This is a genomic window from Leptothoe sp. EHU-05/26/07-4 (assembly GCF_043421015.1).
GTDB lineage: Bacteria > Cyanobacteriota > Cyanobacteriia > Phormidesmidales > Phormidesmidaceae > Leptothoe > Leptothoe turfae.
In genome coordinates this window covers 403701-461371 of record NZ_JAXSQV010000003.1, presented here as the reverse complement: position 1 = coordinate 461371, position 57671 = coordinate 403701, and the positions used below count along the sequence as shown (strand labels likewise).

Below are 57671 nucleotides of genomic sequence, written 5' to 3'. Positions count from 1 at the left end.
CCATTGGGCGTCGGTCTCAGCGAGGGCTTGCGCGAAAGCACCGGCATATTCGACCGCATCCGTGCCGATCAGTAGTTCGTTCGGGATATCCTCACACCCGGCCAGATCAACAAGCACATTTGCGACTTTGACCGGGTCAATCGGCTGCGTGCCCGACATCTGGCGCAGCATGTCCGCGCAGACTCCGACGGTTTGCTGATAAGGTTCGCTGATGGCCGGTATTTCCATTGAAGATCCAGCCCAATCAGTACGCATTGCACCCGGTTCAATGGTGGATATCTTGATGCCAAACGGGGCGACTTCCTGTGCAAAACCGAGAGAGAAACCGCGCACCGCGAACTTCGCGGCCTGATATGCTGTCAATCCAGGCGAGGCCATGCGTGCTCCTACAGATGCAATCTGGAAGATCACGCCCGAGCCTTGCTTGCGCATAAGAGGGGTAATGGCTTTGCAGACATAGACCACACCAAAGAAGTTGGTCTGCATTTGTTCTTCGAAATCTTTGAGGGTGATGTCTTCAACAGATGCCGTGTTTCCGTAGCCTGCGTTGTTCACAACAACATCGATACGCCCGAAGCGGTCTGTAGCTTTGTCGATGGCGGCTTGCACAGCGTCGGCATCGTTGACATCCAATGCCAAAGGCAGCAGGCGGTCGCCATGTTTTCCAGCCAGATCGTCAAGCTGTTCGGGTTTCCGGGCGGTCGCTACAACCGAATGCCCAGCAGCCAATGCCGCTTCAACAAGATCGCGACCCAAGCCGCGTGAGCTGCCTGTGATGAACCATACTTGTGTCATTGTTTTCTCCATGAAATTTGAGTTGGGAGGGAATTGAGGGACCGAAATGCGATCAGCGATCGAACGGAAGGTTCAGTCCGGTTTTGGATCGTTTTCCGGTTTTGGGCTGTTTGGATAGGTGTGGCTAAAACTGATTTGCATTACAGAAACATGCCGCCAGAGACTTCGATTCTTTGCCCGTTAATCCAGCGGTTGTCCTCAGAGAGTAAAGATGCGATCGCACCGCCAATATCATCGGGTACCCCCACCCGTCCAAGGGCCGTTTGGGATGCAATGAAATTATTGAGTTCCTTATTGTCGCGGACGACACCCCCACCAAAATCCGTCTCGATCGCGCCAGGGGCCACAACATTTACCCGGATTTGTCTGTTACCTAACTCCTTTGCTAGATATCGGGTTAATACCTCAATCGCCCCTTTCGCGCTGGCATAGGCCGAGTACCCTGGCAAGCTGAACCTTGCTAGCCCTGACGAAAGATTCACGATGTGTCCGCCATCTTTGATCAAGGGCAAGAGTTTCTGCGTGAGGAAGAAAACACCTTTGACGTGAATGTTGAACAGGCGATCAAAGCCATCTTCAGTGATCTCAGTAAATGGCTGATTGAATCCAAACCCTGCATTATTGACCAGGAAATCAAAGCGATCCGTTTGCCAGGTATGTTGCAAAGATTGCTTTACCTGTCCGACGAAATCTTCAAACATTTGGGTATTCGAACTATCCAGTTGCAGGGCAACTGCCTCACGCCCCATCTCCTTAATGTCAGAGACAACTGCGTTGGCTTTAGCCTCATTGCTGTGATATGTCACGATCACATCGACGCCTTTCCGGGCCAGGGTCAATGTGGTGTTTTTACCTAACCCTCGGCTCGATCCAGTCACTAATGCAATTTTTTGATTGTCCTGTGGCATGGTTTTACCCTTTCTGCGCTTGCTTGGGTTGATCGTAGGTCGGGATACATTGGCTCTGAATGCCCAAATCTGGCAGGTTATTGCCTAATCCTCTCAACCTAGATGTTGGTCGAGACGCTATTCTCTACAATGAACCCGTAGGCAACGATTGCAGTCGTCCAAACCCAGCATGCAGACTGAAACGATTTACCACGATCAGATCGCTAGTCGCTGTGCAGAACTAGCGATCCGGGCAGCACGACACACGGATAGTCAGGGCAATGGCGTTCACCTAACTGAGATCGCTCAACTGGCATTCATTCGAGATGATGCTTCCACGATGGTATGTAATGTTTATGAACCGGCACTTGCCATCATTGTTCAGGGCAAAAAGGAGATATTGCTCGGTGAAGAGACTTATCACTACGGTGTTGCTCAATATCTGATGGTTTCTGTTGAACTACCCGTCAGAGGATTTATCGTGGAGGCAACGCCCGACAAGCCATATTTAGGTTTTCTGTTAAAACTCTCCCCCTTTCAACTCTCTGATATTGCTACCCAGGTTCAACTCAAAACAGATGCCAAAGACAGCTCCTGTCGAGGGTTGTTCGTCGGCGATGTCGATTTGCTCCTGATTGATGGTGCGCTCAGACTGACTCAGCTTTTAGATACGCCACAGGATATTCCATTTCTAGCACCGATGATTATCCGCGAAATCTACTACCGTCTGCTCACAGGGAAACATGGTGAAGCGATACGTCAAATTGCCACCTCCGGTAGCCACATGCAGCGCATCGCCGGAGTTATCGAACGGATCAAAACTGACTTTACCCAATCGCTACGGGTTGAAGCGCTGGCACAGCAAGCTAACATGTCTGCTTCATCCTTACATCGTCACTTTAAAGCAGTCACCTCAATGAGCCCGCTACAGTACCAAAAACAATTACGATTGTTAGAAGCGCGTCGCCTGATGCTAACTGAAGACGTCGATGCGACCCATGCTGCCTATCAGGTGGGATACGAAAGCCCCTCGCAGTTTAGCCGTGAATATTCCCGTATGTTTGGGGCACCCCCCATCCAGGATATTCAGCGGTTACGGATAGCCTGATTTGTATCCAAGGGTACACAGTCTTCCTCGCTAACTACCTACACTCGTCTTGGTGTGACCAAGCTCAACTGAATGAAACCGATTGCTTTTTCAATGCTTGCGATCGCAACCCTGGGAATACTATCAAGTCCAGTGGCTGCTGACGATCATGTATCTCCTAATGGTGTTAGAACGTTAACTCCTGAAGGCGGTATTATTCCAACTGCCACATGGAGTCTGGGGACCCGTGCCGGAGACTATATCTTTGTTGCAGGGATGCGGGGGATTGATCCCGAACTGAATGCCCTGGTTCCCGAGGCTGAAGGTCGTGTCCGACAAGCATTTTTAAACATGCAGCTGATTGCTGAATCAGAGGGAGCCAGCCTGCGGGACGCAGTACGTTTAGTGGTGTATGTGACAGATATGTATCGCTATCGCCCAATTGTCAACCAGATTCAGCAAGAACTCTGGGGAGAGGGTCCCTATCCGCCCCGTACGATCATTGAGGTAGATCGGCTTAATCAAGACGATATTGTTGAAGTCGAAGGCACATTCTACGCTCCTATCGAAGAATGAGTAACCCCTAAGCTCCTAGCTAATACAATGTCAGTTGTTGTTGGCCAAGGTGCTCACGGTGATGTCAGGGGTGATAATCTTACAGCCTTTGCTAGCAAAGGTTGTAAGATACCGTAGATATTTGCAGGCGTACAAGCAAACCGTTCGGCTGTAATCGAGAGAGAATTTTGCCAAGAGACAGATCAATGTTGGAGCAATCGCCTGTCATTACTGTAGTGTAGTCAGCTATCTCACTTGCGATGATCGGTTTTTAGTGATTTATAAATGGGATGGGTGCAGGTTGCGATTGTGGCAGCCTCCGCCAATAATTTTGCCCCGCACACAACGTTAGAGCGGCCTGAGCAAAAACGATCAGCTAAGAGTTAAAGGTACTGCACAGCCGCACAACTCTGCCCCAGCGAAATCTTCCGAAAGCCTATACCTTGAAGCATTATCAGCAGGCTCGAAACTCTCGGATTGAGTTCTTAAAGGTGGTGACGTTCCCATGATGAGACCATTGACCATGGACGACAGAGTTTTCTGCACCACTAAGGGATTTGGAGTCAGAACTTGTGCGCGTACAGTACCTCCATCACGTCACAGAGATAGGCAATGCCCGAATAATCGTCGAAAAACTTTGCTGCAACCTCATCTGAAATCTTCACGGCCATCTCCCGACTTGGGGTAAGTACCTCGAACTTTACATTGGAGTAAGTGCCAGAAACGGTGGGTTGTCCCGACGAGCGCACGTTGCGACTGCCTTTACCGCCAGCGTCCACCACCGTATAACCGGGGGCCCCGGCTTCGTCGATGATCTTGGCGATCTGTTTCAGCAGCAACTTTTCCGTGACGATGACGAGCTTGCTGGCTTGCTGGGTCATTTAGGTTACCTCTTGATGCGTTTTGTTGTGATAATTCAAGATAAGAATCTATGGTTTTATCTTGAACCATATATTTAAGTTTATGACAAAGATCGACCAATCCACTACCCTCTTTTGAGTAAGATGGGCTCAGATTAGCGGAAGCATTTTATAAAAAACACTTATCCTTGTGGATGTGGGCTTTGTATCGTTGACGACTTGTGTGCCGATTGAGATCGTAAGAGAACAAGGCTTCTTCACTAACTTTGAAAAAAATGTGGTCGTCGAAGCAAATCTAAGTATAGACTTAAGAATATCGTTCAAGGTAAAAGCATAGACTTTTGTCTTTTGTTCGACATCAATGTCAAGTTTGAGCGATCCAGTCTCTCTCCTGGAGAGTATCTCCAGTCACAGGTGAATTTCTGACAGGTGTTTGCGTAACGACGGGCACTTGTCTGCCACCGTCATATATATATTTGATCAGCATGGAACGGACACCATGAACAAGTTTGACTCAACTAAACTGCGGACCAAGTTTGACAACACCAGCGAAGGCTGGCTAGTGCAGGTATATAGCGGTGATCGCCGTTTGCTCTGTGTTTTAGACGCCTCCCACGGTTGGAGCTTCTTGCTCGGTTGCGGTCTTGGTTTACTCCTTTCAGTAACTTGGATAAACGCCGCTCGTTACAGTACCCCCTTAGAGCCGACCCCACCAACAGAACTACCCGCATTGCAAATAGATTGATACGACCCATCCTAGGGATAAGATATTCGCCTTGAGGCATCGTCATTGGACCTCAAGGCGCTTGTGGAACTACCCATCACAAAGACGGGGTGGCCTCAGACCCCCCATATTCGGGGATATAGATGGGGCGAACAAATCGCTAGACGAGAAGAGACAAACACTCTCTGGTTGCACAGGATAGATGGGCGAGTGGATCTCACCTGCCTCGCAAGCCAACCAATTCAGCTGTTGCCGATTGCTAAATATTTGGTTGGGTCCAGCCCAGATAAAGGTGAGATATCAGAAATTTGGTTGTTGGACAGCGACATTAAGGCCTCAAGGGAGGCTAGCGGCGAGATATTAGAAATTTGGTTAGGTCAATAGGGCTCAGGTTTCGAGCAGTTTCAGTGCTGATAGCGGCGGCAGGTCAGATCGCTATGCATACCCCTTGGTCAAGTGCTTAATTGAGGTTTCGTTAGTGGATGTTTGCTAGGCGGTTAGGCCCAATATTCTCTATTGACAAGGTGGGATGGCAGTCATTTGACTCTTGGGTCAAGGGTATGTCGCCTTGAGAAAACTCTGCGATCGCAATTTACATTAACCAGAAGCGAAGATCACCAAACAGAAAAAAGAAAAACTTATGATTGGAATTTGACATTGCGTTCCAAATCCTTGTTGAGAGTGCGCAAAAATCTGTGCATTTCAGGATAGACTTAAATACATAGAGATTTAGATTTTAATAGATCAAAATCTATAGAAGGTAATGCAAAATAGCAGTTATCTTCCAGCCCTGTTTGGAGAGTGGCCCTCTCTGAATACTCTGTCGACAGGTTCTCGCGTAACACCTGTACTTTAGGGGTGAAGCGCTTTACCCCTACTTTTTAAAGCTCACTTATCACAATAATCATTCCTCGTTAGAGGAGGCGGAAGGAGGTATTAGTGGATTTCTTGTCCGATTTTTTGACGAACTTCCTGGCGAAGTTGCAGTCCCCGACACTCGGCTTTCTAATTGGTGGTGGAGTTGTTGCCGCCCTCGGTAGCCGACTGGCAATTCCGGATGCGGTCTATAAGTTCATCGTCTTTATGCTGCTCATTAAAGTCGGCCTGAGCGGCGGCATTGCGATCCGCAATGCAAATCTGGCGGAGATGCTTTTGCCGGCAGCGTTTGCCATGGCAGTGGGCATCCTTATCGTGTTTATCGGGCGTTACACTTTGGCCAAGCTGCCAAACGTCAAAGTCGTGGATGCCATTGCGACCGCAGGCTTGTTCGGTGCCGTGAGTGGTTCTACCCTCGCCGCCGCCCTGACACTAATGGAAACGGGAGGTATGCAATACGAGCCCTGGGCCGCCGCACTCTATCCATTTATGGATATCCCAGCGCTCGTGACTGCGATTGTCTTGGCCAGTGTTTATCTCAGCAAGCAGCGCAATGCCGCAGACGAGCATCTCAGCAAGCAGGAGTATCTCGGCCAGCAAGAGTATCGCGCCCAGCAGGGAGGAGGTACCGCAGTTGAGTATCGTAGCAAGCAGAGCAGTGCCGCAAATAATAAGGTCAAGATATGGCCCATCATTCAAGAAAGTCTCCAGGGCTCTGCTCTATCGGCATTGCTGCTCGGTATTGCTCTAGGTCTCTTGACTCGGCCAGAAAGCGTCTATGAGAGTTTCTTCGATCCCCTCTTCCGTGGTCTGCTTTCGATCCTGATGCTAATCATGGGTATGGAAGCCACGGCAAGAATTAACGAGCTGCGTAAGGTAGCCCAGTGGTATGCCGTATACGCCCTGGTGGCACCGCTGCTGCATGGCTTCATTGCCTTTGGTCTCGGCATGATCGCCCATGCTGTTACGGGCTTCAGCCCTGGAGGCGTCGTCATCCTTGCCGTCATCGCCGCCTCCAGTTCAGATATCTCAGGGCCGCCCACTTTACGAGCCGGCATCCCATCAGCCAACCCTTCCGCCTACATCGGCTCGTCCACAGCTGTTGGCACACCGGTTGCGATTGCCTTGGGAATACCGCTCTACATCGCGCTTGCCCAGGCGCTGATGGGCAGCTGATTCTAAACGGGTTGCGGTCTGCCGGTGCTCCCCTAGTCCGGCGACCAACGCTAAGGCTATGTCAAGGTCTGCGGCATCTTCATTCAACAGCCGCGCGGGTCCATAGGTCTGGGCCAATGACTTCTTTGCTGGCGTTAATGTCCCGCAGGTACACAACACAGCCACCCAAAAAGCCGGGTTCACGCCCCGGCTTTTTGGGTTTAATCGTCTGGGTTTTGTGCTTAGTGGTGCAGGTACTCGATCAAACGTTTAGGATATAGAGTCGCAGTGCCTTGCCTGCACTATCAGAGAACAGAGAAAAGCTGCAATTGTGCTTGGGGACAATTATGTTGTCGTTGTCGTTGTCGTCGTTGTCGTCAATACCCATGTCCAAATTAGTGCTCATTTTGGACTGCTTAAATCTCTCAATTAACTGTCTGAAATAACTGGGCCAAATCCTCTCAAACTGCATGAGAATGGTGTGATTCTTGTCGAGAAAATTCGCATCACATTGGAGTGGTTTTTAGAGATTAGTTATATTGTTAGTATTAAGATATCGTTCGGGATTCCCTTGCAATGAGCCTTATAGAGGTCACTACGCTTTTTACAATGATGGCTGCTTTAGCAGCTTTGCCAAGTGCAAGTGTTGCATTGGTTGTTACGCGTGCAGCAACTTTGGGCGTTAAAAGTGGGATTGCTGTGGCTATGGGTATAGTTTGCGGCGATCTTGTATTTGTGGCCCTGGCAATCCTAGGTCTGTCTGTTGTTGCTGAAACAATGGGTGGTTTTTTTATACTTGTCAAAGTGTTGGGCGGCATGTATCTGATTTGGCTCGGAATATCACTGTGGCGATCCAATGATGAACCTGTTGACATCGCAACGTGTAGTATAGGTAATGCCAAGCGGGGGCTGACAACAAGCTTTGTCTCAGGCTTTATCTTAACCTTGGGAGATGTCAAAGCAATTTTCTTCTATGCCAGCCTATTACCTATGTTTGAAGATCTATCAACGTTAGCAGTCTTTGATCTGATAACTATCGTGTCAATAATAGTTTTTGGAGTTGGTGGCGTAAAGATTTTATATGCTGTGTTTGCTACCCATGTTGCACGTTTTCTGGAACGAAGGAAACTTCAAAAAGTGTCAAAAAAGGTTGCAGGTGGTTTAATGATTGGAGCTGGTAGCTACCTTATAGTCAGGACCTGACACACCCTAGTGATTCCTTATGATGCTGGGGTACATAGCTGGAAGTGGTACGTTAGGGAAACTTTATTGAGAGTTGTTCGAGATTTTAGTCACCGTAAAATCTCTGAGGTTAGTAATCTAAAAAAATGGAATAGTCTGGTAGAAAACCTGATTAAGTCTGGTGTTTAGTCTTTTAGTCTAACAACAGTTTCCTCAGAAAAATCTACAGATACAGTCAGATTATTTCTTGGTAAGAATATATTTTCAACCATGCTAGCTTTAAAGTCCGTGCTCTCCAGCCGTATTCTATTAATTCCGTTCCTGGGTGTTTTATTTCATCTGCCACCTGCCCAAGCCCAATCAATTACAGCGGATAGTAATGGAGCGCAAACCATTGTCACAGTAGATGGCAATCAATACAATATCAACGGTGGTAGCCTATCAGGAGATGGAGCCAACCTGTTCCATAGCTTTGAGCAGTTTGGATTAAGCTCAGGAGAAATAGCCAACTTTCTCAGTAATCAAAATATTCAAAACATTCTCGGGCGCGTAGTTGGCAGTGACCCGTCAGTTATTAACGGCCTCATACAAGTTAGTAACAGCAGCGCCAACCTGTATCTAATCAATCCAGCCGGAGTCATCTTTGGCGCTGATGCCACCTTAAACGTGCCAGCAGATTTTATGGTGACTACCGCCGATGGTGTTGCCATAGACGATGTTTGGTTCAATGCCATCGGTGAAAATGACTATGCTAGCTTAATCGGTAATCCCCATAGCCTGTTGTTTGGCAGCAGCCCCGGTAGTATTGTTAACGCAGGAAACTTAGCAGTCAGTGACGGCAACAATCTTAGCCTCATTGGTGGCACCGTCGTCAATACTGGCACTCTCTCAGGCAACCACGTCACTATGGCCGCTATACCGGGTCAGCGACGGGTACGGATTGATCATCCGCAGCTGCTACTGAGTCTGGAGATGCCAGCAGCAGCTGAAAATGCGACTGAATTAGCTGATGCAAGTTCTCTTTCAGATCTTTTGACTGGAGGAGACGTTACCGTTGCGACTGGCGTAGACGTAGATGATGCTGGACGGATCTGGTTATTAAATACATCCGTTAATCCAGGCGATGTGGTTGTCGCTGGAACAGTATCTGGTAACCAAGTGCAGCTAGCCGCTGCTAATCAAGTCTTGGTTCTCGAAGATCCCACTCAAACAATTCGCACCCACGGTGGTCAACACAGCGCTCCAATTATCACCCGATTTAGTGAAAACGGCACCAATGCTAATGAGCTAGTCTTTCTGGATGAGATCGCACCCGATTACACCCAACTGCTTTATGGAGCCAAGGCCGGGACCACTACGGTAGTCGTGCCCACTAGTGAAAATGGCATTGATCGCGTCACCGAGATTCTCAGCCAAGTAGGAGCGACAGATGTTATTGATGCCATCCATATTGTCTCGGAGGGCAATGAAGGAGAATTTTGGCTAGGTAATGCCTATATCAGTGATGAGACTCTGGAACAATATAGAAGCCAGTTACAACAGTGGGGCGGGTTAATCGGTGCCGAAGCTGATATCTTGATCTACGCTTGCTTAACAGCACGGGGGGAACGTGGACTGGCACTACTGGATCAAATTGCTGGATTAACCGGCGTCGATGTTGCTGGCAGCACAGATTTAACCGGCAGTATCAGTCGCAATGGTAACTGGATTTTGGAACATTCAGTCGGCAATATTACCACCGAGAATGCCTTTGAGCAGACTACCCTAACCAATTATGACGGACTGTTACAGGTCCTTACGGCAACTGATGCAGCTAGTTTGATCGCCGCTATTAATACCGCCAATGGTAATGCGGAAACAGATACCATTAATCTGGCCGAAGATATTACCCTAACTGCAGTCGATAATGTGACTGATGGGCCAAACGGTTTACCCTCAGTAACTGCAACAGAAAAACTGACCATTAACGGTATGGGCAATACCCTTGCCCGGGATGACAGTGCACCAAATTTCCGACTCATGCATGTTGCCTTGGGGGCTGAGTTGGAGGTGAATGAAACCACCCTTTCCGGCGGGAATGCCGACACTGGCAGCATAATCATCCTTTTACCCGCAGACAGTGGCGGAGCCATCTTCAATCGAGGCACGCTGACCGTGAACGATAGCACCATTTCTGGCAATTCGGCCCTGAACGATGGCGGTGGCATTTACAGCACAGCTAATATGACCAATGCCGCAACGGTGGACATTAACCGTAGCACCATCTCTGGTAATACAGCCGGGGACAATGGGGGTGGCGTTGCCAACTCTGTCTTTGTGGGTGGTGGTGGTCCACTTCCCAATGCCTCAGTCGTGAACATTACCGATAGCCTCATTACGGGCAATTTGGCCAATGATGGGGGTGGGGTTTCCAACTTTGGACAAAATGGTGACAATGGTTCTGTGATGAACATCCGCAATAGCACGATTTCTGGTAATACAGCTAACTTTACGGGTGGGGGTGTTTACAACCGAGGCCAGAGTTCTCTCTTTGGCTCAACCATCATCCTCACCAACAGCACTGTTACCCAAAATGAAGTAACCAATGTAGCTGGTCTAGGGGGCGGTATCTTCAGCACTGGCTTTTTTGCTGTCAATTCAGGCAGGTTAATCGTAGGTAACAGCATCATTGCCCAGAATACAGCCTCCACAGAACCGGATGTACACCAAGCTAATCCCGTTGCTAATGCCCCAATTGTTGACCAAGGTAATAATCTGATTGGCATTGATTCCCAGACACTCTTTACCACCAGTACCCTGGTCGGTAGTGACGCCGCTCCAGTCGATCCAGAGCTGCTGCCCCTCGGTGACTACGGCGGTCCCACCCAAACCCATGCTTTCTATCTTGGCAGTCCGGTGCGTGATACGGGCAGCAATGCCCTAGCCACAGCGGCAAGTCTCACCACAGACCAACGGGGGGCTAATCGCTTCAATGACCTAGTAGATATTGGAGCGTTTGAATCTCAGGGTTACGGCCTGACGGTGGTGACCGGAGATGGCCAAAGTACCCTGGTGAACGAATCTTTTGACACAGTTCTGGCAGTTCAAGTCACAGAAAACTTTGTCAATTCGGCGCTACCGATTCCTGATGTCAACGTCACCTTTACGGCAAATCCTGGCAGTAGTGGAGCCAGCGCCAGTCCAGATAGCAGTGTCACGACCGATGCCACGGGATTGGCCACCGCTACCAGTCTGCTAACGGCAAATGAAACCGGCGGTGATTTTACCGTGACTGCTGATGCTGCAATGTTAGACTCTGCCACGTTTAACCTGACCAATACGGCACCGGAACCAGAACCAGAGCCGGAACCAGAACCAGAGCCGGAACCAGAACCAGAGCCGGAACCGACACTACCATCTAACCTTTTAGAACTGTGGATAGATCTGCAAGCAACGCGGCTACTCTCCGATCCCATTTGTGCGACAGTCCCTGATGTGGACATTGTCGTGGACATACCAGATCTAGACTCTCCAGCTATCTCCAATGAAAAGAGTCCAACTACATCAGAAACAGATTGCCAGTTGCATTACTAGGGAAGAAGATATCCTCCTTGTCTTTTTCATTGATTAATGTCATTAGGTTCCTATCTATGCAACAAACTATTCCAAAAATAACGCTTCTGCTTTCCATTCTTTGTGTATCACCAGCCCTTGCCCAACGTCCTGACCCCAACCAAGATCGCCTACCCCAATCCCTACCCAATCCTGAAGAAGCGATTCCATCTGAAACAACTCCTGAGATTACTCCACCTGAATCTCCCATAGAGCTGCCAATACCAGATGAGGATGTGGTTATTTCTGTTAACCAAATTGAGGTGTCAGGCAGTACTGTCTTTGGGTCGGAAGAGTTTGATCCACTGGTTCAGCCTCTAGAAGGGCGAGACGTTTCTTTAGCAGAGCTACAGACCTTAGCTGATGCCATTACCCGCCTTTACTTTGATCAGGGCTATTTAACCTCGCGGGCGATTCTGCCAGAACAGGATATTACTGAAGGGTCTATTCTCATTCAAGTAATTGAGGGTAGTATTGGTCAGATTCAAATTGAAGGCAATCAACAAACTCAAACCCGTTATCTAGAGCAGCGCCTTGGTCTGGGCACCGAGACCCCTGTTCAACTGGGGGCGATAGAAGATCAGCTCAGGTTACTACAACTCAATCCCCTATTTGACTCCGTAGAGGGTACCCTGCTTCCTGGAGAGGATCTGGGAGAAAGTGTTCTGGCAGTTACCGTGGATGAGGCAAAACCGTTTAATGCGGATCTCTCCATCGATAACTATTCACCTCCCAGTGTGGGGGATGTACGCATGGGTATCGGTCTAAGTTACCGCAACCTGACCGGTTGGGGAGACCAGATTTCCTTGGCCTATCATCGTTCCACCACTGGGGGGTCTAACCTGTACGATATCGGCTATCGAATTCCGTTAAATGCCATGGACGGAACGCTGCAGCTACGGACGCTGATTAGCGATAGCACCCAAACCTTGACCAGTCTGGATGTCAGCGGTGACTCTGAGTTTTATGAAGTTAATTTTCGCCAACCCCTCGTGCGTACACCACGGGAAGAATTTGCGCTCTCTTTAGGATTTGCCTATCGTGAAGGCCAAACCTTTCTGTTCGGTTCTCCTTTTCCCTTTGGCAGCGGCCCGGATGCCAATGGCATTAGTCGTACCAGTGTGATTAAATTTGGTCAGGATTATATCCGGCGAGATCCCTCTGGCGCGTGGGCATTTCAATCTCAATTCAGCCTGGGTACTGGCCTCTTCAACGCGACCAATAATGGCTCCCCCACTCCCGATAGTCAATTTCTCAGTTGGCTAGGACAAGCTCAGCGGGTTCAACGACTAGATAAAAACAATTTGCTGATTATACAAGCCAGCGGTCAACTAGCCTCTGATAGTTTACTGGCCTCAGAACAATTTGTTATTGGGGGTGGTCAGTCCCTACGGGGATATCGTCAAAATGTTCGTTCTGGGGATAATGGTTTCCGTCTGTCAGTGGAAGACCGAATTACCGTGCTCCGCGATCAAGACACTCAATCATCCATCCTCCAAATCATGCCATTCCTGGATATGGGATATGTATGGAATCAAAACGGCAATCCCAATGTACAACCCTCTCAGCGTTTTTTGGTGGGAGCAGGTCTCGGCGTTGCCTACCAACCCTTGGAGGGGCTTAGCCTGCAGCTGGATTATGGATTACCGTTAGTCGACTTGAATGATCGGGGTGACAATGTCCAGGATGATGGCTTTTACTTCACTGTGAACTATCATTATTAACCTTGTTGCAATTGATCTTGGCATACAGGTCAACGTTTTTGATGCTCGGCTGATGCAGTTGTAACATTGACTTCTGCAAGGGCTTCATCAGGCAAAACAAATGAGTTTCGCAACAATGTCTCATCCCAGGCAATCACCTCAGGGAAACAAATCCCTGGTAGTATAGAAACACCAAAGATTTCCTGAACAGCATCCTCAAATCTCAAAAAAGCCAAAATCGTGGCAGTTTCTATATTAACAACCCAAACACCACAGTTCCTTTCTTGCAACCGTTCAGTAATGGGGAGTCCACTAAATACGGCAGTTTCTCTTACCTGTGATAGCCCTACAAAAGCTAGTGGCCCCCAGAAATCTAGCCCTCTAGTAAATCCAGGCAATTGCACAACCGCATTTAATTGTCCCGTTTCTAGATCGACTGTTGATAAACTTCCCTGACCCGATTCTAAAACCCATAGCTGATCACGATACCATCGGGGAGAATGGGGCATTGAGATGTTTTGTGCTAACAGCTGATTGGTGGTAGTTTCCATCAAAATGCCGCCATGGGCTTTATGCTCACGCCAACCATTAGCCGTATCTGTGGATGCCAGGGCTGTCACATAACGTGGTTGATGATCACGTATCCCTAATCCATTTAAATGACAGCGATCATTAATATCATAGGCACTGACAAATGGTGGTCGCCAGCGGGGCATAAAACTGTTTTTCCGATCCAGAGTACATAAACAAGAAAATCGAGTATTGATAAACCACAGTTCATCACCAATATAGGCCATTTCATGAATGTCAATATCGCCTGTTATATGGCTGTTGCGAGGTAGATAACAGGCATCATGTTTATTAGGCGGATCAAGGGTCTGACCCACTGCTGGAACATTACGAAATTCCCAAATTTGATAGCTTGTTCCTAGGGCTATTTTCTCAGGATCGGCAGTCAAACCCATGGGTTGATCAAAAACGCGAAAATGGGTATTTACCACATTGCCATCGGCACGAACCACAATCAGTTTGCCCGCTTGATAGGTAGATACTACCAGTGATATACCACATTGAGTCAGTATTTCCGTTAGATTTTGGGTGTGAACACTTCGCAAGGGCTTAAGAGACACGGTATCGGAAGAGTAAGATGCCATAGGCATAGGTGAGTTAGGAGATAGAAAAATCTCATCTCCTAACCATAGCGTGTTTGAACACTATCTGAAAAGAGTGAACTTATTTTTCAATGGAACTGGCGACAGCTCTAATATCTCGGTCAGAAGTCACACAAACTCGGTCATGATTTCGGTCATCCGATTGTTTTGATCAATGTAGATCACTTAGACCGCATTTATTTTCAAGGAGAAACAAGTCTTATGGCTAACTATAATGTAGGAGCATTACACGATCCGATCGTTAGTTACACCAACTATAGTCTTACCCAAGGCGACCCAACCGATGTCTTTCGATTCAGTGTCTTTGGTGGTTTTATGGGTAATCGCGAAATTGGCATTCGCTTACATGATATTAGTGTCGGTGACGATGCTAATCTATCGCTGTTTCAAGACATAAATAATAACGGTTTGATTGATCCTGCCGACATATTTTTAAGCTTTGCTGTATCTGACAATAATGTCGATGAAACTATTAGCTTTAATGCTTCAGCTGGTATTAATTACTTGCTTCAAGTAAATCGTGTAAATGATAGCGTTGGCAGTGTCAGCTATGACCTGGATCTACAGGCCACCCACAGTGCTGGTACACTCGGAGGATCGGTTAAAAGCTACAGCGGTGGTTATCTCAGTAACACTAATCCAAAAGATGTTATTGAGTTTACGACAAATCACCCTTTTCAGAGAAACATCAACGTAGCCGTTGACAACATTACCAATGGCGGCAATGTTAGTTTACGAATGTACAGAGACAATGGCAATGGTGTTTTTGATGCGGCAGATACCCTTGTAGCTGGGGAGTTGTACTCTTCGGGTGAAAATAGTCTGAACTACAGAGGAACTGCGGATACCTATTTTGTTGAGCTAGAGTACTTCAATAGTGATAGTACCTTCTTTGAGTATGACCTCAAGCTCTCTAGAAGCAATAGCAAGGCTAGCAATTTGCTTGTCGGTGAATTTGATGTTGGTGACCTTACAGGTTTTGGCTATAGTAACGACGGCGTGGTAGGCAATGGTTTCACCACTGATACGTATGAGTTTAGTTTGGGACTATACGAAGGGGTGGATATTACGCTGACAAATTTGACAGGTGAGGCCTATATGCGCCTGATCAAAGATAACAATAACAATGGCATTGTGGATTCTGGAGAGGTGATTGCTGCAGTAAGCTCTGCAGGCGTCCTTGACAAACACATCAACGATATAACCACGTCTGGAGATTATGCTCTGCAGGTTGTTATGGGACCTGGCGGCGGTAACGGCGGTGTTAACTATACTGTTGATCTCAATCACTTTACGACACCTTATCCTTAGGGCATACGGATAGGTTTAGAGCCGTAGTTTGAGATTACTCCGCTGCGGCTCCTAAAAAGACTTTAGTTGCCTGCCCATTTTCAAAAGAGACAATTATGCTACCATAGATCGAGCCAGCTACTAACTACTGATGGGGCTGAGTACCCCTGGTACTAATGCCGATACACAGTTGTTTCTCCTTGGCCTACCTCTCTCCGAAGATTCGTGGTGATGGGCTTTCCTCATAACTAACAGTTGGTTCTGCCAGGCCTTTGATAACTTTAGTGTGTCGTAGGGAACAGATCATTGGCAATAGCTGTTCCCAACAGCACCAGCCCACACCCCAAAATCATGGACGATGTTACGGCTTCTTGTAGGACAATGGCCCCCCACAGCATGGCAAACATGGGAATCAAATAGGTAACGGTCAGCGCCTTGGTGGAACCAATATTTTGAATCAGTCTGAAGTAGAGAATGTAGGCAAAGGCGGTAGATAATACAGCTAGGGCCAGAACAGCTAGGGCAACACCTGCAGATGGCACCTGCTGAGGAATCGTGAAGGGGAGGGCTGGAATGATTACCAAAGCGGCTCCCAGTTGACTGCCTGTAGTCACAACTAATGATGGAACACCAGCCAGGTTTTTCTTAATGTAGGGAGCTGCGATCGCGTACATCAATGCAGCGGATAATGCTGCAACTACGGCCACTAAAAAACTAGGGGTGGTGTCGACAGCTTTCCAACCGACGAGGATAACAACACCAATAAAGCCCAGCACAAATCCCACCTTGCGGGATGGTGTCAGTCTCTCGCTCAACCACACCGAGGCTACCACCGTTCCAAAGAGCGGGGCTGTCCCATTCAAAATAGACGTAAAGCCTGCGGGGAGCGATACGGACGCGAAGGCCAACAGCAAAAATGGAATTGCGGAATTGAGGCACCCAACGATCAACAGGGGCATCAGCTGACGACGCATTGTTCCCATAAGACGTAGCCGAGCCAGTACTGGTAACAGAACTAGGCCTGCCAGCAAAACACGAAACTCAATGAGCCAAACGGGTCCTAACACGGGCGCTGCAATCCGCATAAACAAAAATGAACCACCCCATAGGGCCGCCAGCAATAACAGTTCCAGAATATTTGATAGCTTCATGGCTGCACCTCTGCCTGACTAGCTTCCCAACCTAACAGTGCAGTCTTTCGGTCTAAGCCCCAACGATAGCCACCGATCTCTCCTGAACCACGAATCACTCGATGGCAAGGAATCAGATATCCCACCGGATTACGACCAACTGCATTGCCAATGGCCCGAGCTGCTGTGGGTTTGCCAATGGCCGTAGCTAAGCTCTGATAGGTGGTAAGCCCCCCAAACGGGATTTGTAATAGGGCACGCCACACTTGAATCTGAAAATTTGTGCCTTTGACATGGAGGGTTAAGGGAGACTGCTGATCAGATTGAAAGATGCGATCGCACATGATCTCAGTCTCGTTTTGATCGCTGATAATATCAGCCTTGGGCCATTCTGCTTGCAAGTGCTGTACAGCAGGGGACTCGTCTACATTATCGAGAAAGTGTAAATTGCAGATACCCCGATCAGTAATCGCGATCAAACAGCCGCCAAACGGTGTGTCATGAATGCCATAGCGAATCTGTAATCCTGCACCTGATGCTTTATATTCCCCCGGTGTCATCGCCTCCAATTGCACAAACAGATCATGTAAACGACCTGAACTTGACAAGCCTGACTCTAGCGTTAGTTCCAACAGGCTTTTAGTTTCAGCAATTTTAGATTTCGCATATTCAAGGGTGAGGTATTGCAAAAAACGTTTTGGACTAATACCAGCCCATTTTGTGAATAACCGTTGAAAATGATACTCACTAAGATTTACATGCCGAGCAATCGTGGCCAAACTCGGCTGCTCCAAATGATTTTCGCGAATGAATGTAATTGCTTTGGCTATTTGCCCATAGGTGTGCGCGCTATAATCCGTAGCCTTCATTAATAAACTCATGCTGTCGCCTTGATCATATGCTAGTTGCATTTCATCAAGGTATCGATAACAGCAGGGGCCTACCACCCGTTTCTTGCTAACTAGACTGACAATCCCATGGTTCGCTATTAAGATCTGGCATTACTATCTCACTATCCTATAAAAAAGAACCCACCCCATAGAAAGCCCACTGCAAGGCGAGGTAGATCCCAAAAACGCCAGTATAGAAACCAACAACGGCCAACGCTATTTTCCACAATTTCCACCCCCAAACTTTCCAAAACTTTACCAACACAAAAAAACTGTAAAGCGCCAGGAATTAAAGCATTTCTCCGTGGAATTACCCCTAACGCATCTACGACGGCCTCCGGGTACCCTAAAGTCGTTTGCCGCCTGGTGCACCAGGCTTTTATTTCTACCTCTAGCACTAAACAATTAGTGCTTAACCATGGCCACACTCAATATTCGTGGTCTTATTTTTCTTATGACTGCTGCTATTCCTGGCCACCTAATCAGTTACTTTTCCTTCGATTATGTGCCACAACCAAGATTGGGCTTTGCTAGTATTTTTATGGTCATCATCGATCTTGTCTATCGCGCCCGACAAGATAACTTAAACAAACAAATTCCTATGCAACCAATTGATATCCTACCACCTGAAATTGCATCACAGATACCAAATGAGACCATACCTTATATAACTGAAGACATGGCTCGACAAGTGGTCGATGCTCTCAGCAACAATCTATCTGTTTCTCCGGAAAGGCAAGCTAGGATTGATGCATTTGTGGAAGAGAAAAATGTTGAGTATGACGAGTGGTTACGAGAGAGAAGAGCAGAAGGCCTTCCTGACCCTGAGATACATGGAGTAGTGTTTGTTATTCCACAATAATAATGGTAAGCAGACTAACTTGCCTTGACGATATAATATTGGAGAATGGCTTAATTTCAGTTTCTAAGAACTGGGGTTTTTCTTCACCCGACTCACACAGGGAAGCCTATGTCTTTGAAACAGACTTTGATAGTGTGCTGTGTGCATTAGATAGCACTCTTGGTATTGAGCAGCATCTCTCAAATGTCTATGGTAAAACTGTTAGCTTATTCGACAGGAAATACGCGCTGCTTTACCGGCTCAAAGGATACAAGTACATCATTCTCGATATTGACCAGATTTGTCTGGAGCAGGCACTGGACATTAGGCTGCGCATTCTTTCAGAATTGCTTCCAGCAGCATCAGTAGCTAGATTTTTTACAGGAGAAGAGGCAGGATACGTTATTTATAGAAATGGAATACTAGAAAAGTGTTTTATTCCAGCTTTCTCAACTATAAAAGGCTATGAGGACCTCACAGGACGTGAACTTTGGGACTATTGGGGATACCTTGTTGAGGCTAGTGATGTAAGACGGCAAGAATGTGGAAGAGACGAAAATCCACCTATGACAAGCACATACTATCATGTAATTGATAGAATAGAAGATATTGATAGTTTTGTCATAAAGGAGGAAATTACGGCAGATAGACCTTATCCTAGAGGGCGCATAATGGATAGGCTGGGCATCTATATTCCAGAGTTTCTCCCTATGCGAGATTCGGAATCAAGTAACAACTATATGTTCGACTTCCTAGAAATGGGCAAAGACCCATTTGATAGGATTGATTGCTTATGGTTTTCCCAAAACGCATATCTCGACGGCTAAATAATAACATCAAAATTTTAAGCCTTATTGATGTTGTTACTCAGCTGACATAAACCACCAAGCCAGATGACTAAATTGGGCACAGTCAAACCAAGTTAAAAGGTATATCAAATCAACTATAGTTATAGCTTGAGAAGTAAAATTCTCTTTTATAAAATTCATATGAGTCCGAAAAAGAAAGATTTTAGTTAAAAGCCCGACTATTCCGATAGAAACTAGGTCATCTAGGAAAATATTATGCGCTTTAGTGTTTAGATGACCAGACGAATATATCGTGTTCTCGTATTGGCAGAATGCTTGGCTATTCCCAATATAAACAACTTCATAGGGTGAACAATATTTATCGGCTTCTGCTATCATCAGACCATCAAATCCCCATCCGAATAAAGGTCTTTTAAAGAGGGTTTTCGCGCTGGTATGGTGGGCGTGGTGGCGGCAGCACTGTCTTTATGCCCATATGGTTGTTTGGCATTATTACATTCGTCTGTGTGATAACAGGCCACGCTGACGTTTAAACTCACAACAACGCCTTCTTATCCAGCTTGCCCAACTACGTATACGGTAGCTCCTCCCGAAACTCAATCACTCCAGGTATCTGATACCGCGCAACCCTGGTTTTTAACCAATCACGCATAGCCGACACATCCAACCCACTGTCTGGCTTTATAACAATTACTGCCTTTAGCCGTTGACCAAACTCTTTATCTGGTATCCCCAGCACCGCTGCCGCCTCTATGTGCGGATGCTGTATTAAAACGGTTTCTAACTCAATCGGGTAAACATTCTCACCACCAGAGACAATCATGTCATCCACCCGACCACAGAGAAAAATATCTCCTTGGTCATCTCGATAGGCCAGATCGCCCGTCTCAATTAAAGTCTTACAATACGATGCGATCTGGTTTGCTTCGCTTCAGCTGCTTGTTGCTTGGCTGATAGGCCATCTGAGAAGCAGATAAAACAGGCCCACAGGCGTTAACAACCGAGTGCAATATAGCTTCCCTAGCAGCGTGCTCATCAGGTTCTTGATTTGCGTCTATGTCCGAGGATCACTTCCCAGGGCCAGCGACCGATTACGGATGCCAACTGTCCAGCCATCAACCACCATGGGGCATAGGTGCGCCTGCGGGAAATAATTGCTCGACAAATTAACTGCGCCACCTGCTCGGGCAGCATGGCAGGCATGTCGTTATATGCCTTGGTCGGTTTAATCATGCGTGTACGCACCAGCGGTAGATAAATGGATGTGGTACTGACACCCTGGGCATTTAATTCCAGAGCGACGCTGCGAAACCACTGGTCAAATGCCGTTTTTGAAGCTTGATAGGCCGCCCACTTAGGGGCAGGAATCAGCAGCACATTGACCGCAGAAATATTAATCACCTGTCCCTGCCGCGCCACTAGACCAGGAATCAGACCCAGCATCAGCTGCACCGGGCCAACGTAGTTCAGATTCATGGTGCGGGTAAAATCATGCATTCGATGGAGGGAGTCAAAAATAGAGCGATGGATGGATTTTCCGGCATTGCTGACAAAAACATCCACCCGGCCTGACAGCTGATGCAGTAATGCATCCACCTCAGCCGGATTTCGTAAATCGCAGGGTAGTACGTCCGCTCGCCCACCTTTTGCTTCAACCCGCTGTCTTACCTGCCTCAGTTTCTCAGCTGTGCGCGCCACCAGCAGCAGATGGGCACCCGTATCTGCCAGACTCTCTGCCAAACATTCACCAATGCTATAGCTTGCCCCCGTAATCAATCCAGTCTTGCCCGCCAGCCGTTGCTGTAGCTTGGCTCGACTAAATCCGAGAATTGGGAAAAAGAGAAGTCTCACGGCTCAATGATTTTTAAAAATCATCATAAAACTACAGAAAATGCCTGTTCCATAATGCATTTTCTGCAGTTAAAAAAATTGTTTTGAACTGTTATATTGAGACTTTTTCTGGAACGTTGGCAGGTGCTTGTTTGTGCTGGATTGTCCGACCTGTGATCAGCTCTACCACATCCATGCCGTTAATTATCACACCGGGTACGCTGGGATAACCGGCAGTGGCCCCCACCAGGAACAGGTTTGGCAGCTCTGTGGTATAGCCCATACGGTGCAGACCCACCTGTTTAGGAATCAGCTTAGCGCCATAAATATTGCCTTGGGGCTGGCCCAGGTAATACTCACTGGTGGTGGGTGTACCATACACTTTCATCCGAGCATAGCGATCCACATCAGGAATCAAGTCGCGTACGCTGTTCATAATCTGTTTATACAGCTCACGCTTTTTGGCTTTGTAGCCTGCTTTATCGTATTTATGTAACTCTCCAAACGGCTGATAGGGACAGACAGTGGCAATTTCTAAAACATGATGTCCCGCTGGAGCCATCCCAGGTTCACTGGATTTTAGGGTGGGGCAAGAGAGAAAGATCCAGGGATGACTGAGATCGCCAGCGAGTTGTTTCTGATATTCCTGGTTTAAATTGCCGGTGGGGTAATACCAAATATTCCAGTTACCCAGACCATAGCGCTCTGGTTCAAAGCGGTCATCTAAGCCCAGATAGAGGTTAAAGGCACTGGCAGAATAATCATAGCCGGTCAGACGTTTGGTTTCTTGCTTACTGAGCACGCCAGGAATGTGCATTAGCTCCACCGTTAGCTTCGGGTCTAGATCGCTGATGTAGGCCTTTTCCGCATGGTAAATGTCTCCGTTGGCCGTAATCAGCTGCTGCACTCGATGCTCGCTGACCTCAATATGTTCTACGGGGGTGGATAGCTGCACCACCCCACCCCCAGCGGTGATGGCTTCTACGATGGTATCGACAAAATGTTTGAAGTGATGTTTGGGATAATAAGCCCCTTCTGCATAATCTGACACTAGAGAGGTGTGGGTCATCAAGGCAATTTCGTTGGGGGGTAGGGCATAATCACCGCTTTGGCCTGCCAACAGATTCTGTAGTTTGGGGGACAGCCCCACATGGTTGTACAAATCTTGCAGGGTCCAGTTACGCTTACTGTAGAGGTTCCAGTATTTGGGCAGCTTTAACCAGTCAGACCACTTGCGGTCATACCAGTTAATTTCGTTGGTCAGGCCGCGAATTTCTGTGTGCAGCTGGTGAATCTCATTACAGTAGCGGTTAATGGCCGTTTGCTCATCTGGAAACGTAGCGAGAAGACGCGATCGCAACGCCTCCCAATCCAACGGAATCTTAAAATCCACCTCCGGCGTAATCACCCGATCAATACCTTCTGGATCCAGCGAATTAAACTCCACGGGCCGCTCAATGTAGCTAAGAAACTGACCAATGGCCTGATCCGGCGCACACTGAGAAATGTAATGCACGTCTGCACAGAATCGATAATCGCCAAAATCAAAGGTGTGACAACATCCCCCTGGCAAATAGTGTTTTTCTAAAACAGCCACCCTATGGCCCTGACGTGTTAAACAAGCTGCCGCAGAAAGCCCTCCTAAGCCAGCGCCCAAAACAATGTAATCAAAGCTTTCCATAATTATCTCCCAAGCGTATGTTATTCAGTTTTTTTAACGTAGGGGCTGACCTTGTGCCTGTGGGCGTTCCATGAAATGCCTCTGTACAGCCATGACTTAGGACCTTATAAAACCCTCATCCCTAAATCAGGTCACAACAGCCTTAAGTTCTCTCTTTTTTCTTACAAAGAGAACTTACTAATCAATCAGCTGCCCAATACCTATATTGTTATCGAAATTTTAGGTATTGGTTTCACTCCCTACACATTTCCTCACTAACGAGAGCGGTAATGACCAAAGGTTTAACAACTAGGGTAAGGAATATCTGTACGAGGAAGCATTGTTAACTTTAAGGGAATGTATTGTAGCTGAGAATACCTTTCCAAGAGCTTTGGAGTGATGAATAAATTGACGATTTCCCAGTAGGCCTATGCTTCTGGCTAGCTAATCAACAACCTGGCAACATCACACATTAAAGTGCCATTAGGAGAGGGAACTAAGCTGCTAAGGCTACTTAAAATAGGAACAAGTAAGCAAATATTAAATATTCGTTTCCTAGATAATTTCCCTAAAATCATTATAGATGAAGTATACCTAAGCCCGTGGGATGACAGAGTCATTTAACGACTGAGTCCGAATTCTCTTCAGATTTAAATTTTGCTGCATTTCCTCTATTATCCTGAATCCCGTGTTAGCGTTTTGCCTATGGCTTATTTTCGGTTATGCAATTCGTCTAACCAACGGTTCTCCGAATTTAAATCTGCACACGCTTACTATTGGAGAAGTTCGATGACGATTTATGTTGGTAATTTATCTTTTGACGTCACACAAGATGACTTAAATCAGACTTTTGCAGAGTACGGCACCGTGAAAAGTACCCATTTACCCACCGACAGGGAAACCGGTCGGAAGCGTGGATTTGCTTTTGTTGACATGGCAACAGAGGCAGAAGAGACGGCTGCTATTGAAGCACTGGATGGCGCTGAGTGGATGGGCCGTAATCTGAAAGTCAATAAGGCAAAACCCCGTAGATAATGCAGCTCATCCTGTTTGGCTGATTTATTGGCTAATGAGTACGAGCTAACGATTTCAACTACTTTAAGCGGCTCTAACTTAGCGGTTCAGGGCCGCTTAAAGTTGTATTGTATGTAATTGACTGTCGACTATTCCATAGGGTTGTGGAGAACGCAGGGGATATTCAGTGCTGACTCAACGCTAACGCCCGGTCGCAAACAACCGATAGCCAAACGCCATAGATGCCGTGGCAACAAAGAACTGCCAAAGACTGGTCGGGTTTAGAATGGCTCGACTACTCACGAAAATACAGACAATCCCACCAGCAACGAAAATCCAACCTAATTGCTTCATAACTCCCAATGGCATGAACACCAACAGGCAAATGCCAGCACACAGCAAGAAAATTGATGCATCAGCCGCAATGCCGCGCCAAAAGTAGGGATTCACATTGGTGGTGAAAAAGATGTTTCTGCCTAAGTAATAAATCCCTAGCAGCATCAGGACAAGGCCAATGAGTTGGACGAGTAATCTCATGTTGAGGAGGATGAATTTGTTGTTAGATACGGTGAGCTTAGCAGAGGTATGCAGGGGGTGAGGTGCGATCGCACGCCTAAAAAGCTCTTCACTAAGACAATTATTAGAACTGACACACGCTACTCACCGCATCCGCACTGGGCGAGCGAATGTCTGCATCGTCTGACGTTACAAGAGCATGCTCGCGAATGCGATCGCACCCCCACCCCACCCAATCTTGCAGGCTGCCCCCTTCCCAACGTCGCAGAAAGCCATCACTGTTGGCACTGAGGATCCATTGGCCATCGCCACTGAATAAAACCGTGCTGGCGGTGGCATTATGGCCTGTTAATGGATTGCCAATGGGCTTGCCGGTTAAATCCCATAGCCGTAGGGTCTGATCTCGGCTGGCGCTGACAATATAGTCACCATCAGGGCTAAAGGTAACGGCTATCACATCGCTAAGGTGACCTCTAAACGGCTCGTCTACCATAGGGCGACCGTTGCTGTCCCAGAGTCTGAGGGTGCGATCGCGACTGGCCGTGATAAACAGTTGGCCATCGGGACTAAAGGCAATGGCATTCACATCATCCGTATGTCCTTGGATGGGGTCGCCAATGGGGGTGCCCTCTAGATCCCACAGGCGAATGGTGCGGTCGTCGCTGCCGCTAATCAGCCGCTGGCCATCGGGGGTAAACACAACCGTATTCACCTTATCGGTGTGCCCTTCAATGGATTGCCCTACAGGATTTCCCTGCAGATCCCATAGGCGGATAGTGGTGTCGTCACTGGCGCTGGCCATCAGCGGTTGGGTGGGATGAATCGCGACTGCATTGACGGGTGCCTGGTGGGCGGTGAGGGTTGCAAGCCCATAGCCCTGACGATTCCAAAGTTTAACGACATTGTCTTCACCGCCACTGGCAAGGGTTTGGCCATCCTGGCTAATGGCCACCGATAGCACTGCGTCGGCATGTCCTTGAAACGTAAGGGCTTTGCCCCCGTTTGGCACCAGGTTAATCTTGCCGTCAGCCCCTGCCGTCACCAGGGTTTGGCCATCACCGCTAACTGCCATGGCATGCACCGCACCATCGTGCAGCTGGGTGGCCTGGCGCAACAGGACAGTTTGCATATCCCATAGCCGTAGTGTCTGATCTTCACCACCGCTAAGAATAGTGTTGCCATCGGGGCTAACGGCAACAGAATACACATAGTAATCGTGGCCAGTCAGGGGTGGTCCCACCGGCTGCCCATCTCGGCTCCACACCCGCACAGTGTTGTCGTCACCACCGCTAATCAACCATCGGCTATCGGGGCTAAAGGCCAGGGAGATGACATTATCGATGTGGCCCTCTAGCTGGTGCCGTAGATTGCCCTGACGATCCCATATCCGCACAATGTTATCGTTACCACCGCTAGCGATCAGGCTGCCATCGGGGCTAAATACCACCGACATAATGGTGCCGGTATGCCCTCGCAACGTTTTCAACAATTGCCCTTGAGGACTCCAAACGTGAAGCAGCCCATCTTCGCGACCGCTGACAATTTGTGTACGGTCCGGACTAAAGGCCACCGACCAGACCGTACTTTGGCCATCTGCCTGAAACGGTGGGTACAACAGTCGGCCTTGTCGATTCCATAACCTGACAGCCCCCCCTGATCACCACTGGCAATCCAGGCCCCATCTGTACTAAACGCAACGGTCTTCACATGTCCCCAATGTCCTGCCAGTGGGTTACCCAACGGGTTGCCCTGCAAATTCCATAGCCGTACCGTTTGATCAGAACTGGCACTGGCAATGGTTTCACCGTCTGGACTAAACGCTATGGACCAAATATCATCCGTATGGCCTGCAAAGGGTTGACCAATCACATTGCCGTCTTTGTCCCACAGTCGAATAACAGCATCGAAGCCGCCGCTGGCAATGATCTCCCCGTCTGGGCTATACACCGCTGACCAAACCGCATCTTGATGCCCTAGCAATCGGTTTTTTTCCACCGTCGCACCCATGGCATTTCGCAGGGTAGAGCGCACAGAAAGGCGCAGTCCGTTCAGGTGGGCGCGGCTTTTGCCAACCAACTTGAGAGAGTCCAACAGCCCTTCTACAGGTTTAGTAATCAGTAACCGGCTGGTCTCCGCTGCGTTCTCATCTAGCACCAAACGACTGTTGTTCCTAAAGGCAATGGCACTGGCTCCCGCTGCAATCACAAACAAAATACTCACACCTGCCAGTAGAGATTGGGTAATTCTCATACGTCGTTTTTCACGACGGGTTTCGGCTTTAGCGGCATTCTGACTGGCGGTGATAAAGCTCTGTTGCTCTGCTGTGACGGCAGGTTTTTTCTGCTTTTGTTGTGTGTCTTGCAGCCATTGGGTTGCGATCGCACTCTCCGCCCCCCGCAATAGCAAATCATGACTCTGCTCTTTTTGCTGCCATTCCAGGGCGCGCTGGAGCCATTTTGTATGACTCTGCACATGGTCACGGTCCGTATCCAGTGTGCGGATGAGGTGATTAAAATGGGTGGTGAAGTTGCCCCGTTGCTGGCTAAAATCTAGCCACTGAACCTGGGCAAGTTGGGGATGCAGGTCAGCGGTCTCTATAGGCTGATGCAAAATAGTCACAAACCGCTTGTTAAAGCGGGCTCCATGGTCCACCTCTAATTTGCAATAGGGTGAGTTGACGGACCGAGGGGACAAAATAAACAAAAAATTATCGGATACCTCAATGCCCTGGTAGATCTCTCGCTGAAAGTTGGCAGTACCTGCGGCAATACTCTCCTGGTCAAACCAGGTGGTTTTACCTTGGCTTTGCAAAGCGCCATTGATCTTACGGGCAATATCGGCATCGGCACTGGAATAGGAGATAAATACATCGATGGAAGACAGGGGTGGCTGGTCTAAACTGGCCTGGATAAAGTCATGGTGCAACGTCATTGCTGGCTGCACGGTTCGCCCAGTCGCTGTTTTTAACCAGGCCTCTGCATGGCTTAGATCATAGCCCCGCAGCAACACACTAGGATTCTCCTGTTGCCGTTTCCACTTTAAGGCTTTGGTCAAGAGAATTTTGTGCTGGTTATAATAAACCGCATCCTGGTTGAGGGTCTTAATCAACCCGTTTTCGTCCAGCTGATAATCATCTTGATTTAAGTTATCCGTTAAATCGATATATTGCAGTGAGGCCAGTTCCGGTGGGCTCTCAGCGGACCCCAGGGGCCTGACTAAAATAGGAATAATTCGCTTGTGAAGGGTCAGGGCATACTTCAATTCATACTGGCAATATTTGGACCGAAGAGAATCGGGCGACAGCAGATACACCATGGAATCAGCTTCTTCAATGCCCCGATCCACAGCCCGTTTAAAGGCCTCTCCTGTGGCGATATCCGTCTGATTACTCCAAACCGTAAACCCCTGACGTCGCAGCGATCGCCGAATGTTGTCCATAACGTTGGCATCCGCCTGGGCATAGGCCAAAAACACCTGAGTCATCATGTTGTTAGCATTTTTAATGCTTTCAGTAATGAACTCACAATGCAAGTCGGTGGGCTCACAGGGAGCCTGTTCGTTTTTAAACCGTTGTTTCAGCCAGGTTTCTGCTAGCTGTCGTTTTTCTCCTAATAGTAAAAACTCCGTTTGCTTTTGTTGTCGCTCCCACCCAAGGGCCTGATTTAAGAAGTGGGTGTGATTCTCCACATAGTCTTGATGACGATGGAAAATCTGATGGAGGTCCGTTAAAGATTTTTCAAACTCATCTTGCTCTGGCCGCATGTAAACCCAATTGATTTTACCAATCTGGGTGTTCATGTTGGGAAAGCTAGAATGCAGTCCCTTGGCCTGATAATCTTGCCATTGTGCATCGCCGCCGTGGGGATTTCGCTGTTGCCAGATTTCTCGATTAATCTGCTCTACGTGCAATATGGGGATAATCCGTTTTTGATGACGCAGGGCAATTTCAATTTCTTTACTACAATAGTCTGAGTTGACGGAGTGGGGTGAAATAATAAAGAGAAAATTATGGGATTTTTCAATGCCGCTATCGATCTGGTTCTGAAAATCTACGGCCAGGGGGATATCGTTAAAATCACACCAGATGCGATAGCCAGCATCCGTCAGCCGTTTACCCAAGTTGACAACAAATGCCTTACTGTCAGCACGACCATAAGAAATAAAGGCATCGTAAACGTCACTCATAACAGACTCTAAAATATCGAGTTACTGGTGGTGGTATACCCTGGGTGTATCATCACCAGGGTATATGCACTCAATATTTTATCTAAGCAAGCTGTTTGAATTCTTAGAATCTGCCTCACCCCCCCTTAAAATCAGGGGGATAAGTTTAATTTATCTAGAAGTTGCCTTAAAAATAGCTGAGTTCAACCTCGATCCTATTTTCTGCGCCTGCTACCAAAAACACAGCGTCTCCAAATTCAGGTGGCCCGGTTAGCGCTTCTGGGTTTCTGGAAAATCCAAACCCCTCGGCAGGCATGCCGACAAAGTTGCGGTTAAACTCATTGTCGTTGTTAGCATCATGGAAGACTGAAACCGCATAGCTACCAGGGGCCAGATTCTCAAAGGTGGCTACGGGGGGGGAGTCCTCTGTCAGCGTTAAACATAGGCTTTCCAGGGCCTCTTCTCGATCCCCAGGAAATCCATCGCTGCTATTAAAGAGGTTAAGGCAGACCTGTCCTTGGGGGGTATTGACACCACTGATCTCTACTGCCAGCTGGGTGTGCTCAAGTTGCCCATGGGCCGGATAGGCTAAGCTGCCCACCGTGGTCATCATCAGAACACCAGCTACAACATGGCGATTATGCATTTGTAACCTCCTAATGAACGTTTAGTTAGTGAGCCGATTAACTCTACTCATTCCCTATTGTGCTATCCGCATTCTAAAATCGGCTGCGTCTATTCTGCGAAGCTTTGGTAAACAATTGTCTGGAATTATTCAGGGGATAAAAAGCCCTGTCCCCAGATGGGATCATAGCTAGTGGTCAGATCTGAGGCTAAAAACACCTCTAACGATAGACCGTTTGCGATCGCACTTTCCGTCACACCCCTTACATCCATCAGCATTTGCCGATAGGCCTCTAGCTCAGCCCAAGGGGAAAGGGCACCATGACATCGATAAACGGATAGACCCCATTGAAAGCGATCCAGTCTCATGAATGTGACTCATTAACGATTTAGTTATATGTAGCACATTTAACAAAAAACAAATCAAAATTAATTATTCAGACGCATCCCTGGGAAAATGAGGCCGCTGGAAAGATTGCTCTTGAGCTAACAGATCGGTTGCTTCCTCCACCCCCATCGGTTCAGCACAATAGTCTCCTTGTACCGCATTACAACCTATTTCTTTTAGCCAATGCAGTTGTTGCCGTGTTTTTACACCTGCTGCAATCGTTGTCAATCCCAAAGACTGGCACATGGTAATGATTGACTCTGCAATAATCTGATTGACTCCGTTTAATTCCATTGAACTCACAAAGCCTTGGTCAATTTTGAGGGCTTTTACAGGTAGCTGATGCAAATGGCGTAGACAGGAGTATCCTGCTCCAAAATTATCAATAACAACGCCCACACCAAAGTGCTTGAGTTGATTCAGCAAAGGTTGGGTGGTTTCACAATCCTGCACCAGCATGCTTTCTGTTATTTCAATCATTAAACTGTTGTCTACAGGTCTATGGACGGCTAAAACTTTCTCAAGCTTGACCAGTAGCGATTCCTTGAGGTGTTCACCTAAAAAATTGATATTGATCCCTGGAGAATGTTCAGGAAAATGAGTTTGCCAGAGCACCAACTGCTGACAGGCTGTTCGCAACACCCATTCGTCAATAGGGGCAATCAGCCCAATCTCCTGGGCAATGTCAATAAATCGATCTGGCAACATTAGTCCCTCTTCAGGATGCTGCCAGCGGAGTAGGGCTTCAAAGGCTTCTATTTTTTGAGTTTTCAGATTAACAATGGGTTGATAGTAGAGTGAAAATTCTTCATTGTCCAATGCCCTGTGCAACTTGTTCTCAAGGTGCAGTCGCTGCACCACCTGTAGATGCATGGTGGAATCAAAGACAACATACTGCCCTCGCCCCCTACGCTTAGCGTCATACATGGCGACATCGGCATCGCGCAAAAGTTCAGAGGCTATGTAATGATGTTGTTGTCTGGATAGGGCAATACCAATACTTACCCCTGGAAATAACCGTTGGTTCGCAATGTTAAGCGGTGTTTGCAGCACTTCTAAAACGCGCTCTGCCACCATGGTGGCTTCTGCCAGGTCTCCAATCTCCTCTAGGAGAATGACAAATTCGTCGCCGCCCAAACGGGCGGCTAAATCTGTTTCTCGAATGACGCCCTTGAGTCTGGTGGAAATTGCCAACAGCAGCCTGTCTCCAACGGAGTGACCCAGGCTATCGTTGATGACCTTAAAGTTGTCTAGGTCTAAAAACATTACAGCCAGCTGGGTTTCATGGTGTCGCTTGACTCGTTTAAGGGCCAACTCTAAACGTTCCATCAACAGACTACGGTTGGGCAAGCCCGTTAGCGCATCGTGAAACGCATCATGTTTTAATTTCTCTTCTGCTTTGATGCGATCGCTAATATCCTGAATAACAGCCAACGTATGTTGAGGATTACCTTGGGCATCTTTTACAATGGATACTCCCGTATTGGACCAAAAAAAGCTACCGTTTTTTCTTAAATAGCGTTTTTCATGAAAAAGGTAAAGGACTTCATTGGTAAATAGCCTGTGGGCCATAACCTGACTCTGGTCTCGATCATCCGGATGGGTAATCTCGCTAATGGGTTTGGCCAGTAATTCTTCGCGAGAGTATCCCAGCATTTCACAGAAGCGGGGGTTGGCATCGACAAATTTGCCATCGAGCGTGCCATTGGCCAACCCAACAGCGGCTTGATTATAAATACTGCGATATCGTTCTTCACTGTCCCGTAGGGCCTTCTCAGTCTGGCAGCTCTGGGTAATATCGACGGCCATCGTAATGGCAATGCGTCGACCATCTGCCAGCTTTTCTAACGGTGCGGAGCTAAACTGCCAGATCCGCTGCTTGCCTTTGGCAATATTGATAGTTTGTGTGTCCTCATCTCCACGAGATGCCAGACTATAGTTCTTCGCAATGACAGTTTCGAGCATCTCAGTCGCCCTCTCACCATAGGCTAGCTGGGCCCATACTTGAGTAGTGGGCAGATCCTTCTGGGTAAATCCTGTCAGCTCAGTCCAAGTACCGTTGATATGCAGGACCTCACCGTCTTCGGCATGGATCATGATCGGAAATGGAGCCATTGCGATCGCACGGCGAAACCGTTGCTCACTCATCTGTAGACGGGCCTCTGCCTGTTTGCGATCGCTAATATTCTGCACCAGCATCAACACTTCATCTGCACTACAGGGAACAACCCTAACCTGCTCGATTTGTTTGTTGCCATCAATCAAAAGAGTGTGTTCATAGGTTTCAATCGATTGGGTTGCCAACGCCTTTTGCAAAGCCTCTAACCGTTTTTGAGCGATATCTGGCGGTAGCCGATCAGTGATATGGGTGCCTACCCAATTTTGTAGTTCACCGAGGACGGGAAAGTCGGGGGACGCTAAAAACTCAAGATAGATGCCATCGCGATTGATGCGCATGATCAAGTCAGGTAAGGCATTAATGAGGGCCCGATGGTGGGCTTCACTGGCCAGCAACTCGGCCTCAACCTGCTGGCGACGCTTAACCTCTTGGTTTAATCGATAGTTTTGTATGGCAACCACAATCAAACTGATCATCGAGCTGCCCAAAGCTAGCATCAGAACCGTTTGCTTTATTTCCAAATCAAGCTGTGATGTGAGCTTTGGCGAGCCAAGCCACTCTCCCAAAAAATAGAATTGTAATCCAATTGAACTACCCTCAAGCATACTCGTAGATTTCTAACTTTAGTACAGCGTTAAAAAGCCTCTGTACTCGAATACTGACGTTCTAATGGCTCTATTTGTGGCCTCTAATCGACTCTAAGAATATTAGAAACATTAGTGTTGATTCATAACCATTATCTTTTTTAATTCAAAAAATAAATAATCATACAGGTTGCTGAACAAAGTGCCCCATCTATGTCAAGAGGAGACCTAGACAAAGTGCCCTATTTGTGTGACGAGGAGACCTAGACTAGATATAGATGGCCTGCTCCATACACTAGAGGACGTATAGAATGATGATCGGCGAGCTACAACTGTTGGAGTATGAGTTTACGATTCGGTGTGGCTTTTTCTTCGGCATACTTATGTTGATGCAACTATGGGAAGCCATGGCCCCTTGCCGGCATTCCTCATCTCCCAGGGTAATGCGATGGTTTAGCAATGTTGGATTATTGACCCTGGGTACGATTGTGTTACGAGCCATCTTTCCCTTGGCATCATTAGGTGTTGCTGCCATTGCTAAGGAACAGCAATGGGGAATATTTTACACGTTGCCTCTGACGCACTGGCAGACTGTAGTGCTATCTGTTATCTGTCTGGATTTCATTACCTACCTAAACCATGTCCTGTTTCACGCCTTGCCAGCACTGTGGCGATTCCATCGAGTGCACCATGCTGATCTCGACTTTGATGTGACGACAGGCCTAAGATTTCATCCCGTTGAAATCTTGCTATCAATGGCCAATAGAATGATTATCATTTTGTTGTTAGGGACACCCATCGTTGCTGTATTGATATTTGAAATCATTCTCAATGCAACATCAATGTTCAATCATGGCAACGTTCGTTTACCTGCCCCATTAGAGCGCTTACTACGGCTGTTTGTAATCACTCCAGACATGCATCGCATCCATCATTCTGCCATCACCAAAGAAACCAATAGCAATTTTGGCTTCAATATTCCCTGGTGGGACTACATCTTTGGAACCTATCGCAGACACCCCTTGGCTGGCCATCAAGAGATGGTCATTGGCCTTGTTGAACACCAGCAAGATTTACGGGTTGTGCAGTTGCATTGGATGCTGGTTTTTCCTTTTCTCAACCATTTATCAAAGACTGAAGAGCCAGTCCTTCGTACCCGCTAAGACATGGGCACGGGAGATATTGCAAAGATCCAAAAAATGGAGCGCTAAAATTAGTTAGATCCGTTGGGGTGCTGCTGAATACGTAGTTTTATAGGCAAAGGAATATATGACGAAGCCTAAAGAGGCCCGTTTTAGGCAACCTACAGTCCAGCCTATTCAGGCTGCTGTTCATCAAGTCATTGCCAAAGAATCCCTTAGCAACGAGCGTAAGGTTGCCTATGTCAAAGTAGTGGTGGTGCTAATTTCAAGCATTCTAGATGTGCTCGTTTTCTTTTTCCCACAGCGCATCATCGGTGAAGCCTCTGTTTCGCCTACCGTTGCTCTGATTTCTGTTAGTGCCTGCATCATATATAGCGGCTTTCTCCTGGCCCTATGTCAGCCGACTGCCTGGCGCTGGCTACCCAAGCTACAGATTGCCATTCCCCTGTTTGATGGCCTGTTACTCGCACTTTTCATTACCAATATTGCAAGTGTCTTAGGGGAAACTCAACCCAAAATTGTCACTAACGTTGCTGCATTTTGTTGTTTACTAGCGGTCTCTGGCGGTATTCGTATTCGCCGTCAGGCGTCAGCGATTACCACCGTTTTAGCCCTTGCCAACTTTACCTATGCTATTTTTCTGTTTCAGTTAAATCTAGCAATCGGTGTGTTTGCACTGTTTACCATTCTGGGTACCGGGCTCATGGGCATGCTCACCTCTGGCATTGTCCGCCGCCAAGGCAAAAATGAAGCGGGCCGTCTATTGATGCAGCAGTTTCTGCCAGCGAATGTTGTTGACGCGGCGTTTGAAACACCGACAGATCTGATAGAAGAGCCCATGACCTTTGATGTCACGGTTATGGTGACTGACCTACGCGGCTTTACTCACTATGCGGAAAAACTTGAACCCGCTGATGTATTTGAGTTTCTGAATCAGCTCCAGGGTCTTTTGTCCACCATCGTCAAACGCCATGATGGTTGGGTTACCACCTTTATGGGGGATGGTATGCTGGCCGTCTTTGGTGCGCCAAACGTGTTAGACAACCACGCAGACCATGCAGTACAGGCGGCCCAGGCAATTTTGTCAGAGGTCGAACAACTGAGCCCTTTGCCCATTGGCATTGGCTTACATTCAGGCTCCATCGTTGCCGGTTGCCTAGGCACCGATGGTCATCTGGAATTCTCTGTGATTGGAGATACGGTCAATGTTGCTTCTCGACTGGAATCCTTAACGAAGGAAGTGGACTCTTCTCTATTGATTAGCAAAACTACTCAGCAACGCCTCAAAAGCCTATCCCTTAAATCCCTAGGCCAATTGCCTATCCGGGGGCGTGATCAGCACATTGAAGTGTTTGTGCTGCCTTCAGGTGAATAGTTTGTTGACAATATTTACGATTGCTGGTCTGGAAGAAAAACCCGTCTAGTGCCATTGCTATTTGACGGTATCCCACAACTAACGTCATCTTGAGGATCAGCTATGCCCAATATTTTCTGGGCCCTTGACAAAAACGTGTATTTTGATGATCATCGAAATATGTCAGATAGCCAATCGCGTTCCGTCGAAGAAATAGCCGCTGCCTTTGCGGCCCTTGGACAGCCTTCACGACTTAATATCGTGCGGCTTCTTTTATCGGCCCATCCCCAAGGTTTACCTGCGGGCGAAATTCAACGGGAGCTAGGGATTACGGCTTCAACGCTGTCTCACCATTTAGATAAACTGCGTCAGGTTGGGCTGGTGCAGGCTGAGAAGGATCGCCAATGGATTTGGTATAGCGTCCAGTCTGATGCCCTTAAGTACCTGATTGATTTCCTTTTTGAGGAATGCTGTACCCGTAATCGAGTTGTTGATCCTGAAACCTTTGAACTAACTGACGTCGCTGAACCTTTGCCTTGTCCTGATCGTCCGGATTGATTTTTGGTGGGCGGTGCCCACCCATTGGTCGGGGCATTTCATGGAATGCCCCGACCAATGAAAAATTTTTGACCTTTATTTTGATGTTTTTCGAAATACCGAAGGACTGCCCGTCATGACTTCAACTGTCTTCAATCGCTTTAATCGCAGTGTTCAACAGCTAGATAAGGTTTTTATCACCATTGTCCTTATCTTTCTTGCCTTGGCTATCCTGGTGCCGCCTCAGTTTTCTGGTAGCTTAGGCTTCCTGGTCAGCAGCCTGGTGCAGGTGTCTCCCTTCTTGCTACTGTCTATCGGGATTGCGGCCTATGCCCAGGCCAGTGGTGCAGATAATCTGATTGCCAAGGCGTTTCAAGGACGTATCTCGGTAATGATTGTTGTGGCTTCCCTATTTGGAGCACTTTCGCCCTTTTGCTCCTGTGGTGTGATCCCACTAATTGCGGCGCTCCTCTCCGTGGGGGTGCCGGTTTCAGCGGTGATGGCTTTTTGGCTATCTTCCCCACTGATGGATCCGTCCATGTTTATCCTTACCGTGGGTACTCTGGGATTGCAATTCGCCATTGCTAAAACCCTAGCGACAATTGCCATTGGTCTGCTGGGCGGTTTCGGTACGCTAGCCTTGATGAACTCGGGCATATCGACTGTAGCCTTCAGAAATCCTTTGCGTGAGGGAGCCGGTAATGGTGGCTGTGGCGGTAGTCGCGTACGGAATCCTAAGCCGGTTGTGTGGAAATTTTGGCCTGAGGCGGAGCGCCGCCAGAAGTTTTGGCAGGGAGCACGTAACAATGGCTGGTTCCTGGGTAAATGGCTAGCGCTGGCATTTTTGCTGGAGAGTTTAATGCTGGTATATGTACCCAACGTCTGGATTCAGACGATTGCAGGAGATGGTAGTCTGTTGTCCGTGGTGGGTGCAGCTCTGGTGGGGATTCCCGCTTACCTGAATGGATATGCAGCGTTACCTCTAGTCGCAGGTTTAGTGAATCAAGGTATGGCACCGGGGGCTGGTATGGCATTTTTGCTGGCAGGTGGGGCCACTAGTATTCCAGCCATGATTGCAGTCTTTGCATTGGCTCGTCGCCCAGTGTTTTTGGCTTACTTAGGCTTTGCCTTTATCGGTTCGGTGACAGCGGGCTTAGCCTATAGTGTGATGTTTTAAGGAAGAGGTCGGGAGTCAGGAGATAGGGGAGAGAATTTTTCTGACTCCTGACTCCTGAAATCTGTCTCCTGAAACTTCTGACCACAGCTCGTTTACTCAGTATCTTTTACGTTATCCAACCATCCCCATGCATCATCGTCACTAGAGTAAACGGTTTTATTTCTCTACCCATTCACTTTCATTTTCTCCCTTTCCTTCTAATTTTACCCATGACATTTGACCACAAACCACGCATTCTTTTTCTTTACGGCTCTCTTCGTGAACGCTCTTACAGTCGTCTTCTAGCGGAAGAAGCTGCTCGTATTATTGAAGACTTTGGAGCTGAGGTAAAGTTTTTTGATCCTCGAGGATTACCCCTCCACGGTGCAGAACCGGATACTCATCCAAAAGTGAAAGAGTTGCGTGACCTCTCGCTATGGTCAGAAGGACAGGTATGGTCGAGCCCTGAGATGCACGGCAACATCTCAGGGCTAATGAAAACCCAAATTGATTGGATTCCCCTAAGCATGGGAGCCATTCGCCCTACCCAGGGCCGTACATTGGCTGTGATGCAGGTATCTGGCGGTTCCCAATCCTTTAATGCGATTAATACCATGCGAATTTTGGGACGCTGGATGCGGATGTTTACCATTCCGAACCAGTCCTCTGTGGCTAAAGCCTATCAAGAGTTTAATGAAGACGGCACCATGAAGCAGTCCGCCTACCGAGATCGAGTGGTAGATGTGATGGAAGAACTCTATCGGTTTACCCTGCTACTACGAGACAACGTAGATGAACTCACCGATCGCTACAGTGAACGTAAAGCAACTGCAGCGAAACAGCTAGAAGAAACGGCGAAAAACGCTCTGACCTGACCCATAGAGAGCCAATCCATAGGGACCCATGCCTATGGGGCCTGGGATACGGGTATGCATCCAAATCTTTTGCAGGGCGCACGGCTGTGCGCCCCTACGGAGATAACCTGATGTAATTTTGTTTTTTTAACTTTTATCCCTCTGATCGCGATTGTAGGTAACCACTTCGTGGAGGGTGACCCTACCATCTTCGTTTAGATCGGCAATGGGGTTGCCAAGACCTACCTGGGCAGCACTGGCCGCGCTAGCCACTGCCCCCATGGACATCAAAACTGTTAGTGTGGATAAGAAGAAGCGTTTCATTTCAAAAACCTCGATGCAATGCAAGGTGTTAACCAACGGGTTATCACCTCTGACAGTTTTTAAGATAGAAAGCTCGTCTGAGTCTCACCGCATACTTGGTTAAGATCCAGCTGAGAGTTAAATGAACAAAATTAATCTTCTTGAGAGAATGAATGATAGTCAATGTAGTACGGACCTGTGCAACGTAATCTATCGAAATCCGTAAATAGCCAGAATCTCAACGTATCCTACCTTTAGAGGCTAGTTATATATATTTCTTCCAATAACCCATGGCTCTGAAGCCAACATCCCGTAAAATTCTTTTTCTGGCGGCTAATCCTAAAGACACCAGTCGATTACGGCTAGATGAAGAAATTCGGGATATTCAAGAGGGGCTCAAACTATCAACAGGCAGGAATGCTTTTGAAGTTATTACTCAATGGGCCGTGCGTACCAAGGATTTGAGGCGAGCTTTACTGGAATATGCTCCACAAATCGTTCATTTTTCTGGCCATGGGGCAGGTGAATTGGGCCTCATTTTAGAAAATGAAATGGGGCAGGCAGAGCCTGTGGCAGCGACCGTGCTGGTTCAATTGTTTAAGCTTTGTCCGAGTGTAGAGTGTGTGGTGCTCAATGCCTGCTATTCCCAAGTACAGGCATTGGCCATTGCCCAGCATGTTCCCTATGTGATTGGCATGAATCAGGCCATTGGCGATGTTATTGCCATTCAGTTTGCGGTGGGATTTTATGATGCCCTGGGCTATGGTCGCTCCCTGGCAGAAGCCTATGAGTTTGGCATGGCGGCGATTGCCGTTGAGCCCATTGTGATTTATCGAGATGTATCTATCCATGCAGAATCTGCAGGGGTAGCCGAGCCTGTAGCTCCCGTCTTGATTCAGTTGAAACGGGCACCGAGTTTACCCCTGAGGCAGCCCTCAACAGCACTTTCAAAAAAAGCATATCGCGATCGCAACGCCCTGCTCAATAAAGTCAAAAGCTATTGGATCAAAGGTGTCTTAGAGCATTCGCTTCACCATCAGGTGCTGATTAATTTAGGACTAGAGGAACGAATAGATCTGGCCGATCCATTTAACATTGCCCTTGGGATAGTAGAAAACACCCAACATACTTTGCCTGCCAATAGCGAGATTATTAATATCTTCGATGATCTGGGTATTGGCTGTAACTTACTTATTTTGGGAGAGCCAGGTTCAGGAAAAACAATTACTCTGTTGCAATTGGCCCGAGATTTGTTGATCCGTGCAGAGCAGGATACAAGTTATCCTATGCCAGTGGTTTTTAACTTATCCTCTTGGGATGGTAAACAACCTATTTCAGCCTGGCTAGTTTCAGAATTAAACTTGAAATATCAGATCCCAAGGGTAATTAGTCAACCCTGGTTGGAAAACCAAGAAATCCTAATATTGCTGGATGGCCTTGATGAAGTACGAGCTCCCCTACGAAATGACTGTGTTGCTGCAATAAATCAGTTTCAACAAAAACAGGGTACTGAAACAATTATCTGTAGTCGCATAAAAGACTACAAAGCCCTTTCTCAACGTCTGATAGTACAGCAGGCTATTTATATACAGCCATTACAACCCAATCAAATTGATCGTTATCTCAATCAACTGCATGTTGACCTCACCGGGTTACGCCAGCTTTTGATAACAGATAGTGCTTTACAGGAACTGGCTAAATCTCCACTGATGTTAAATATTTTAATTTTGGCCTATGAAGGTATCAGTGTAGAAGACTTTCCTCAAATGGATGTAGAAACCTATCATCAAGAGATATTTAACACCTACATCGATCGGATGTTAAAACGACGTAAAAGCGATATTCCTTATTCACCAACGCAAACGTTACGCTGGTTAAGTTGGTTAGCCCAACAACTGGTGAATTCATCCCAAACCATTTTCTTGATTGAATGGCTTGATCGTAGTTGGCTTAGAACAAATTCTCAGCTATGGCTGTACGTTATTCTCAGTTCACTTCTTACTGGGCTAATGTATGGTTGTATTTTCTCTGTTAGTACTGAGCATAATTATCGTGGTTTGTCGGTGGGGCTTTTGATTTGGGTGCTCTACAGTATTCCTAATCTAATTATGGAACGAACCATGATTATGATTGAACGGAGGCAACCCAGTCCTAATCAGATGTTTTTACAACGCTTGACCGACTGTCTCTGGACAGGATTTTTAGGAGGGGCAATATTTGGAATGTATGCTGGCCTCTTGGGAACACCTGAAATAGGTATTGTTATTGGGATATTAACAGCATTAGTCATAGGAGGGCTTGACTGGTACATTGGAGGCACTTTAAGCATAAGTATCCTCAAGCCTATCGAGTCTTTCAAATGGTCTTGGATAAGTATTAGACGATATTTACTTGTTGGCGTTATTAGTGCTGCACCATTTAGTTTGTTAATTGGTTTCATCAATAGCCTAGAACATAGTGTGCTAGAAGGATTACTCTTTGGGGCATTAGAAGGATCCGTGTTTGGCTTGTTGGTGGGGCTCCGCACGGGGACTGAAATTGAAACCCTTACCATACCAAATCAAGGAATTTGGCGCTCTATCAAAACATCCGTAACTATAGCCCTTCTCATCTCAATTTGTTATGCCCTTGGTATTTATCTAATCAATAATGTTAGTAGTGAAATTGTTACTTCTCCACATCGAGGCGTATTTTTCGGGCTATGGATGGGGGCGTTAATGGGTGGCACTGCTTGTATTGTGCATTTCAGTCTACGAGTGGTGTGCTTTCTGTATAACCGTATGCCCTGGAATTATACGCATTTTCTTGATCATGCCGCTGAGTTAGCATTCTTGCAGAAAGTAGGCAGTGGTTATATTTTTATCCATCGATCATTAATGGAACATTTTGCCCAATTAAAGTCTTCTTCTTAACCGCTGGAGGTTAGCTATGGTAGCCATTCAACAGTCAGCTCAACAAAAGTTTGTTCCCGTTGCTCAGGTTTCGGAAAATGAGCACACAAACTGACTCAGCACGTCTTTGGAAAACAGACCTGCCAGGTGTTGAGCTGTTTGAAGCCCAACTTCACCAGCATCGATTTGGTAAACATTTTCATGAGGCCTACACCATTGGCTTTAATGAAAGTGGTCAAGGCTGCTGCCTACACCATGGTGAAAATCGTATTCTGGGTTCTGGTAGTTTTAATTTGATTAATCCAGGTGATATTCACACAGGGCAGGTTGCTTCAACGGAAGGCTGGGGTTTTCGCAATATCTATGTGGAGTTTTCGCAAATCGAACAGCTCTTAACCCAGTTGGACTGGCCAGGACATGACATCCCTTACTTCAAAGCACCGATCGTCAAAGCGCCCTCTGTACAGCCCATTTTTTATGAGCTGTTTCACTGTTTAAAAACACCAAGTTCTCAGCTCAAACAACAGTCTCTGCTACTAGAACTGTTGTCAAAACTCTTCCAGCTCAATGCAGAAAATTCATTTATTGTTAGGCCTGTCCGACCAGAATCAACAGCGGTTGCCCATGTGCGCACCTACCTTGAAGCTCACTATGCCGACAATGTCTCCCTGGATGAACTATCTCAGTTGGTGAACCTGAGTTCCTATTACTTGATTCGTTGTTTTCGTCAGCAGGTGGGTTGTGCGCCCCATCAGTATCAGCGTCACTGGCGACTGATTCAGGCAAAGCGAGCGCTACGGAATGGCGGATCGCTGACTGAGATCGCAACAAATCACGGTTTCTATGACCAGAGCCACCTCAACCGCGCCTTTAAGAAAACCTACGGTGTCACCCCTGGTCAATATAAAAAGGGCAATTCCGTCCAATACGGTTGGGGGTAGTCATTTTTAACCTGGAAGCCAGTCGTGCATCTAGGGATATCATGACCTTCTTCAAAGATTTCTCACTATCTGCGGTGATTTCAGGCTTTGTTAGCATCCTGGTGGGCTTTACGAGTGCCGCCGTGATCGTTTTCCAAGCTGCACAGACGTTAGGGGCAAACCCCACCGAAATCGGCTCCTGGCTGTGGGCCTTGGGCTGGGGCATGGGGTTGACTGGCATTATTCTCTCCCTGCGCTATCGTGCCCCCATCGTGATGGCCTGGTCTACACCGGGTGCGGCCATGCTGGTGACCACCACCGCCGATGTCACCCTGGCAGAAGCTACGGGAGCCTTTATTATCTCCGCTGGGCTGATTGCTCTATTTGGCTTTACTGGCTGGTTTGAGCGGCTGATGGATCGCCTGCCCCTGTCCCTGGCGTCAGCCATGTTAGCGGGAGTGCTTTTGCAGTTTGGCCTGAATGTTTTTACCGCGATGCAAACCCAGTTTTTAATGGTGTTTGCCATGTTTATCGCTTATCTGATCATGCGGCGCTATAGTCCGCGCTACGCTGTGATTGCTGCTTTGATTTTAGGGATCTTGCTGGCGGGTGCTCAAGGATTATTGCAACTGGAGACTGTGCAGCTACAGTGGGCTCGACCGGTTTTTATTGCACCTAAATTTTCGATTAACGCCCTGGTTGGCATTGCCCTGCCCCTATTTATTGTCACCATGGCTTCACAGAATGTGCCGGGCGTGGCCACGATTCGGGCTTTTGGCTATCAGGTGCCCACGTCTCCCCTGATTAGCTGGAGTGGGATGGCGTCATTAATACTGGCCCCCTTTGGTGCTTTTGCCATTAACCTGGCGGCCATTACGGCGGCCATTTCCATGGGGCGAGAGGCCCATGAAGACCCGGATAAACGCTACGTTGCGGCGGTGACTGTTGGGGTGCTTTATATTTTGATAGGTCTATTTGGGGCCACAGTGGTGGGTATTTTTTCAGCGCTGCCTGGCGAGCTGGTAGTTGCGATCGCAGGGCTGGCCCTCCTTGGGACCATCGGTAAAGGATTAGTCAGCGCCTTAACCCAGGAAAAAGAACGCGAACCCGCCCTGGTAACCTTCCTGGTTACGGCATCAGGCCTCAGCCTCTTTGGCATCGGTTCCGCATTCTGGGGGATATTAGCTGGCGGCTTAGCCACACTGATTGTTCGGTTCAATACACCGTGAGGCTTGACGTCATCAGCTATGCCCCTGGGAGACCATGCTATCAATATGCCTGAATAACACGAGATGACCGGTATTCATGAAAAGGAGGTGTTACTTGTTATTACCTATCTCAACTTTCTAATGGTTCTAGGTGTTTCGGTAATTTGCCCATATGAATAAACTGTATGGTGTGTTAAAAACGCAAAACTTTTCGTGTATGTTGCCTTGTATTGACCTTGTTTATGAGTTAATTCATCTGCAAAAAAATAGTTGAACATTCATGACTATCTATCCCCACTTATATTGCTATGACACCCGACGGTGGAGGTGATTTCCGGAAAACGGAAACAGGCCAGGATCTATTTAGTATCAAGGTATTTTTAGTGGCAACGGGTATCCTGGGTGCTGCTTTCTTAGGACTTACGTGGATCAGTCGCGGTGAATTAGGTCTAAGCGATGGCACTGCGCAGACGCCGTCTGAAGAAGCCCAGCTTGAGCCAGCTGAGTCAGACGCGTCGGAAGAGCTTGCCAGCCAGCTGAGTCAAGGTGAGCAAATTTTGCTGGCCACGTCGGCGCTGCCCATTAAGCAGGAAGGGGCGGCAGCCATCGCTTCTGGAGACTACGGTGCTGCCGTTACGGCCTTTGAACGTGCACGTAGAGCAGATGTTTCTGACCCGGAAACATTGGTTTACCTGAACAATGCTCGCATTGGTGAGCAAGAGGCCTATGGTTTAGCTATTGTTGTCCCACTTAAGTCAGATCCCACAACAGCTTCAAGCCTGTTGCGGGGGGTGGCCCAGGCTCAGACAGAAATCAATCAGGCCGGTGGCATTCAAGGGAAATCGCTGCGGATTTTCTTGGCTGATGATCAAGAAGATGTTGCGATCGCTCAGCAAATTGCCACTGATCTCAGCGAATTCCCCGATATTGTGGGTGTGCTTGGTCACAATACGACAGAAACTGCCAATGCTACATCGGAGATTTACACGGCCAGTGCTCTGCCCTTTGTCTCCACCAGTGCAGGTGCCAGCCCGGCCATTAAGCAACTACTGGCCAACGATTTGCCCATTGCAGATGCCTTAGCGTTTTACATGGCAAGGCTAAACCACCGCACTGCCATTCTTTTCTACGATGGCAATAGTGACTCCAGCCTTGCCTTTAAATCTAATTTTGAAAAGGCTCTTCAGGCTAATCAAGGCACGATGACAGCTGAGGTGAACCTGGCTGAATTATCCGCTAGTCCCCCCACTGAAACACCAACGGCAGAAATCTTTGTTCTATCACCAGGAGATAGTCCCCTCAAAACTGCAACGGAATCCATTGAAATTATCCCTAATGATCAGGTTGACCATTTTTATCGTCACGTTTTTGGCGGACATGAGCTCTTTAGCCCAGAGGTCTTAAATCTATTTGGGTCAATGGCTACCGGGACTATTTTGGCGGTGCCAGAGGCCCTTTATCAAAGTGCTGCATCTCCCTTTAACGAGCCAACCCAAGACCTTTGGGAAAAATCAACAGATTGGAGCACCTCTGCCAGCTACAATCTGATTCAGGCAGTGATTACGGGGCTTAAGCAGTCGCCCACACGGCAAGGCGTTCAACAGGCCATCGATAGTAATACCAATGATGCTGTGCGTTTACTTAGGGTTAGCATCAATCCCGATACTAGAACGGGGTATGAACTCCTTTCCCTTGGGGTCATGACCAAGGACGGGTTTCAGCCAGAAGGGTAGTTAACACAATCGGCTTTACAGCAAATCCCTGATGGATAGGCTATCTACCAGGGATTTGCTGTGAATTCTAAAAATTTAGCTAGCGCCACAGGTTTTAGCTAGCGCCACAGGTATAGCAGGGCAAACAAGATAATCCAAATGACATCAACAAAGTGCCAGTAAAGTTCTGTCGCCTCGATGCCAAAGTGATTTTCATAGGAGTAGTGGGCCGCCTTTCGAGAACGGAATAATACCGCCAACATCATCAGTAAGCCAAACAATACGTGCAAACCGTGAAACCCAGTCAATACATAGAAGGTACTGGCAAAAATATTGGTCGTTAGTCCAAACTCTAGATGGGTGTACTCATAGATTTGTCCACCCAGGAAGACGGCTCCCATTAAAGCCGTGATCGCAAACCACTTACGCATGGCACTGACATTGTTTTGCTTAATGGCTGTGTCAGCGTTGTGAATCACAAAACTACTGGAAATCAAAATGATGGTGTTGATCCCCGGTAGTAGTAGCTCTAAACCTTCGGTTCCTTCTGGGGGCCAGGCTGGAGCCATCAACCGAAAGCTGAGGTAAGCGATAAACAGACCGAGAAAGATCATGCTCTCGGCACAGAGGAAGACAAGCACACCGAACATTCGTAAATCGGGATGTTCGTCATGGGCGTGATCACTATGGTCGACGACAACAGTATCGGCTTGGTTAACAGCTGAGCTTTGCATAGGAGGAGAGTAACAAAGAAGAATCCATCTAAACTAAATCTTTTCTAAAATCATCCCCTCCTGGGAGGGGAAAGTTATCCATTAGTGCGCATGGGCCACTGCCGCTGCGATCGCTTCTTCGTAAATGTCAGGATCGTCTTTCACCGGAATGTAACCCAGACCATAGTCATAGGGACCGGTTTTGAGTTCAGGTACCCCTTCAAAGTTTTCATGGGCCGGAGGTGATAGTGTTTGCCACTCTAACGTCAGTGCCCGCCAAGGGTTGGTCGGCGCTTTTTCACCCCAGTGCCAGCTCCAGATAGCATTGATGATAAAGGGCACCGTAGATACTGCCATCAGGTAGGCACCAATAGTGGCCAACACATTCAGGTCTGTAAACTCGGGATCATACAGGGCGACACGTCGGTTCATGCCCTGTAGCCCCAGCTGGTGCATGGGCATAAAGGTGAGGTTCATGCCGACAAAGGTCAGGATAAAGTGCACCTTGCCCCAAAATTCATTCAACATCCGCCCAGTCATCTTGGGGAACCAATGGTATAGGGCCATGTAGATACCAAAGATGGATGCCCCAAACAGAACGTAGTGGAAGTGTGCTACGACGAAGTAGGTGTCATGAACGTGAATATCAAAAGGCACCGCCGCCAGCATTACACCGCTAATACCGCCAATCACAAAGATGGCAATAAAGCCAATGGCAAACAGCATGGCACTGGTATAGGCAATCTTGCCTCGCCACAGTGTGGCAGTCCAACCAAAGACCTTAATACCCGTTGGCACCGCAATGGCCATGGTGGTGATCATAAAGAACATGCGCAACCAGGGTGGAGTACCGCTGGTGAACATGTGGTGGGCCCACACAATCAGACCCAAGAAGCTAATCACCAAACTGGAATAGGCAATGGCACGATAGCCAAAGATGGGCTTACGCGCATGGACTGGTAGCACATCGGAAATTGCTCCAAACAGAGGTAGTACAAAGATGTATACCGCTGGGTGGGAGTAGAACCAGAACATGTGCTGATAAACAACGGGATCGCCCCCGCCTGTGGGGTTAAAGAATGCGGTCCCAGCCACCAGGTCAAACATAAGCAGAATCAATGCGCCTGCCAAAACCGGTGTACTGATCAAAATCAGCAAGGACGTAGCGATCATGGCCCAGCAAAACAACGGCATTTTGAGCAGCGGCATACTGGGCACTCGCATTTTCAAAATGGTGACCAGGAAGTTGAGAGCACCCAAAATCGATGCGGTTCCACCGATGAGGATACTCATAATCCATATGCCCTGGCCCAACATGCCATTGGAGAGACTCAGTGGGGGATAAGATGTCCAGCCAGCCTGGGCCGGTTCGAAAAAGAAACTGGCCACTAACATGATGCCGGAGGGGGGGATCAGCCAAAATGCGATCGCATTAATTCGGGGAAAGGCCATGTCTTTGGCCCCGATCATCAACGGAATCAAATAGTTAGCAAGTCCGGCTCCCGCTGGCACAATCCACAAAAACAACATAATGGTGCCGTGGAGCGTCAGCACCCCGTTATAGGTCTCAGGAGTAATAAAATCCGGGGCCGGTGTGGCCAACTCCGTACGAATCACCGTCGCCAGCGCTCCACCGATCAGGTAAAACACAAAAGACGTCACCAAATACTGAATACCAATGACCTTGTGATCGGTACTAAAGGTAAAAAAGTGAGTCCACTTACGCTCATTACCCAAAGGTTGTTGAGGAGACGGTGAGGGATCAGGTGTTTTTACAGCCTCTGCTTGTGCCATGTGAATCGTCAAGGAAGAATTGGAAAAAGAAAAGGAACGTTCTAAGGATGGGGGGTGGGCAATGCCAGCCCCTAAGGCATCAACGCCATATCCATGTGGGAATGGGGCATAGGCTCCGCTGGCATATGCAGAGAATCTTTAAAGTGAGCCAAATACTCAGTGTCGGTTTCAGCTGGTTTTTGGCTGGCGGCTGCAATGGCTGTTGAAAGGTCGATGGATCCACTAGCAATACGTTTCTGTACCCATTCGTCATACTCTTCAGGAGAATGAACGATCATTTGGGTGCGCATGCCGCCATGGTAAGAGCCACATAGTTCAGCACAGACAACAGGGTACGTACCCTCTCGTGTCGCCTTAAACACCAAAGTTGTTTTCTTCCCCGGAATCATGTCTTGCTTAATGCGAAACTCCGGCAGCCAGAACGCATGAATCACATCCTGCGCTTTGAGATTTAGCTTTACCAATTTGCCAACGGGAACATGGACCTCACCATCCACAATGCCAGTGTCAGGGTACGTCATGACAAATGCAAACTGCAGGCCCAGTACATCAATATTGAGGGTATCTTCAGCTAATTCACCAGGAGCAGGCGGTTTACCTAAACCAGACGCTGCCACCATGGGATAGCTGGATGTATCTTCATTCGATGATGCGTAGGCAAGCTGGACTGCCTTAGAGGAATGATGCTCCATTAAATTGAGACCGCCCATCTCGGTATAAATTTCAAAGCTATATACCGAGAGACCTAACACAATAATGGCTGGGATCGCCGTCCAAAGAATCTCCAGGGGAATGTTGCCCTCAATGTGAGGACCGTCGGTTTCATCCCCTTTCTTACGACGAAATCGAATCAAGGAAATCACCAGGGCACCCTCAACAATGAGAAACAGCCCGGTACCAATGGTCATCATTAAGTTAAATAACTGATCGACCTCACTGGCTTCGGTGGATGCGGCTACAGGCATCAAACCGTGGTTTTGACCGTACCAAAGACTGATCAGCGTAACGGCAACGCCGATCAGCATGGTGACAATAGAAGTAGGAATACCGTTCACGATTTGAACACTCTCCTGTGGGGTGGTCCGTTGTATAAAAATAGAATGGGTTAACGATGGAGTGGAGAAAACAGATTAAGGACGCTTATTTTTCTTTGGACACAAGAAAATCTACTTGTTCTAAAGTGCAGCTACCTAAGATAGGGTATTCTCGACAAATTGTCGGCCTCAGGTAGTAAGCTGTATCAATTCATTAACCTGTAACTGAACGTAACGTTCATGGGGTTATTGGGGTGAACCGTAGAGCAATATCAATAGAATTCAAAAGACGGATAGAAAGGATTTTCTAAAACTCCCCTCAAGGTAACGCTATCTCTTCGTAAATGACAGTCTTTGTAAAGTTGATTTTAGCTATTTAAGGATTTTCTTCAGATTCTTTTTGTCTTTGTGTATGTCAATGTGGCTAAAAGCCCTGAATAACAAGTGTTTCTGGAGTTTTTGCCTGATGGAGAAGACGTTATCATTTTAAGGAAATTTTATAAATCACACCAAACGAGAAGAAATGCTAAATGTATTTCATCGAAGGTAAAAAAATTTTCTACTCTGTAGAGAAGTGTTTCTGTTAATCGGTTTCAACTTCTCAATTTCTTAAGAGAGTTTTTAGATTCATGGCTCATTCCTCGTTATCCGCTCTCCATGCAGACAGTGTCTCTGGGTTTGATCCAGTGCGTTATCTGCGCCGCTGGGTGTGGAAAATGGCTATAGCAACTCTAATATTGATGGCCATTGGCAGTGCTACTCGTGTGATGAATGCAGGGTTAGCCTGCCCAGACTGGCCACTGTGCTATGGGCAAATTGTGCCTAGCCAACAGATGAATTTACAAGTATTTCTAGAATGGTTTCATCGCCTGGATGCTTCGCTGATTGGCCTGATGGCCATTGGTTTAGTAGTACTCGCTATGCGGTGGCGTGAATCCTTGCCAAATTGGGTACCTTGGGCAGCTTGTTTTGTTCTTTTTCTAGTTATTTTCCAAGGTGTTTTAGGTGGTCTTACGGTGACACAGTTGTTGCGGTTTGATATTGTTACCGCCCATTTAGGGACTGCACTTTTGGTGTTTTGCACTCTGTTGGCCATGGGAATGGCACTTTTGCCCTATCAGGCTAAGGGAACTGCCGGTAAATTATCCTGGCTGAGCGGCCTATCGGTGGTATTCGTTTATGCCCAAAGCTTGTTAGGTGGTTTGGTCGGTTCCCGCTGGGCGGCCCATCAATGTTTTGGGTTGGCGGAGTTATGTAATGTTGTCAACGCCCACCTGATTGGCATAATTCCTGCTAGCCTGGCAGTAATTTTATTGGCTGTTTTTGTCTGGCGCACGCCTGCTTTGGATAATGTGTTGAGATCGCAAGCTCAACTTGCTTTTGGGCTCCTGATTCTCCAACTCATTCTCGGCCTTGCCACCTTCCGACTTCATCTGCAGGTTGAGACCCTAACGGTCTGTCATCAAGCCGTAGGTGCTGGTTTATTAGGCACCTTAGTTTGTTTTACTGTCCTCTCCATAAGGGATAGATTCTTTGAAAGCGGCCCCTTGTTAATTAAGTCTTAGTTTTTTTTGAGCTTTGCTCTTCTCAGCTGACTGAGTATTTTGAGTGGTACGCGGTCAGATTTTTTACGCGACGCTTTTGGTGTCAACACTGATCGTCAACAAATAGATCGTCAACAAATAACTCAAAACTAAGATATTGATGCTGTTGCTGATTTAGGGGATGCATCGATCTTGCAGACTTGTCCTCAGCCAGTATTTTCCAGATTAATGTCTCCTTTCTCCTACGGACTCCTTCATACTCTTTTTTGATCCCTTATGCAGCCCTCCAATATTGCTTCTCAGGTTCACCACGAGAACATTAATCAAGTCTTTCGCAGTTATTATCAGCTCACAAAACCTCGCATCATTCCTCTACTGTTGATTGAAACAGCCGCTAGTATGTGGGTGGCCGCGCAGGGGCATCCAAACTTACTTCTGGTGTTAGTCACACTGATCGGCGGTTGGCTGGCGGCAGCATCTGCTCAGGTCATCAACTGTGTATATGATCGCGACATTGATTACGATATGGAACGTACTCGCGATCGCCCAATTCCTTCCGGGCGGATTCAAGTACGGGATGCACTGATTTTTGCAGGGCTACTCGCGCTGTCATCTTTTACCCTATTGGCTGGATTTGCCAATCTGCTGGCGGCCTGTTTGGCGATGGCTGGTATTGTTGTTTACATCGGTGTGTATACCCACTGGTTAAAGCGGTCTTCACCCCAAAATATTGTTATTGGTGGTGCCGCCGGAGCGATTCCTCCCATGGTTGGCTGGGCTGCGGTTACTGGCCACATAGGCTGGGCCGCCTGGATCTTCTTTGCCATCGTGTTTGTATGGACACCCCCTCACTTTTGGGCACTGGCCATACTGATTAAAGATGACTATGCCAAGGTGAATGTGCCCATGTTGCCAGTGATTGTAGGTAATGAAGAGACTGCTAAGCAAATTTGGCTCTACACCATTCTTCTGGTACCCGTGACGTTACTCATGGTGTGTCCGACGGAAGCTTGCGGTTGGCTATATGGTCTGCTGGCACTATTGCTGGGTGGGTTATTTCTACAAAAAGCCTATGATTTAAAGCAGTGCCCTTGCGATCGCGACTTGGCTCGAGGTGTCTTCAAATATTCCATCTTTTACATGATGCTATTGTCAGCAGCTATGGTGGTGGATAGCCTGCCTGTAACACGGTACACGGTGCAAGCCCTGGTCGGTTTTTTGGGTGGCACTTTCATTAGCTGATCGGCATTGCTGATCCTCGGGATGACTGTGATCCTTTACAGGACACTTAGCCTCACCTGGCCAAGATTTCCCAACTCAAGCTGATACCCTAGGCTACGAATCACAATTACAATGTAGTGTGATTCGTCAGCCCCAAAGGGCACCTACGTGAGGTTTAGGATGTCGCAGCCGCCTGCAGTTGTCATTGAAAGCCTTCAAAAACGCTATGGCGATGTCTTAGCGTTGAAGGATGTATCACTACAGATTGAACCTGGAGAAATCTTTGGTTTACTTGGCCCCAATGGTGCCGGTAAAACTACGACGATTCGCTGTCTGTGTACCCTGGCATTGCCCGATGCTGGCAATCTGGAAGTGATGGGGATATCAGTTATCCAGGATCCACGGCGGGTGCGACAGCGACTGGGCTATATCGCTCAAGAAGTTGCTCTAGATAAGGTCCTGACCGGTCGAGAGCTGCTGGAGTTGCAGGCGGCAATTTATCATCTGCCCACTAAACTGGCCAAATCCCGCATTGACCAGATGGTTGAGTTGCTGGAGTTAACCGACTGGGCTGATAAGAAAACGGGCACCTATTCCGGTGGGTTAAAAAAGCGTCTGGACTTAGCTGCTGGTTTGCTGCATCAGCCGGATGTATTAGTTTTAGATGAACCGACAGTGGGTCTAGATATCGAAAGCCGCTCAGCGGTATGGCGATTTCTGCGCCAGCTACAGGCAGCGGGTACAACGATTTTAATTACTAGCCATTATTTAGAAGAGGTTGACGCCCTGGCAAATCGAGTTGCCATTATCGATCAGGGTCAGGTGATCAGCTCCGGTACCCCTGCCGAGCTTAAGTCTAAAGTCGGTGGTGAGCGCATTACTCTACGCATCCGGGAGTTTACTCCTTTGAATGAGGCAGAACAGGCCAGTCAGATGCTTCAGGAATTGCCTGTGGTGCAAGAGGTGATCGTCAATAGCGCCCAAGGGAATTCCCTAAATCTGGTGGTAGAGTCTGAGGCCGATGCTCTAATGACAGTGCAAAAAGCCCTCAAAGAGGCAGGTTTACCCACCTTTGGCATTGCCCAGTCGCAGCCTAGCCTGGACGATGTGTACCTGGCGGCAACGGGGCGCACCATTATGGATGCGGAAATGGCCGCTGCTAGTAAGCGGGATATGAAAAAGGAAATGAAACAGCAAAATATGAAACGTTAGCGGGTAGTTTTGAGTTTTTAATTTTGAGTTGGATCTATCTCATGTAGGTATAGTCCAAGTAAAAGGATACTCACGCTTAGGCTCAAAATTCGCTACTCTGACCTCATACATCCAGACAGATAACTCAAACCTCAAAATTTAGAACTTATAGCTATAGATAGATGAGCAGTTCCAGTATTCAAAACAGTCAGCTACAGCAGTGGAAAGATGATGCGATCGCAGCCCCTGGCCTCAGCGAATTTATCCAAGAAACCTTAGCTCTAACCAAGCGCCTATTTATTCAGCTACAGCGCCGACCCTCTACACTGGCGGCTGGCATTATCCAGCCTTTGATGTGGCTGATTCTGTTTGGTGCGTTGTTCCAAAACGTGCCCCAGGGATTGTTTGGCGATAGTGTTAACTACGGACAGTTCATTGGAGCTGGCATCATCGTATTTACGGCTTTTGGTGGGGCACTAAATGCTGGATTGCCAGTGATGTTCGACCGAGAGTTTGGCTTTTTGAACCGGTTGCTAGTGGCTCCACTGGTGTCTCGATTTTCCATCGTGATTGCCTCAGCGCTGTTTATCGCCGCCATGAGCATGGTGCAAACCGCTGCCATTGTTGGCCTCAGTACATTTCTCGGTGCGGGGTTGCCCAGTGTTGCTGGTTTAGGGCTGATGGTGGCCATTATTTTAATGCTGGTGCTGGGCGTAACCGCCTTTAGTCTAGGGCTGGCATTTGCGTTACCGGGGCACATTGAGCTGATCGCCGTTATCTTTGTGACTAATTTGCCGCTGCTGTTTGCAAGTACAGCATTAGTGCCCCTATCATTTATGCCCCGCTGGCTCAGCATCATCGCCAGCCTAAACCCCCTCAGCTATGCCATTGAGCCCATTCGTTACCTTTATCTCCACAATAACTGGAGCTTTAGCAACATCGTCATGCAGGCTCCCTGGGGTGATATTTCCATGGGTACGTCCATCTTGCTGCTGGCCGGTTTTTGTAGTGGTGCCCTAGCGTTGGCGTATCCATTGATTAATCGCCGTATTGCCTAAGCTTGGTATAGACAGTGATTCTGCATATTCTAGATTTAGTGGGTGTTGCTGTCTTCGCCATCAGTGGAGCCTTAGCAGCGGGACGCAAGCACCTGGATTTGCTAGGTGTGGTCGTGATTGCAGTGGTTACAGCCATTGGTGGCGGAACTGTACGGGATATTTTACTAGATCGGCATCCGGTCTTTTGGATCGAAAGGCCAGTGTATCTATCTGTAATTTTAGGATCAGCGTTGCTGACGGTGGTCTATACCAAATTTTTTAGTCCTCCCCATAAATCCTTGCTAGTCGCCGATGCCTTTGGACTTGCCTTATTTTCCATTAGCGGTGCCCAAATTGCCGAACAGGGCAACCTGGCAGCCTTACTCGTGATCGTCATGGGCACAATTACCGGTGCTGCTGGTGGCGTTCTGCGGGATGTCTTGTTGGTGAATATTCCAGTGATTTTGAGGCGAGGTCGAATTTACGCAACCGCTGCCATCGTCGGCATTATGGTCTATCTGGCGTTACAAAGGTTGGGTATGGTGCAGACCTGGGCCGCTCTGGTGGGGATGACAATAGTTGCTGGATTGAGGTTGGCTGCCATTATTTGGGGGTTGATGCTACCAATTTTTAGCCTTTCGGATCCCCCACTAGAGCATTAGCCCAGTTAGCCAATTAAAAAAATTGCCTACAGGTGTATCAACCCTAAATAGTCTTGCTAAACTATGGGCATAATGCATAGCAAATAAACTCACAGTAACCTTTCCTATGGCAAGCATCCTTAAAAATGTATTCGCTTCTGTAATAGGTCTAGGTTTGGTCCTAGGTTTTGCAACCGTTCCAGCACTAGCTCAATCCAATGGTGGGTTTGAGGATTTAAGCGGTGATTCTGATAATAATGAAGTGTTCGGTGGTAGCGGCGTTAGTTTGACTGACCTGCTAAGCAATGCTCGTCGCGCCGATGGTCTAAGTCAGGGTGAGTTTAGCCAAAAAACCGATCGCGATATTGACGAAGCCGCTGCTGATTTTCGTCAGCGTCAGCAGGAAGCCATTGGCACCCAGCAAGGTGGTGTGGTAGGCACACCTGAGTTGGAAGAGCAGCTTTAGTCTTTAAAGGGAAATAGGGCATAAGCAGTAGGGATCAGCCTACTGCCTAGGTGAAATCCTTAGATAAAGAAGCCTTCGGGGGTAGCATTGCTACCCCCGTTTGTTTTAAGAAAACGACTATTGCCAAGCTTGAAATTTCCCCCCATTGCCCACTCCCCATTCCCTATTTCCCAAAATTTCAAGCCGATACAGCACCAGTCCTGCGACACTTTCCGGTTATGGCCTAACATTGGTTAGTTAGTCATTAATATCGCGCTCAAGGTACCCCTAAGGAAATGACCGCCCCTAATTTATCGAGCCAGTACGATCCTTCCCAGACCGAATCCAAGTGGCAGTCCGCTTGGGAAGACAATGCTGTATTTAAGGCCGATCCAGACCATGGTGGCGATCCATTTTGTGTGGTGATTCCACCACCGAATGTCACTGGTAGCCTACACATGGGTCATGCCTTTGAGAATGCATTAATTGACACCCTGGTACGCTACCAGCGAATGAATGGGCGTAATACCCTGTGGTTGCCAGGAACCGACCATGCCAGTATTGCGGTGCAGACCATTCTTGAAAAAGAACTGAAAGCCCAGGGCAAAAACCGTGAAGATGTAGGCCGTGAAAAGTTTTTAGAGCGGGCCTGGCAATGGAAAGAAGAGTCTGGCGGCACCATTGTTAACCAACTGCGCAAGTTAGGTGTATCGGTAGACTGGACCCGTGAGCGGTTCACTATGGATGAAGGCCTATCAAAGGCTGTATTACAGGCGTTTACTAAGCTCTACGAAGAAGGACTAATTTATCGCGGCAACTATATGGTTAACTGGTGCCCTGCCAGTCAGTCAGCGGTGTCCGATGTTGAGGTTGAAAACAAAGAGGTAGATGGTAATCTCTGGCACTTCCGCTATCCATTGACCGATGGGTCTGGCCATGTGGAAGTTGCTACCACACGTCCCGAAACCATGCTGGGTGATACGGCAGTAGCGGTTAACCCGGAGGATGAGCGCTATCAAGAGATGGTGGGTAAGACGCTAACGTTACCGTTGGTAGGTCGTGAGATTCCAATTATTGCTGACAACTATGTGGACAAAGAATTTGGGACCGGCTGTGTCAAAGTGACACCGGCCCATGATCCCAATGACTTTGCCATGGGTGAGCGCCACAATCTGCCCATGATCACCATCATGCATAAAGATGGGTCGATGAATGAAAACGCAGGCCGCTTTGAAGGCCTTGATCGGTTTGAAGCGCGTCAGCAAGTTGTTGCGGCTTTGGATGACGTGGATGCGCTAGTGCGTATAGAAGACTATAAGCATAGCGTTCCCTATAGCGATCGCGGCAAGGTGCCGGTCGAACCGCTGCTATCTACCCAGTGGTTTGTCAAAATTCGTCCCCTGGCCGATAACGCTCTGGATGCGCTGGATAATCATCAGTCTCCCCGGTTTGTTCCTGAGCGTTGGACCAAGGTATACCGTGATTGGCTGGTAAATCTGCGCGATTGGTGTATCTCGCGGCAGCTATGGTGGGGGCACCAGATTCCTGCCTGGTATGCTGTGAGTCAAACCAATGGTGAAATTACCGACACCACACCATTTTTTGTCGCTGAGTCAGAAGCAGAAGCTCGCGCTAAAGCAATTGAACAGTTTGGCGAAGGCGTGCAGCTAAAGCAAGATCCCGATGTTCTTGATACCTGGTTCTCCTCCGGTCTGTGGCCTTTCTCAACCATGGGCTGGCCCGATGAAAATGCCAAGGACTTCCAGGCTTACTACCCCACCACCACCCTGGTCACCGGGTTTGACATTATCTTCTTCTGGGTGGCCCGTATGACGATGATGGCGGGACACTTTACCGACACCATGCCCTTTGAAACGGTGTATATCCATGGTCTGGTGCGGGATGAAAAAAACCAGAAGATGTCCAAGTCCAAGGGCAACGGCATCGATCCGCTGGTGCTGATCAACAAGTACGGCACCGACGCTCTGCGATACACCCTGATTCGTGAGGTGGCTGGCGCGGGTCAAGATATTCGCCTGGACTATAACCGCAAGACTGATGAGTCGTCTTCGGTGGAAGCGTCTCGAAACTTCACCAATAAACTGTGGAATGCCTCTCGGTTTGTGATGATGAATCTGGGGGGCAAAACTCCAGCGGATTTGGGTGAGCCTGAACCTACCAAGTTAGAATTATCAGATAAATGGATTCTCTCCAAGTTTAACCAGACCATTACAAATACCCGAGAGTATCTCGACAAATATGGCATGGGTGAAGCTGCCAAGGTGCTGTATGAGTTTACCTGGGGAGACTTTTGTGACTGGTACATTGAGTTGGTGAAACCCCGTCTTTATGGAAAAGATGAGGATTCAAAGCTGGTGGCACAACAGACGCTAGCCTTTGTTCTTGACGGTATTCTCAAGCTGTTGCATCCGTTTACACCCCACATCACTGAAGAGGTTTGGCATACACTGACTCAGACGGGTGAGGATAGTTATCTGGCGGTGCAGCCCTACCCCACCGTGCGACCTGAGCTAGTGGATGCTGAGTTGGAGAAAGACTTTGACCTACTAATTGGTACTATTCGCACCATTCGTAACTTGCGGGCTGCCGCAGGTGTCAAACCTTCGGCCAAAATTGAAGCGATTCTTAAAACCGATGATGCCAATGAAGTCCGTATTCTGAATGCAACTCAGGTGTATCTCAAGGATGCGGCCAAGGTTGAGACGCTAACAATTGGTAGCACCACGTTGACAGCAAAGACCTTAGCGGTGACAGAAACTGCTGGTGAAGCAACATCGCCAGATACCTCTAACGATTCCGAGAAATCTGAGTCTGGTGAACTACCAGAAATTGACTGGGCGGATGGTATAGATGCAGTGCAAACTCTTCTAAAGCATCCCCTCGGCTATATGGGACAGGCATACAAAGCCGCTAAAAAGCCTGCATCTGTTCTACTGTTTCTGGGGTTAAGTGCTCTGGGGTTGAGATTGGCGGCAGCTGTGATTTCTGGCATCAATACAGTGCCATTCGTTGGTCGATTTTTCCAGATGATTGGTGTGGGTTACACGGCTTGGTTTGGTGGTCGCTATCTGCTAAAAGCGGCCAACCGTCGACAGCTTTGGGATAACACAGTTGGTCTCTGGGATGAAGTGGTCGGTACCTTTAGCAAGGATGAGAGTGCGCCAGAATATGATGCAGAACTCACACAGAAGCTTGTAGGCATCAGAGACACTCGACAGATGTTTGCCGGTGTATTTGGTACTGTGCAGGTGCTGATTCCGCTGACGGGTCTGGTGGATGTGGATGCACTGAAGCAAAAGATCGAGAAGTCTCTGGCTAAGGTGGAAGGGGAAATTAAGTCCATCAATGGTCGTTTGAGTAATCAGGGCTTTGTCGCTAAGGCTCCTGCCCATGTGGTTCAGGAAGCTCGGGACTCTCTGGTTGAAGCAGAGACCCAGGCAAAACTGCTGAGAGAGCGGCTAGCGATGCTGTAATTGTGTTGTTCCAGCTGTTGTTAATTACAGAGGC

Annotated in this window: 47 protein-coding genes (1 of these 47 only partly in view); 27 read left to right on the top strand and 20 right to left on the bottom strand. The window is 47.8% G+C overall.

Translation table 11 applies throughout. The annotated features are described in order from the left end of the window. Together U2F10_RS09780 and U2F10_RS09775 are read right to left on the bottom strand one after the other, a co-directional pair. Window positions 1-795, bottom strand: partial view of an SDR family NAD(P)-dependent oxidoreductase gene (locus U2F10_RS09780; protein WP_163669562.1) — the 5' portion only. Its footprint begins 42 nt before the window's first position; 795 of the gene's 837 nt are visible here — the first part of the coding sequence; its start codon is at window positions 793-795; its stop codon lies beyond the left edge, outside the window. A 140-nt stretch (window positions 796-935) separates the two neighbouring features. After that, window positions 936-1703 carry an SDR family NAD(P)-dependent oxidoreductase gene (locus U2F10_RS09775; protein WP_163669560.1) on the bottom strand — a complete coding sequence of 256 codons (768 nt, stop codon included), beginning with the start codon at window positions 1701-1703 and terminating at the stop codon, window positions 936-938. Window positions 1704-1872: 169 nt separating this feature from the next. Here U2F10_RS09775 and U2F10_RS09770 point away from each other — a divergent pair, with 169 nt between their 5' ends. Both U2F10_RS09770 and U2F10_RS09765 read left to right on the top strand, forming a co-directional pair. Further along, a complete protein-coding gene (locus U2F10_RS09770) occupies window positions 1873-2790 on the top strand; it encodes an AraC family transcriptional regulator (protein ID WP_163669558.1) in 918 nt (305 codons plus the stop codon). 72 nt (window positions 2791-2862) lie between these two features. Beyond that, window positions 2863-3345 carry a RidA family protein gene (locus U2F10_RS09765; RefSeq protein ID WP_250565148.1) on the top strand — a complete coding sequence of 161 codons (483 nt, stop codon included), beginning with the start codon at window positions 2863-2865 and terminating at the stop codon, window positions 3343-3345. A 542-nt stretch (window positions 3346-3887) separates the two neighbouring features. On the opposite strand, the gene U2F10_RS09760 is transcribed toward U2F10_RS09765, so the two are convergent. Beyond that, window positions 3888-4205, bottom strand: coding sequence for a P-II family nitrogen regulator (locus U2F10_RS09760; RefSeq protein ID WP_006514274.1), 318 nt, complete (start codon window positions 4203-4205; stop codon window positions 3888-3890). Window positions 4206-4683: 478 nt separating this feature from the next. On the opposite strand from U2F10_RS09760, the gene U2F10_RS09755 reads away from it, so the two are divergent. Then, window positions 4684-4929 (top strand): hypothetical protein, encoded by a 246-nt coding sequence (locus tag U2F10_RS09755; protein ID WP_163669556.1) that lies wholly within the window; start codon window positions 4684-4686, stop codon window positions 4927-4929. A gap of 918 nt (window positions 4930-5847) precedes the next feature. Then, the gene (locus U2F10_RS09750) at window positions 5848-6960 is read left to right on the top strand and encodes a sodium-dependent bicarbonate transport family permease (protein ID WP_490796116.1); all 1113 of its coding nucleotides are present in this window, start codon (window positions 5848-5850) and stop codon (window positions 6958-6960) included. A gap of 241 nt (window positions 6961-7201) precedes the next feature. Here U2F10_RS09750 and U2F10_RS09745 read toward each other — a convergent pair whose 3' ends face one another. Beyond that, complete coding sequence (locus tag U2F10_RS09745) at window positions 7202-7345, bottom strand: hypothetical protein (RefSeq protein ID WP_499871877.1); 144 nt, start codon at window positions 7343-7345, stop codon at window positions 7202-7204. A 203-nt stretch (window positions 7346-7548) separates the two neighbouring features. Here U2F10_RS09745 and U2F10_RS09740 point away from each other — a divergent pair, with 203 nt between their 5' ends. From U2F10_RS09740 to U2F10_RS09730, 3 genes are all read left to right on the top strand, one after another. Continuing rightward, window positions 7549-8142 (top strand): LysE family translocator, encoded by a 594-nt coding sequence (locus tag U2F10_RS09740; protein ID WP_348918533.1) that lies wholly within the window; start codon window positions 7549-7551, stop codon window positions 8140-8142. 249 nt (window positions 8143-8391) lie between these two features. Further along, entirely contained in the window at window positions 8392-11694 is a 3303-nt protein-coding gene (locus U2F10_RS09735; protein WP_499871875.1) for a DUF4347 domain-containing protein, read from the top strand. Between the two features lie 56 nt (window positions 11695-11750). Further along, window positions 11751-13436, top strand: a complete 1686-nt coding sequence (locus U2F10_RS09730) for a ShlB/FhaC/HecB family hemolysin secretion/activation protein (RefSeq protein ID WP_499871873.1) — start codon at window positions 11751-11753, stop codon at window positions 13434-13436. Window positions 13437-13465: 29 nt separating this feature from the next. Here U2F10_RS09730 and U2F10_RS09725 read toward each other — a convergent pair whose 3' ends face one another. Next, complete coding sequence (locus tag U2F10_RS09725; RefSeq protein WP_499872348.1) at window positions 13466-14569, bottom strand: TIGR03032 family protein; 1104 nt, start codon at window positions 14567-14569, stop codon at window positions 13466-13468. A 219-nt stretch (window positions 14570-14788) separates the two neighbouring features. Between U2F10_RS09725 and U2F10_RS09720 the strand changes: the two genes are divergently transcribed. Beyond that, a complete protein-coding gene (locus U2F10_RS09720; RefSeq protein ID WP_499871872.1) occupies window positions 14789-15898 on the top strand; it encodes a hypothetical protein in 1110 nt (369 codons plus the stop codon). Window positions 15899-16158: 260 nt separating this feature from the next. Here U2F10_RS09720 and U2F10_RS09715 read toward each other — a convergent pair whose 3' ends face one another. Next, entirely contained in the window at window positions 16159-17028 is an 870-nt protein-coding gene (locus U2F10_RS09715; RefSeq protein ID WP_163669540.1) for a DMT family transporter, read from the bottom strand. Beyond that, entirely contained in the window at window positions 17025-17876 is an 852-nt protein-coding gene (locus tag U2F10_RS09710) for a methylated-DNA--[protein]-cysteine S-methyltransferase (RefSeq protein ID WP_250565146.1), read from the bottom strand. Before U2F10_RS09710 ends, U2F10_RS09715 begins: the two co-directional genes overlap by 4 nt. Window positions 17877-18315: 439 nt before the next feature. On the opposite strand from U2F10_RS09710, the gene U2F10_RS09705 reads away from it, so the two are divergent. After that, window positions 18316-18759, top strand: a complete 444-nt coding sequence (locus tag U2F10_RS09705; RefSeq protein WP_163669536.1) for a hypothetical protein — start codon at window positions 18316-18318, stop codon at window positions 18757-18759. A gap of 2 nt (window positions 18760-18761) precedes the next feature. Beyond that, a complete protein-coding gene (locus U2F10_RS09700; protein ID WP_163669534.1) occupies window positions 18762-19565 on the top strand; it encodes a hypothetical protein in 804 nt (267 codons plus the stop codon). Between the two features lie 550 nt (window positions 19566-20115). On the opposite strand, the gene U2F10_RS09695 is transcribed toward U2F10_RS09700, so the two are convergent. From U2F10_RS09695 to U2F10_RS09685, 3 genes are all read right to left on the bottom strand, one after another. Further along, window positions 20116-20370, bottom strand: a complete 255-nt coding sequence (locus U2F10_RS09695) for an AMP-binding enzyme (protein WP_499871870.1) — start codon at window positions 20368-20370, stop codon at window positions 20116-20118. A gap of 212 nt (window positions 20371-20582) precedes the next feature. Then, entirely contained in the window at window positions 20583-21398 is an 816-nt protein-coding gene (locus U2F10_RS09690; RefSeq protein WP_163669529.1) for an SDR family NAD(P)-dependent oxidoreductase, read from the bottom strand. A 91-nt stretch (window positions 21399-21489) separates the two neighbouring features. Next, window positions 21490-23058, bottom strand: coding sequence for a phytoene desaturase family protein (locus U2F10_RS09685; protein WP_499871869.1), 1569 nt, complete (start codon window positions 23056-23058; stop codon window positions 21490-21492). Between the two features lie 768 nt (window positions 23059-23826). Here U2F10_RS09685 and rbp point away from each other — a divergent pair. After that, entirely contained in the window at window positions 23827-24072 is a 246-nt protein-coding gene (gene rbp, locus U2F10_RS09680; protein WP_163669526.1) for an RNA-binding regulator, read from the top strand. Between the two features lie 180 nt (window positions 24073-24252). Here rbp and U2F10_RS09675 read toward each other — a convergent pair whose 3' ends face one another. The 6 genes from U2F10_RS09675 to U2F10_RS09650 form a co-directional block, all read right to left on the bottom strand. After that, window positions 24253-24588: a hypothetical protein gene (locus tag U2F10_RS09675; protein WP_499871868.1), complete on the bottom strand. Its 336-nt coding sequence runs from the start codon at window positions 24586-24588 to the stop codon at window positions 24253-24255. Window positions 24589-24691: 103 nt separating this feature from the next. Beyond that, window positions 24692-26137: a WD40 repeat domain-containing protein gene (locus tag U2F10_RS09670; protein WP_499871867.1), complete on the bottom strand. Its 1446-nt coding sequence runs from the start codon at window positions 26135-26137 to the stop codon at window positions 24692-24694. After that, entirely contained in the window at window positions 26050-28752 is a 2703-nt protein-coding gene (locus tag U2F10_RS09665; RefSeq protein ID WP_499871865.1) for a toll/interleukin-1 receptor domain-containing protein, read from the bottom strand. The genes U2F10_RS09670 and U2F10_RS09665 overlap by 88 nt, the downstream gene beginning before the upstream one ends. 166 nt (window positions 28753-28918) lie before the next feature. Next, on the bottom strand, window positions 28919-29377 hold the full coding sequence (locus U2F10_RS09660; RefSeq protein ID WP_163669520.1) for a DUF2141 domain-containing protein: 459 nt from the start codon (window positions 29375-29377) through the stop codon (window positions 28919-28921). 125 nt (window positions 29378-29502) lie between these two features. After that, a complete protein-coding gene (locus tag U2F10_RS09655; protein WP_499871864.1) occupies window positions 29503-29724 on the bottom strand; it encodes a hypothetical protein in 222 nt (73 codons plus the stop codon). Window positions 29725-29788: 64 nt separating this feature from the next. Then, window positions 29789-32338, bottom strand: coding sequence for a sensor domain-containing protein (locus U2F10_RS09650; RefSeq protein WP_499871863.1), 2550 nt, complete (start codon window positions 32336-32338; stop codon window positions 29789-29791). Window positions 32339-32757: 419 nt separating this feature from the next. On the opposite strand from U2F10_RS09650, the gene U2F10_RS09645 reads away from it, so the two are divergent. The 5 genes from U2F10_RS09645 to arsH all read left to right on the top strand — a co-directional run bounded on the left by U2F10_RS09645 (window position 32758) and on the right by arsH (window position 37510). After that, window positions 32758-33609, top strand: a complete 852-nt coding sequence (locus U2F10_RS09645; RefSeq protein ID WP_163669514.1) for a sterol desaturase family protein — start codon at window positions 32758-32760, stop codon at window positions 33607-33609. A 106-nt stretch (window positions 33610-33715) separates the two neighbouring features. Continuing rightward, window positions 33716-34963, top strand: coding sequence for an adenylate/guanylate cyclase domain-containing protein (locus U2F10_RS09640; RefSeq protein WP_163669512.1), 1248 nt, complete (start codon window positions 33716-33718; stop codon window positions 34961-34963). A 102-nt stretch (window positions 34964-35065) separates the two neighbouring features. After that, window positions 35066-35500, top strand: a complete 435-nt coding sequence (locus tag U2F10_RS09635; protein WP_250565145.1) for an ArsR/SmtB family transcription factor — start codon at window positions 35066-35068, stop codon at window positions 35498-35500. Window positions 35501-35615: 115 nt separating this feature from the next. Then, the gene (locus tag U2F10_RS09630; protein ID WP_499871861.1) at window positions 35616-36656 is read left to right on the top strand and encodes a permease; all 1041 of its coding nucleotides are present in this window, start codon (window positions 35616-35618) and stop codon (window positions 36654-36656) included. A gap of 209 nt (window positions 36657-36865) precedes the next feature. Further along, a complete protein-coding gene (gene arsH / locus U2F10_RS09625) occupies window positions 36866-37510 on the top strand; it encodes an arsenical resistance protein ArsH (protein WP_163696130.1) in 645 nt (214 codons plus the stop codon). Between the two features lie 126 nt (window positions 37511-37636). On the opposite strand, the gene U2F10_RS09620 is transcribed toward arsH, so the two are convergent. Next, entirely contained in the window at window positions 37637-37813 is a 177-nt protein-coding gene (locus tag U2F10_RS09620; RefSeq protein WP_163696132.1) for a hypothetical protein, read from the bottom strand. A gap of 269 nt (window positions 37814-38082) precedes the next feature. Here U2F10_RS09620 and U2F10_RS09615 point away from each other — a divergent pair, with 269 nt between their 5' ends. From U2F10_RS09615 to U2F10_RS09600, 4 genes are all read left to right on the top strand, one after another. Next, on the top strand, window positions 38083-40704 hold the full coding sequence (locus tag U2F10_RS09615) for an NACHT domain-containing protein (RefSeq protein ID WP_499871860.1): 2622 nt from the start codon (window positions 38083-38085) through the stop codon (window positions 40702-40704). Between the two features lie 77 nt (window positions 40705-40781). Continuing rightward, on the top strand, window positions 40782-41624 hold the full coding sequence (locus tag U2F10_RS09610; protein WP_163669424.1) for a helix-turn-helix domain-containing protein: 843 nt from the start codon (window positions 40782-40784) through the stop codon (window positions 41622-41624). 41 nt (window positions 41625-41665) lie between these two features. Next, window positions 41666-42832, top strand: a complete 1167-nt coding sequence (locus tag U2F10_RS09605; protein ID WP_499871859.1) for a benzoate/H(+) symporter BenE family transporter — start codon at window positions 41666-41668, stop codon at window positions 42830-42832. Window positions 42833-43119: 287 nt separating this feature from the next. Beyond that, on the top strand, window positions 43120-44544 hold the full coding sequence (locus U2F10_RS09600) for an ABC transporter substrate-binding protein (protein WP_499871858.1): 1425 nt from the start codon (window positions 43120-43122) through the stop codon (window positions 44542-44544). A 98-nt stretch (window positions 44545-44642) separates the two neighbouring features. On the opposite strand, the gene U2F10_RS09595 is transcribed toward U2F10_RS09600, so the two are convergent. The 3 genes from U2F10_RS09595 to U2F10_RS09585 all read right to left on the bottom strand — a co-directional run bounded on the left by U2F10_RS09595 (window position 44643) and on the right by U2F10_RS09585 (window position 48055). Further along, window positions 44643-45257, bottom strand: a complete 615-nt coding sequence (locus tag U2F10_RS09595) for a cytochrome c oxidase subunit 3 (RefSeq protein WP_163669430.1) — start codon at window positions 45255-45257, stop codon at window positions 44643-44645. An 81-nt stretch (window positions 45258-45338) separates the two neighbouring features. After that, complete coding sequence (ctaD, locus tag U2F10_RS09590) at window positions 45339-47030, bottom strand: cytochrome c oxidase subunit I (protein ID WP_163696143.1); 1692 nt, start codon at window positions 47028-47030, stop codon at window positions 45339-45341. A 71-nt stretch (window positions 47031-47101) separates the two neighbouring features. Continuing rightward, complete coding sequence (locus U2F10_RS09585; protein WP_250565432.1) at window positions 47102-48055, bottom strand: cytochrome c oxidase subunit II; 954 nt, start codon at window positions 48053-48055, stop codon at window positions 47102-47104. Window positions 48056-48693: 638 nt separating this feature from the next. On the opposite strand from U2F10_RS09585, the gene U2F10_RS09580 reads away from it, so the two are divergent. The 7 genes from U2F10_RS09580 (at window position 48694) to U2F10_RS09550 (ending at window position 57637) form a co-directional block, all read left to right on the top strand. Beyond that, the gene (locus U2F10_RS09580; RefSeq protein ID WP_499871857.1) at window positions 48694-49629 is read left to right on the top strand and encodes a COX15/CtaA family protein; all 936 of its coding nucleotides are present in this window, start codon (window positions 48694-48696) and stop codon (window positions 49627-49629) included. 255 nt (window positions 49630-49884) lie between these two features. After that, window positions 49885-50850, top strand: a complete 966-nt coding sequence (locus U2F10_RS09575; RefSeq protein WP_163696148.1) for a heme o synthase — start codon at window positions 49885-49887, stop codon at window positions 50848-50850. Window positions 50851-51009: 159 nt separating this feature from the next. Next, window positions 51010-52041 (top strand): ABC transporter ATP-binding protein, encoded by a 1032-nt coding sequence (locus U2F10_RS09570; RefSeq protein ID WP_499871855.1) that lies wholly within the window; start codon window positions 51010-51012, stop codon window positions 52039-52041. Window positions 52042-52202: 161 nt separating this feature from the next. Beyond that, complete coding sequence (locus U2F10_RS09565) at window positions 52203-53078, top strand: ABC transporter permease (protein WP_163669441.1); 876 nt, start codon at window positions 52203-52205, stop codon at window positions 53076-53078. A 14-nt stretch (window positions 53079-53092) separates the two neighbouring features. After that, complete coding sequence (locus U2F10_RS09560; RefSeq protein ID WP_163669443.1) at window positions 53093-53719, top strand: TRIC cation channel family protein; 627 nt, start codon at window positions 53093-53095, stop codon at window positions 53717-53719. A 106-nt stretch (window positions 53720-53825) separates the two neighbouring features. Continuing rightward, complete coding sequence (locus tag U2F10_RS09555) at window positions 53826-54164, top strand: hypothetical protein (RefSeq protein ID WP_163669445.1); 339 nt, start codon at window positions 53826-53828, stop codon at window positions 54162-54164. A gap of 275 nt (window positions 54165-54439) precedes the next feature. Beyond that, the gene (locus tag U2F10_RS09550) at window positions 54440-57637 is read left to right on the top strand and encodes a valine--tRNA ligase (protein WP_499871853.1); all 3198 of its coding nucleotides are present in this window, start codon (window positions 54440-54442) and stop codon (window positions 57635-57637) included. Window positions 57638-57671 lie beyond the last annotated feature (34 nt).

What these genes read in the sequence shown, in the direction of transcription:
- U2F10_RS09775 (WP_163669560.1), bottom strand. Translation starts at nt 1,703, where the DNA reads ATGCCACAGGACAATCAAAAAATTGCATTAGTGACTGGATCGAGCCGA.
- U2F10_RS09770 (WP_163669558.1), top strand. Translation starts at nt 1,873, where the DNA reads ATGCAGACTGAAACGATTTACCACGATCAGATCGCTAGTCGCTGTGCA.
- U2F10_RS09765 (WP_250565148.1), top strand. Translation starts at nt 2,863, where the DNA reads ATGAAACCGATTGCTTTTTCAATGCTTGCGATCGCAACCCTGGGAATA.
- U2F10_RS09760 (WP_006514274.1), bottom strand. Translation starts at nt 4,205, where the DNA reads ATGACCCAGCAAGCCAGCAAGCTCGTCATCGTCACGGAAAAGTTGCTG.
- U2F10_RS09755 (WP_163669556.1), top strand. Translation starts at nt 4,684, where the DNA reads ATGAACAAGTTTGACTCAACTAAACTGCGGACCAAGTTTGACAACACC.
- U2F10_RS09745 (WP_499871877.1), bottom strand. Translation starts at nt 7,345, where the DNA reads ATGAGCACTAATTTGGACATGGGTATTGACGACAACGACGACAACGAC.
- U2F10_RS09740 (WP_348918533.1), top strand. Translation starts at nt 7,549, where the DNA reads ATGATGGCTGCTTTAGCAGCTTTGCCAAGTGCAAGTGTTGCATTGGTT.
- U2F10_RS09735 (WP_499871875.1), top strand. Translation starts at nt 8,392, where the DNA reads ATGCTAGCTTTAAAGTCCGTGCTCTCCAGCCGTATTCTATTAATTCCG.
- U2F10_RS09730 (WP_499871873.1), top strand. Translation starts at nt 11,751, where the DNA reads ATGCAACAAACTATTCCAAAAATAACGCTTCTGCTTTCCATTCTTTGT.
- U2F10_RS09725 (WP_499872348.1), bottom strand. Translation starts at nt 14,569, where the DNA reads ATGGCATCTTACTCTTCCGATACCGTGTCTCTTAAGCCCTTGCGAAGT.
- U2F10_RS09720 (WP_499871872.1), top strand. Translation starts at nt 14,789, where the DNA reads ATGGCTAACTATAATGTAGGAGCATTACACGATCCGATCGTTAGTTAC.
- U2F10_RS09715 (WP_163669540.1), bottom strand. Translation starts at nt 17,028, where the DNA reads ATGAAGCTATCAAATATTCTGGAACTGTTATTGCTGGCGGCCCTATGG.
- U2F10_RS09710 (WP_250565146.1), bottom strand. Translation starts at nt 17,876, where the DNA reads ATGAAGGCTACGGATTATAGCGCGCACACCTATGGGCAAATAGCCAAA.
- U2F10_RS09705 (WP_163669536.1), top strand. Translation starts at nt 18,316, where the DNA reads ATGGCCACACTCAATATTCGTGGTCTTATTTTTCTTATGACTGCTGCT.
- U2F10_RS09700 (WP_163669534.1), top strand. Translation starts at nt 18,762, where the DNA reads ATGGTAAGCAGACTAACTTGCCTTGACGATATAATATTGGAGAATGGC.
- U2F10_RS09695 (WP_499871870.1), bottom strand. Translation starts at nt 20,370, where the DNA reads ATGATTGTCTCTGGTGGTGAGAATGTTTACCCGATTGAGTTAGAAACC.
- U2F10_RS09685 (WP_499871869.1), bottom strand. Translation starts at nt 23,058, where the DNA reads ATGGAAAGCTTTGATTACATTGTTTTGGGCGCTGGCTTAGGAGGGCTT.
- rbp (WP_163669526.1), top strand. Translation starts at nt 23,827, where the DNA reads ATGACGATTTATGTTGGTAATTTATCTTTTGACGTCACACAAGATGAC.
- U2F10_RS09675 (WP_499871868.1), bottom strand. Translation starts at nt 24,588, where the DNA reads ATGAGATTACTCGTCCAACTCATTGGCCTTGTCCTGATGCTGCTAGGG.
- U2F10_RS09665 (WP_499871865.1), bottom strand. Translation starts at nt 28,752, where the DNA reads ATGAGTGACGTTTACGATGCCTTTATTTCTTATGGTCGTGCTGACAGT.
- U2F10_RS09660 (WP_163669520.1), bottom strand. Translation starts at nt 29,377, where the DNA reads ATGCATAATCGCCATGTTGTAGCTGGTGTTCTGATGATGACCACGGTG.
- U2F10_RS09655 (WP_499871864.1), bottom strand. Translation starts at nt 29,724, where the DNA reads ATGAGACTGGATCGCTTTCAATGGGGTCTATCCGTTTATCGATGTCAT.
- U2F10_RS09650 (WP_499871863.1), bottom strand. Translation starts at nt 32,338, where the DNA reads ATGATCAGTTTGATTGTGGTTGCCATACAAAACTATCGATTAAACCAA.
- U2F10_RS09645 (WP_163669514.1), top strand. Translation starts at nt 32,758, where the DNA reads ATGATGATCGGCGAGCTACAACTGTTGGAGTATGAGTTTACGATTCGG.
- U2F10_RS09640 (WP_163669512.1), top strand. Translation starts at nt 33,716, where the DNA reads ATGACGAAGCCTAAAGAGGCCCGTTTTAGGCAACCTACAGTCCAGCCT.
- U2F10_RS09635 (WP_250565145.1), top strand. Translation starts at nt 35,066, where the DNA reads ATGCCCAATATTTTCTGGGCCCTTGACAAAAACGTGTATTTTGATGAT.
- U2F10_RS09630 (WP_499871861.1), top strand. Translation starts at nt 35,616, where the DNA reads ATGACTTCAACTGTCTTCAATCGCTTTAATCGCAGTGTTCAACAGCTA.
- arsH (WP_163696130.1), top strand. Translation starts at nt 36,866, where the DNA reads ATGACATTTGACCACAAACCACGCATTCTTTTTCTTTACGGCTCTCTT.
- U2F10_RS09620 (WP_163696132.1), bottom strand. Translation starts at nt 37,813, where the DNA reads ATGAAACGCTTCTTCTTATCCACACTAACAGTTTTGATGTCCATGGGG.
- U2F10_RS09615 (WP_499871860.1), top strand. Translation starts at nt 38,083, where the DNA reads ATGGCTCTGAAGCCAACATCCCGTAAAATTCTTTTTCTGGCGGCTAAT.
- U2F10_RS09610 (WP_163669424.1), top strand. Translation starts at nt 40,782, where the DNA reads ATGAGCACACAAACTGACTCAGCACGTCTTTGGAAAACAGACCTGCCA.
- U2F10_RS09605 (WP_499871859.1), top strand. Translation starts at nt 41,666, where the DNA reads ATGACCTTCTTCAAAGATTTCTCACTATCTGCGGTGATTTCAGGCTTT.
- U2F10_RS09600 (WP_499871858.1), top strand. Translation starts at nt 43,120, where the DNA reads ATGACACCCGACGGTGGAGGTGATTTCCGGAAAACGGAAACAGGCCAG.
- U2F10_RS09595 (WP_163669430.1), bottom strand. Translation starts at nt 45,257, where the DNA reads ATGCAAAGCTCAGCTGTTAACCAAGCCGATACTGTTGTCGTCGACCAT.
- ctaD (WP_163696143.1), bottom strand. Translation starts at nt 47,030, where the DNA reads ATGGCACAAGCAGAGGCTGTAAAAACACCTGATCCCTCACCGTCTCCT.
- U2F10_RS09585 (WP_250565432.1), bottom strand. Translation starts at nt 48,055, where the DNA reads ATGCTGATCGGCGTTGCCGTTACGCTGATCAGTCTTTGGTACGGTCAA.
- U2F10_RS09580 (WP_499871857.1), top strand. Translation starts at nt 48,694, where the DNA reads ATGGCTCATTCCTCGTTATCCGCTCTCCATGCAGACAGTGTCTCTGGG.
- U2F10_RS09575 (WP_163696148.1), top strand. Translation starts at nt 49,885, where the DNA reads ATGCAGCCCTCCAATATTGCTTCTCAGGTTCACCACGAGAACATTAAT.
- U2F10_RS09570 (WP_499871855.1), top strand. Translation starts at nt 51,010, where the DNA reads ATGTCGCAGCCGCCTGCAGTTGTCATTGAAAGCCTTCAAAAACGCTAT.
- U2F10_RS09565 (WP_163669441.1), top strand. Translation starts at nt 52,203, where the DNA reads ATGAGCAGTTCCAGTATTCAAAACAGTCAGCTACAGCAGTGGAAAGAT.
- U2F10_RS09555 (WP_163669445.1), top strand. Translation starts at nt 53,826, where the DNA reads ATGGCAAGCATCCTTAAAAATGTATTCGCTTCTGTAATAGGTCTAGGT.
- U2F10_RS09550 (WP_499871853.1), top strand. Translation starts at nt 54,440, where the DNA reads ATGACCGCCCCTAATTTATCGAGCCAGTACGATCCTTCCCAGACCGAA.